At 62.2% G+C, this 57,671-nt stretch carries 47 protein-coding genes (2 of these 47 running past the window's edge); 18 read left to right on the forward strand and 29 right to left on the reverse strand.

Translation table 11 applies throughout. The features are described from left to right. The 3 genes in view from FJQ89_RS11505 to FJQ89_RS11515 are tightly spaced (at most 36 nt apart) and all read left to right on the forward strand, a layout consistent with a single transcriptional unit that may run on beyond the window. Positions 1–206, forward strand: partial view of a response regulator gene (locus FJQ89_RS11505; protein ID WP_096238615.1) — the final stretch only. It extends 517 nt beyond the left edge of the window; the window shows 206 of its 723 coding nt (coding positions 518–723); its start codon lies beyond the left edge, outside the window; its stop codon occupies positions 204–206. Then, complete coding sequence (locus FJQ89_RS11510) at positions 203–1,705, forward strand: sensor histidine kinase (protein ID WP_141170273.1); 1,503 nt, start codon at positions 203–205, stop codon at positions 1,703–1,705. Before FJQ89_RS11505 ends, FJQ89_RS11510 begins: the two co-directional genes overlap by 4 nt. A 36-nt stretch (positions 1,706–1,741) precedes the next feature. Continuing rightward, complete coding sequence (locus tag FJQ89_RS11515) at positions 1,742–2,095, forward strand: ribonuclease E inhibitor RraB (protein WP_141170274.1); 354 nt, start codon at positions 1,742–1,744, stop codon at positions 2,093–2,095. A 94-nt stretch (positions 2,096–2,189) separates the two neighbouring features. Here the strand turns inward: FJQ89_RS11515 and FJQ89_RS11520 are convergent, their stop codons facing one another. Then, positions 2,190–3,512, reverse strand: a complete 1,323-nt coding sequence (locus tag FJQ89_RS11520) for a homoserine dehydrogenase (RefSeq protein WP_141170275.1) — start codon at positions 3,510–3,512, stop codon at positions 2,190–2,192. A 73-nt stretch (positions 3,513–3,585) separates the two neighbouring features. Next, on the reverse strand, positions 3,586–4,815 hold the full coding sequence (locus FJQ89_RS11525) for a pyridoxal phosphate-dependent aminotransferase (RefSeq protein WP_071076139.1): 1,230 nt from the start codon (positions 4,813–4,815) through the stop codon (positions 3,586–3,588). A gap of 419 nt (positions 4,816–5,234) precedes the next feature. Between FJQ89_RS11525 and FJQ89_RS11530 the strand changes: the two genes are divergently transcribed. From FJQ89_RS11530 to FJQ89_RS11575, 10 genes are all read left to right on the forward strand, one after another. Beyond that, entirely contained in the window at positions 5,235–5,627 is a 393-nt protein-coding gene (locus FJQ89_RS11530) for an Mth938-like domain-containing protein (protein ID WP_141172758.1), read from the forward strand. Further along, positions 5,624–7,297 carry a glycosyltransferase family 39 protein gene (locus tag FJQ89_RS11535; protein WP_141170276.1) on the forward strand — a complete coding sequence of 558 codons (1,674 nt, stop codon included), beginning with the start codon at positions 5,624–5,626 and terminating at the stop codon, positions 7,295–7,297. Before FJQ89_RS11530 ends, FJQ89_RS11535 begins: the two co-directional genes overlap by 4 nt. Before the next feature lie 205 nt (positions 7,298–7,502). Then, on the forward strand, positions 7,503–8,639 hold the full coding sequence (locus FJQ89_RS11540) for a DegT/DnrJ/EryC1/StrS family aminotransferase (RefSeq protein WP_141170277.1): 1,137 nt from the start codon (positions 7,503–7,505) through the stop codon (positions 8,637–8,639). An 11-nt stretch (positions 8,640–8,650) separates the two neighbouring features. Beyond that, positions 8,651–9,646 (forward strand): glycosyltransferase, encoded by a 996-nt coding sequence (locus tag FJQ89_RS11545; protein WP_243136522.1) that lies wholly within the window; start codon positions 8,651–8,653, stop codon positions 9,644–9,646. After that, entirely contained in the window at positions 9,646–10,563 is a 918-nt protein-coding gene (locus FJQ89_RS11550) for a formyltransferase (RefSeq protein WP_141170279.1), read from the forward strand. Before FJQ89_RS11545 ends, FJQ89_RS11550 begins: the two co-directional genes overlap by 1 nt. Positions 10,564–10,584: 21 nt before the next feature. Then, positions 10,585–11,637, forward strand: coding sequence for a bifunctional UDP-4-keto-pentose/UDP-xylose synthase (locus FJQ89_RS11555; RefSeq protein WP_096237160.1), 1,053 nt, complete (start codon positions 10,585–10,587; stop codon positions 11,635–11,637). Further along, complete coding sequence (locus FJQ89_RS11560) at positions 11,637–12,596, forward strand: polysaccharide deacetylase family protein (protein ID WP_141170280.1); 960 nt, start codon at positions 11,637–11,639, stop codon at positions 12,594–12,596. Before FJQ89_RS11555 ends, FJQ89_RS11560 begins: the two co-directional genes overlap by 1 nt. A gap of 75 nt (positions 12,597–12,671) precedes the next feature. Beyond that, positions 12,672–13,142: a peroxiredoxin gene (locus tag FJQ89_RS11565; RefSeq protein ID WP_168208442.1), complete on the forward strand. Its 471-nt coding sequence runs from the start codon at positions 12,672–12,674 to the stop codon at positions 13,140–13,142. Between the two features lie 300 nt (positions 13,143–13,442). Next, positions 13,443–15,254, forward strand: a complete 1,812-nt coding sequence (locus tag FJQ89_RS11570; protein WP_141170281.1) for a PhoH family protein — start codon at positions 13,443–13,445, stop codon at positions 15,252–15,254. A gap of 138 nt (positions 15,255–15,392) precedes the next feature. Then, positions 15,393–16,067, forward strand: a complete 675-nt coding sequence (locus FJQ89_RS11575) for a site-2 protease family protein (RefSeq protein WP_141170282.1) — start codon at positions 15,393–15,395, stop codon at positions 16,065–16,067. Between the two features lie 24 nt (positions 16,068–16,091). Here FJQ89_RS11575 and FJQ89_RS11580 read toward each other — a convergent pair whose 3' ends face one another. Continuing rightward, a complete protein-coding gene (locus FJQ89_RS11580; RefSeq protein WP_141170283.1) occupies positions 16,092–17,459 on the reverse strand; it encodes an NAD-dependent succinate-semialdehyde dehydrogenase in 1,368 nt (455 codons plus the stop codon). Positions 17,460–17,615: 156 nt separating this feature from the next. Continuing rightward, the gene (locus tag FJQ89_RS11585) at positions 17,616–19,298 is read right to left on the reverse strand and encodes a serine hydrolase (RefSeq protein ID WP_141170284.1); all 1,683 of its coding nucleotides are present in this window, start codon (positions 19,296–19,298) and stop codon (positions 17,616–17,618) included. Positions 19,299–19,751: 453 nt separating this feature from the next. Here FJQ89_RS11585 and FJQ89_RS11590 point away from each other — a divergent pair, with 453 nt between their 5' ends. Both FJQ89_RS11590 and FJQ89_RS11595 read left to right on the forward strand, forming a co-directional pair. Further along, the gene (locus FJQ89_RS11590) at positions 19,752–20,693 is read left to right on the forward strand and encodes a bestrophin family protein (RefSeq protein WP_141170285.1); all 942 of its coding nucleotides are present in this window, start codon (positions 19,752–19,754) and stop codon (positions 20,691–20,693) included. 82 nt (positions 20,694–20,775) lie between these two features. Beyond that, entirely contained in the window at positions 20,776–20,976 is a 201-nt protein-coding gene (locus FJQ89_RS11595) for a heavy-metal-associated domain-containing protein (RefSeq protein ID WP_099762867.1), read from the forward strand. Positions 20,977–21,032: 56 nt separating this feature from the next. Here the strand turns inward: FJQ89_RS11595 and FJQ89_RS11600 are convergent, their stop codons facing one another. From FJQ89_RS11600 to FJQ89_RS11635, 8 genes are all read right to left on the reverse strand, one after another. Continuing rightward, a complete protein-coding gene (locus FJQ89_RS11600) occupies positions 21,033–21,755 on the reverse strand; it encodes a glutathione S-transferase (protein WP_205704598.1) in 723 nt (240 codons plus the stop codon). Positions 21,756–21,776: 21 nt separating this feature from the next. Beyond that, positions 21,777–22,196: a Cu(I)-responsive transcriptional regulator gene (gene cueR, locus FJQ89_RS11605; RefSeq protein ID WP_141170287.1), complete on the reverse strand. Its 420-nt coding sequence runs from the start codon at positions 22,194–22,196 to the stop codon at positions 21,777–21,779. A 2-nt stretch (positions 22,197–22,198) separates the two neighbouring features. Further along, on the reverse strand, positions 22,199–24,601 hold the full coding sequence (locus FJQ89_RS11610) for a heavy metal translocating P-type ATPase (protein ID WP_141170288.1): 2,403 nt from the start codon (positions 24,599–24,601) through the stop codon (positions 22,199–22,201). Between the two features lie 72 nt (positions 24,602–24,673). Continuing rightward, the gene (locus FJQ89_RS11615) at positions 24,674–25,405 is read right to left on the reverse strand and encodes a FecR family protein (protein WP_243136523.1); all 732 of its coding nucleotides are present in this window, start codon (positions 25,403–25,405) and stop codon (positions 24,674–24,676) included. Between the two features lie 19 nt (positions 25,406–25,424). After that, positions 25,425–34,532: a YDG domain-containing protein gene (locus FJQ89_RS11620; protein ID WP_141170290.1), complete on the reverse strand. Its 9,108-nt coding sequence runs from the start codon at positions 34,530–34,532 to the stop codon at positions 25,425–25,427. Between the two features lie 27 nt (positions 34,533–34,559). After that, complete coding sequence (locus tag FJQ89_RS11625) at positions 34,560–36,146, reverse strand: ShlB/FhaC/HecB family hemolysin secretion/activation protein (RefSeq protein WP_141170291.1); 1,587 nt, start codon at positions 36,144–36,146, stop codon at positions 34,560–34,562. A gap of 116 nt (positions 36,147–36,262) precedes the next feature. Beyond that, positions 36,263–38,494: a CHASE2 domain-containing protein gene (locus tag FJQ89_RS11630; RefSeq protein ID WP_243136524.1), complete on the reverse strand. Its 2,232-nt coding sequence runs from the start codon at positions 38,492–38,494 to the stop codon at positions 36,263–36,265. Between the two features lie 17 nt (positions 38,495–38,511). Next, complete coding sequence (locus FJQ89_RS11635; protein ID WP_141170293.1) at positions 38,512–40,155, reverse strand: HD domain-containing phosphohydrolase; 1,644 nt, start codon at positions 40,153–40,155, stop codon at positions 38,512–38,514. Between the two features lie 179 nt (positions 40,156–40,334). Between FJQ89_RS11635 and FJQ89_RS11640 the strand changes: the two genes are divergently transcribed. Both FJQ89_RS11640 and FJQ89_RS28050 read left to right on the forward strand, forming a co-directional pair. Further along, on the forward strand, positions 40,335–41,219 hold the full coding sequence (locus FJQ89_RS11640) for an MBL fold metallo-hydrolase (RefSeq protein ID WP_141170294.1): 885 nt from the start codon (positions 40,335–40,337) through the stop codon (positions 41,217–41,219). Between the two features lie 242 nt (positions 41,220–41,461). After that, a complete protein-coding gene (locus FJQ89_RS28050) occupies positions 41,462–41,632 on the forward strand; it encodes a hypothetical protein (RefSeq protein ID WP_165829518.1) in 171 nt (56 codons plus the stop codon). A gap of 68 nt (positions 41,633–41,700) precedes the next feature. Here FJQ89_RS28050 and FJQ89_RS11645 read toward each other — a convergent pair whose 3' ends face one another. The 7 genes from FJQ89_RS11645 to rpsF form a co-directional block, all read right to left on the reverse strand. Continuing rightward, positions 41,701–42,711, reverse strand: coding sequence for an inorganic phosphate transporter (locus FJQ89_RS11645; RefSeq protein ID WP_141170295.1), 1,011 nt, complete (start codon positions 42,709–42,711; stop codon positions 41,701–41,703). 42 nt (positions 42,712–42,753) lie between these two features. After that, positions 42,754–43,380, reverse strand: a complete 627-nt coding sequence (locus FJQ89_RS11650; protein ID WP_010400015.1) for a DUF47 domain-containing protein — start codon at positions 43,378–43,380, stop codon at positions 42,754–42,756. Between the two features lie 93 nt (positions 43,381–43,473). Further along, positions 43,474–44,859: a replicative DNA helicase gene (locus FJQ89_RS11655; RefSeq protein WP_071076107.1), complete on the reverse strand. Its 1,386-nt coding sequence runs from the start codon at positions 44,857–44,859 to the stop codon at positions 43,474–43,476. A gap of 135 nt (positions 44,860–44,994) precedes the next feature. Further along, positions 44,995–45,450, reverse strand: a complete 456-nt coding sequence (rplI, locus tag FJQ89_RS11660; RefSeq protein ID WP_034783456.1) for a 50S ribosomal protein L9 — start codon at positions 45,448–45,450, stop codon at positions 44,995–44,997. Positions 45,451–45,477: 27 nt separating this feature from the next. After that, positions 45,478–45,768 (reverse strand): 30S ribosomal protein S18, encoded by a 291-nt coding sequence (gene rpsR, locus FJQ89_RS11665; RefSeq protein WP_010400024.1) that lies wholly within the window; start codon positions 45,766–45,768, stop codon positions 45,478–45,480. Between the two features lie 15 nt (positions 45,769–45,783). Beyond that, positions 45,784–46,092, reverse strand: coding sequence for a primosomal replication protein N (gene priB, locus FJQ89_RS11670; RefSeq protein ID WP_071322552.1), 309 nt, complete (start codon positions 46,090–46,092; stop codon positions 45,784–45,786). A gap of 20 nt (positions 46,093–46,112) precedes the next feature. Continuing rightward, complete coding sequence (gene rpsF, locus FJQ89_RS11675; RefSeq protein WP_034750499.1) at positions 46,113–46,502, reverse strand: 30S ribosomal protein S6; 390 nt, start codon at positions 46,500–46,502, stop codon at positions 46,113–46,115. Positions 46,503–46,778: 276 nt separating this feature from the next. Here rpsF and lexA point away from each other — a divergent pair, with 276 nt between their 5' ends. After that, positions 46,779–47,414 carry a transcriptional repressor LexA gene (lexA, locus tag FJQ89_RS11680; RefSeq protein ID WP_035821024.1) on the forward strand — a complete coding sequence of 212 codons (636 nt, stop codon included), beginning with the start codon at positions 46,779–46,781 and terminating at the stop codon, positions 47,412–47,414. A gap of 65 nt (positions 47,415–47,479) precedes the next feature. Here lexA and FJQ89_RS11685 read toward each other — a convergent pair whose 3' ends face one another. The 10 genes from FJQ89_RS11685 to truA all read right to left on the reverse strand — a co-directional run. After that, positions 47,480–48,721, reverse strand: a complete 1,242-nt coding sequence (locus tag FJQ89_RS11685; RefSeq protein ID WP_141170296.1) for a cystathionine gamma-synthase family protein — start codon at positions 48,719–48,721, stop codon at positions 47,480–47,482. 43 nt (positions 48,722–48,764) lie between these two features. Beyond that, entirely contained in the window at positions 48,765–50,288 is a 1,524-nt protein-coding gene (gene purF / locus FJQ89_RS11690) for an amidophosphoribosyltransferase (RefSeq protein WP_071076105.1), read from the reverse strand. 38 nt (positions 50,289–50,326) lie between these two features. Beyond that, positions 50,327–50,815 carry a CvpA family protein gene (locus tag FJQ89_RS11695; protein WP_101482258.1) on the reverse strand — a complete coding sequence of 163 codons (489 nt, stop codon included), beginning with the start codon at positions 50,813–50,815 and terminating at the stop codon, positions 50,327–50,329. A gap of 20 nt (positions 50,816–50,835) precedes the next feature. Next, positions 50,836–51,834 (reverse strand): SPOR domain-containing protein, encoded by a 999-nt coding sequence (locus FJQ89_RS11700; protein WP_141170297.1) that lies wholly within the window; start codon positions 51,832–51,834, stop codon positions 50,836–50,838. Positions 51,835–51,858: 24 nt separating this feature from the next. After that, positions 51,859–53,157, reverse strand: a complete 1,299-nt coding sequence (folC, locus tag FJQ89_RS11705) for a bifunctional tetrahydrofolate synthase/dihydrofolate synthase (RefSeq protein ID WP_141170298.1) — start codon at positions 53,155–53,157, stop codon at positions 51,859–51,861. Between the two features lie 108 nt (positions 53,158–53,265). Beyond that, positions 53,266–54,138, reverse strand: coding sequence for an acetyl-CoA carboxylase, carboxyltransferase subunit beta (gene accD, locus FJQ89_RS11710; RefSeq protein WP_010400390.1), 873 nt, complete (start codon positions 54,136–54,138; stop codon positions 53,266–53,268). Positions 54,139–54,335: 197 nt separating this feature from the next. Then, entirely contained in the window at positions 54,336–55,133 is a 798-nt protein-coding gene (gene trpA / locus FJQ89_RS11715) for a tryptophan synthase subunit alpha (RefSeq protein WP_141170299.1), read from the reverse strand. 86 nt (positions 55,134–55,219) lie between these two features. Continuing rightward, positions 55,220–56,470, reverse strand: a complete 1,251-nt coding sequence (gene trpB, locus FJQ89_RS11720; protein ID WP_141170300.1) for a tryptophan synthase subunit beta — start codon at positions 56,468–56,470, stop codon at positions 55,220–55,222. After that, positions 56,463–57,146 (reverse strand): phosphoribosylanthranilate isomerase, encoded by a 684-nt coding sequence (locus FJQ89_RS11725; RefSeq protein WP_141170301.1) that lies wholly within the window; start codon positions 57,144–57,146, stop codon positions 56,463–56,465. The genes trpB and FJQ89_RS11725 overlap by 8 nt, the downstream gene beginning before the upstream one ends. A 21-nt stretch (positions 57,147–57,167) precedes the next feature. Continuing rightward, positions 57,168–57,671 carry the 3' portion of a tRNA pseudouridine(38-40) synthase TruA gene (gene truA, locus FJQ89_RS11730; protein WP_116745200.1) on the reverse strand. Its footprint extends 327 nt past the window's final position, so 504 of the gene's 831 nt are visible here — the last part of the coding sequence; the start codon falls outside the window, past its right edge — the gene reads right to left on this strand; it ends in the stop codon at positions 57,168–57,170.

Consider the following 57,671-nt stretch of genomic DNA (forward strand, 5'->3'; position numbering starts at 1 on the left):
CGAAGGAAAAGCTGTTCGACGAAGTCTTCGCGCTGGCCGACGACGTCAACCTGGACGCCATCGAACTGTACATCCACAGGGTACGTAAAAAACTTGAAAACGGCGTGGAAGCCGGTTCGCCAGACGGCGCCGTCATCACCACCCTGCGCGGCATCGGCTACCTGCTGCAGCCGCGCAGCGCCATGGCGCCGGCCACGCCAAAATGAAGGCGCACGCCCCACGCCTGCCCCTGTTCGAGCGCCTGCGCCGGCGCTGGGCGCAGGGCCGGCCGTTGGGCAGCCTGCGCAGCCAGCTGCTGCGCTGGCTGCTCATCCCGCTGGTGATGCTGGTGCTGCTCGACGCTTTTTTTGTCTACCGCAATGCACTCGACGCGGCCGACATGGCCTACGACCGCTCCTTGCTGGCGTCGACGCGGGCGCTGGCCGAAAGAGTCTCCATCGTCGGCGGCAAGGTGGTGGCCGAAGTGCCTTACGTGGCGCTCGACAGCTTCGAGACCGACACCCTGGGCCGCATCTATTACAAGGTCACGGGCATCAACGGCGAACTGGTCTCGGGCTATGGCGACTTGCCGCCCGTGCCGAAAAACGTGCCCCGCTCGCAGAACTACCCGGCCCTGGTGCGCTTCTACCACGCCGACTACCACGGCAAGCCGATCCGCATCGCCGCCCTGCTGCAACCCGTGTATGACGACTCGATGCGCGGCATCGCCCTGATACAGGTGGCTGAAACGCTCGATGCGCGGCGCGGCCTGTCGAACCAGATCCTGTTCGATACCCTGAGCTGGCAGGCGGCGATGATACTGGTGATGGGCGCGCTCGTATGGTTTGCCGTACGCCTGGTGCTGCGGCCGCTGATGCGCTTGAAAACGGAAGTCGAGACGCGCACCCTGTCCGACCTGTCCGACGTCGATCCCGCGCTGGTGCACAAGGAAATGCGCCCGCTGGTGAGCGCCATGAACGGCTCCATGTCGCGCCTGCAGCAGCTGATCGCCAGCCAGCGCCGTTTCATCGCTGACGCCTCGCACCAGCTGCGCACGCCGTTGACGGTGCTGAAAACCCAGGCCGAACTGGCCATGCGCGAATGCGACCGCCAGGCCGGCACGCCGTCCGACATGGCCGCCCTGCGCGACATCGTGCGCTCGATCGCCGCCACCACCGATTCGACCGTGCTGCTGGCCAACCGCCTGCTGACCCTGGCGCGCATCGAGCATGGCAGCGACAGCCTGGCCATGCATACCGTCGCGCTGCGCGACGTGGCGCAGCAGGTAGGGCTGGAAATGGCCATGGCCGCCGTCGGCAAGAATATCGATTTATCGCTGGAAGCGCCCGACGAGGCGCCTGTGCACGGGCAGGCCTTGCTGCTGCACGAACTGCTGGCCAACCTGGTCGACAATGCCCTGCGCTACACGCCGCAGGGCGGCAGCGTGATCCTGCGCGTGCACGCTGCACAAGCGGGGCGCGGCGCGGTACTGGAAGTGGAGGACAGCGGTGCCGGCATCGCGCCCGCAGAACGCGAACGCGTACTGACGCCGTTCTACCGGGTCGGCGCGGCACTCGAGAGCAACCCTGGCGGCGCGGGGCTGGGCCTGGCCATCGTGCGCGACATCGCTGCCCTGCATGGGGCACGGCTGGAACTGGCCACGGCGGCGAATGGGCATGGATTGAAGGTCGGCGTGTATTTCGCGCCCGGCGCCAGTCGATGCTAAGATCGCGCCCTGAGATTTTAATGAAGGCCCACTGCCATGATGACCAAAGAAGACGTAACCGAACTGTTTGCCAATATCGCCGAAAACGCGCCGTGGGACCTGTCCCAGCCGCTGCTGTGGGGCTATTACTTCACCAACCCCACTTCCGAGCCGCTGGAGCAGGCCGCCACCTTGCTGGCACTGCAGGGCTACCGCCCCGTGGAACTGTACCAGCCCGAACTGGACGACCCGGCCGCCGCGCCCGTGTGGGTGCTGCACGTGGAAAAGGCCGAAGTGCATGGCGTCGACAGCCTGCACGCGCGCAATGGCGAACTGATGGCGTTTGCCCAGGAAAACCAGCTGGCCAGCTATGACGGCATGGACGTGGGTCCCGTCGGTACCGCAGCGTAGGTCGGATTAGGCGCAAAGCGCCGTCATCCGACACCACATCACAAATGCAAAACGGCGCCCGCGGGCGCCGTTTTGCGTGGATCGCTGAAAACGTTCAGCTGAGGTTTTCCAGGCGGATCTTGGTGACCGTGCCCACCACGCTATTGAGCGCTTCCATCTTTTCGATGGCGGCCGTGACGTTCTTTTCCTGCGTCTGGTGCGTCAGCATGATGATGTCCGTATGCGTCTCGCCCTCGGCCGGCTCTTTTTGCAGCATGGCGTCGATCGAGATGCTCCGTTCGGCCAGGATGCGCGTCAGGTCGGCCAGCACGCCCGGCTGGTCGGCCACGTGCATGCGCAGGTAGTAGCTGGTGGTGATTTCCGACATCGGCAAGATCGCGATGTTGGTCATCGCGTTCGGCTGGAACGCCAGGTGCGGCACGCGGTGTTCCGGATCCGCCGTGGCCAGGCGCGTGATGTCGACCAGGTCGGCGATCACCGACGAGGCGGTCGGCTCGGCGCCCGCGCCGCGGCCCGAGTACAGGCTGGCGCCGACGGCGTCGCCGTGCACCAGCACCGCGTTCATGGCGCCTTCCACGTTGGCGATCAGGCGCTTGGCCGGGATCAGGGTCGGATGCACGCGCAGCTCGATGCCTTCCACGCCATTGACGGTGGCGCGCTTGGTGATGCCGAGCAGCTTGATACGGTAGCCGAGTTGCTCGGCGTAGCGGATGTCGACGGCGTTAAGGTTGCTGATGCCTTCCACGTAGGCCTTGTCGAACTGCACCGGGATGCCGAAGGCGATGGCCGACATGATGGTGGCCTTGTGCGCGGCATCGACGCCTTCGATGTCGAAGGTGGGGTCGGCTTCCGCGTAACCGAGTTCCTGCGCCTGTTTCAGCACCGTGGCGAAATCGAGGCCCTTGTCGCGCATTTCGGACAGGATGAAATTGGTGGTGCCATTGATGATGCCGGCGATCCATTCGATGCGGTTGGCCGTCAAGCCTTCGCGCAGCGCCTTGATGATGGGGATGCCGCCGGCGACGGCCGCTTCGAAGGCCACCATCACGCCCTTGTCCTGGGCGGCGGCAAAGATTTCGTTGCCATGCACGGCCAGCAAGGCCTTGTTGGCCGTCACCACGTGCTTGCCGTTGGCAATGGCCTGCAGCACCAGGGTTTTCGACAGGTCGTAGCCGCCGATCAGTTCGACGACGATGTCGATCTCGGGATCGTTGACGATGAGCATCGGGTCATTGACGACCTTGCAGGCGCCGGCGACCAGCGCTTCGGCGCGCGCCACGTCGCGCACGGCGACGGCGACGACTTCAATGCCGCGGCCCGCGCGGCGCTTGATTTCTTCCTGGTTGCGTTTCAGGACGCTGAACGTGCCGTAACCGACATTGCCCAGGCCCAGCAGGCCGATCTTGATGGATTTCATAGTTGTGCTTGACTGCTCATAAGTGGCGCCCCCTTGGGCGGCGCCAGGTTGATCGAGATTGCTGCTGGCTGATTCAGCCCCGGCCGTGACGCTTGCGGTAACCTTCGAGGAAGCGCGCGATGCGCCCCATGGCCTCGGTCAGGTCATCGGAATTGGGCAGGAAGACGACGCGGAAATGGTCGGGCGCGATCCAGTTGAAGCCCGTTCCCTGCACGATCAGGACCTTCGCTTCGGCCAGTAATTCATAGGCAAACTGCTGGTCGTCGGCGATCGGGTAGATCTCCGGGTCCAGGCGCGGGAACATGTACAGCGCGGCCTTCGGCTTGACACAGGTGACGCCCGGGATATCGGTCAGCAGCTTGTGCGCCAGGTCGCGCTGTTTCAACAGGCGCCCGCCGGGCCCCACCAGGTCTTGTATGCTCTGGTAGCCGCCAAGTGCCGTCTGGATGGCAAACTGCCCCGGCGCATTGGCGCATAGCCGCATCGAGGCCAGCATGTTGAGGCCCTCGATGTAATCTTTTGCGTGGCGCTTTTCGCCCGAGACCACCATCCAGCCGGAACGGTAGCCGCAGGAGCGGTAATTCTTCGACAAACCGTTCATGGTGATGAACAGCACGTCGTCGGCCAGCGAGGCGATCGACACGTGCTCGGCTTCGTCGTACAGCACCTTGTCGTAGATCTCGTCGGCGAAAATGATCAATTGGTGCTGGCGCGCCAGGTCGACGATCTGCTGCAGCACGGAAACCGGGTACAGCGCGCCGGTGGGATTGTTCGGGTTGATGACGACGATGGCTTTCGTTTGCGGCGTGATCTTGCGCCGCATGTCCTCGATGTCGGGATACCACTCGTTCTGCTCGTCGCACACATAATGCACGGGATTGCCGCCCGACAGGCTGACGGCGGCCGTCCACAGCGGGTAGTCGGGCGCCGGCACCAGCACTTCGTCACCGCTGTTGAGCAGGGCGTTCATCGACATGACGATCAGTTCCGAGGCGCCGTTGCCCAGGTAAATGTCATCGATGGTCACGCCGGCGATATTCTTGCCCTGCGTGTAATGCATGACGGCCTTGCGTGGCGCGAACATGCCTTTCGAATCCGTATAGCCGGCCGCGTTCTGCAGATTGAGCATCATGTCGCGCACGATTTCATCGGGCGGATCGAAGCCGAATACGGCCAGATTGCCGATATTGAGCTTGGTGATCTTGTGGCCCTCTTCTTCCATTTGCCTGGATTTTTCCAGGACCGGGCCGCGGATGTCGTAGCAGACGTCCGCCAATTTATTCGATTTCTGAATCGGTCGCAAAATAAATCCCTGTCGTGATGCGGCGCGGCCGGCCTACGCTTGCAGCATGAAAGCCGCGCCAGAACTGTGAACCCGTGAGACTGCAATGCGAAAACAACCATTCTCGCCGAAAGCAGGCCATTTTATCAAATTAAACATGGCAAATTGCAGCATTTCTCGCCGTTTATGCCACGCTGTCCGGCACGCGCGTGCTTTTCCCAGCGGACGCTCTTCATCTTCTCTTAATCTTCGCCTACTACTATGGCAAGCACCGCATGCCACTGTTGCGCCAAAAAATTGTCCATAGATTGCAAATTGGAAAGGATGTTGCTTTTCAGTCGCTCTTTTCTGTCATTTATGGCATGCTTACGCCCTTGGCCGCAGCGCGCATCCGCACAGCGCGCGCACCGATCAACCGACACGAACAGCCCGACATCGCCATGAAACTGCATGCCAGCAGCACCCAACAATACCAAACCGTCACAGGCTACGATGAAAATGGCGTGGAGATCAATGCCCAGCCGTACAACTACAGCCTGATCGTCATGCCGGAAACGCCGCCACGCGCGTGGGAGGTGGACAGTTTCGAACAGCTGAGCGAGGCGCATTTCGCGCAAATCCTGGCCGACGCGCCCGACGTGGTCATCCTCGGCACGGGCGAGCGCCAGCGTTTCGTGCATCCGAAGCTGACGGCCGCGCTGACCATGCGCCGCATCGGCGTCGAGTGCATGGATAGCCAGGCCGCCTGCCGCACCTACAACATCCTGATGGGCGAAGGCCGCAAAGTCACCCTGGCCCTGATCCTGGCTCCCGGCGCAGGCAGCGCCGCATGAAAATCAATGTCAACGAACTGCACAGCTCGCGGCTGCTGATGTGGTCCCTGCTGGGCATCTTCATCGTCGTCACCCTGTATGCGCTGGGCGTGCGTACCCTGGTACCGCCCGACGAGGGCCGCTACGCCGAGATGGCGCGCGAAATGTTCGTCACGGGCGACTGGATCACCACGCGCCTGAACGGCATCAAGTATTTTGAAAAGCCGCCGCTGCAAACGTGGATGAATGCACTCAGCTTCGCCGCCTTCGGCCTGGGCGAATGGCAGGCGCGCCTGTGGACGGGCCTGTGCGGCATCATCGGCGTGTGCATGACGGCCTATGCCGGCAAGAAAGTCTTTGGCCCGCGCGTGGGCTTGTATGCCGGCCTGGTGCTGGCGTCGAGCCTGTTCTGGCTCGCTTCCGGCCAGATCAATTCGCTGGACATGGGCCTGTCGGGCATGATGACCATCGTGCTGATGAGCCTCTTGATCGCCCAGCGCGACGAAGCCGCCCCCGCCGAGCGGCGCAACTGGATGCTGCTGTGCTGGGCAGGCATGGCGCTGGCCGTGCTGGCCAAGGGGCTGATCGGCGTCGTGCTGCCGGGCGCCGTGCTGGTGCTGTATTCGCTGTGCGCGCGCGACTGGCGCATCTGGACCCGCTTGCATCTGGTCAAGGGCTTGCTGGTGTTTTTCGCCATCGCCACGCCATGGTTCGTGCTGGTGGCCCTGCGCAATCCGGAGCAACCGCATTTCTTCTTCATCCACGAGCACTTCCAGCGTTTCCTGATGAAGGGGCACAAGCGCGAAGGCGCCTGGTACTACTTCCTGGTCCTGCTCATTCCCGGCATCCTGCCATGGATAGGCGTGCTGCCGCAAAGCCTGGCTGCCGCCTTCAAGCGCCAGGAAGGCACCTTCCAGCCCCGTTTGATGGTGCTGATCTGGGCCCTGTTCATCACTTTCTTCTTCAGCTACTCGACCTCGAAGCTGCCCGGCTACATCGTGCCCATCTTCCCCGCGCTGGCGCTGCTGATTGCGCTATTCCTGGAGTCGGCCTCGCGCCGCCAGCGCCTGTTTGCCGCCGGCCTGCTGTGCGTGCTGGGCGCGGCCATCCTGATCGGCGGACCGATCGCCTTCGGCAAGGCCAGCGCACGCGATCCGGCAGAGCTGACGGCGCTGAAAGGCTACCAGCCGTGGCTGATGGCGGCCGGCTTCTTCGCCCTGGCAGGCGGCGCCCTGGCCTTGCTGCATGCGCGCCAGCTGCGCCGCGACATGACCGTGCTGACCATCGCCGGCGCCGGCTTCCTGGCCACGCACTGCATCCTGGCCGGCTCCGAACTGTATGGCCAGAACCGCGCGGGCACCGACATGCTGCCGCAGATCCAGGCCGAACTGACGGCCGATACCAAGCTCTATTCGGTCGGCATCTATGAACAGTCGCTGACGTATTATCTGCAGCGGCCCGTGATCCTCGTCGATTACTGGGATGAGTTCACGTTTGGCCTGAAACAGCAGCCTGAACTGTCCATTCCGAGCATCGAGCCTTTCATCACGCAGTGGACGAACGATGCCAACGCCGGCGTGCACGACATGGCCATTATCAGCCTGAACCGTTACAAGGAATTGCAACAACGTGGCGTACCCATGCGTGTGATTGCCGAAGACGCGCGCCGCATGGTGGTTGCCAATAAATAAATATTTAAAGGGGCGCGAGGCAGCACGGATCGCGCCCCCGGCCAGCTTGCCCCGCCCCCGCATCAGCAGGATTTTTCACCGCTGAACCGGCTGCGCCGCCATACTGACAAGATAAAATAGCCATGCCTGCCGGCGGCCTTTGACCGCATTGGCAGCCTCGGCGACGCCGATACCCTGACAGAATACAGACCCAAGAACCGCGCCCATGACCTCTACCCTGCCCTTTTTGCCTTTTTCCAAACCCACCATCGATGAAGCGACCATCGCCGCCGTCGGCGAGGTGCTGCGCTCGGGCTGGATCACCAGCGGCCCGAAAGTGCAGGCCTTCGAAGCCCAGTTGTCCGAATATTTCGGCGGACGCCCCGTGCGCACCTTCAATTCAGGCACCTGCACCATGGAAATCGCGCTGCGCATCGCCGGCATCGGCCCCGGCGACGAAGTCATCACGACGCCCGTGTCGTGGGTAGCGACGGCCAACGTCATCATCGAAGTGGGCGCCACGCCCGTGTTTGCCGATATCGACCCCGTCACGCGCAATATCGACCTCGACAAGCTCGAAGCGGCCATCACGCCACGCACCCGCGCCATCATCCCCGTCTACCTGTCGGGCCTGCCCGTCGACATGGACCGCCTGTACGCGATTGCTGAAAAGTACAATTTGCGCGTCGTGGAAGATGCGGCGCAAGCGTTCGGCTCCACCTGGAAGGGCAAGCGCATCGGCGCGTTTGGCGACTTCGTCTCGTTCAGCTTCCAGGCCAACAAGAACATCACCACAGGTGAAGGCGGCTGCCTCGTCCTGAACAACCTGGAAGAAGCCAGGCTGGCCGAGAAATACCGGCTGCAGGGCGTCACGCGCAGCGGCGTCGACGGCATCGATGTCGATGTGCTGGGCGGCAAATACAACATGAGCGACATCATGGCCGCCATCGGCCTGGGCCAGTTCGCCAATATCGACTCCATCACGGCCCACCGCCGCGCGCTGGCGCGCCACTATTTCGAGCAATTCGGCAGCGACTTCGAAGCGCAGAGCGGCGCCCAGCTGCCCGTACAGGATTTTGAAAACAGCAACTGGCATTTGTTCCAGATCATCCTGCCCGACAACGGCCCCGGCACGCGCGCCGCGTTCATGCAGCAAATGGCGCAGCAAAACGTGGGAACGGGCTATCATTACGCACCGATCCACTTGTTTACCATGTACCGCGAACGCGGCTTTACCGAGGGCATGTTCCCCGTCTCGGAAAAGATCGGCCGCCTGACCGTGACCTTGCCGATGTTTTACGCCATGACGACACAGGACGTGGAACGCGCCGTCGCCACCGTCAAATCCATTCTCATCAAGTGAGCAGCGCGCCGATGAAACCTGAACTGTCCATTATCATTCCGATCTACAACGAGCAGGATGGCCTGGCCAGCCTGTTCGCCCGCCTGTATCCGGCCCTCGATGCCCTGCAGACGAGCTACGAGATCATCTTCATCAACGACGGCAGCCGCGACAACTCGGTGGCCATCCTGGCGGAACAATTCCGCCAGCGCCCCGACGTCACACGCGTCGTCTTGTTCAACGGCAATTATGGCCAGCACATGGCCATCCTGGCCGGTTTTGAAGCCTCGCGCGGGCAAATCATGATCACGCTCGACGCCGACCTGCAGAACCCGCCAGAGGAAATCGGCAACCTGGTGGCAAAGATGCGCGAAGGCTACGATTACGTGGGCTCGATCAGGCGCAAGCGGCAAGATTCCGCCTGGCGCACCCTGGCGTCGAAAATGATGAACCGCCTGCGTGAAAAGATCACGAATATCAAAATCACCGACCAGGGCAACATGCTGCGCGCGTATGGCCGCAATGTGATCGACCTGGTCAACCAGTGCGCCGAAGTCAACACCTTCGTGCCCGCCCTGGCCTACACGTTTGCCCGCAAGCCCACGGAAATTACCGTCGAGCACGAGGAACGCTCGGCCGGCGAGTCGAAATACTCGCTGTACAGCCTGATCCGCCTCAACTTCGATCTGGTCACGGGCTTTTCGCTGATTCCCCTGCAAATCTTTTCCATGCTCGGCATGCTGCTGTCATTCAGTTCGGCCGTGCTGGTGATCTATTTGCTGGCGCGCCGCTTCCTGTTCGGCGCCGAGGCGCAGGGTGTGTTCACCCTGTTCGCCATCGCCTTCTTTCTGATGGGCGTGATCCTGTTCGGCATCGGCCTGGTGGGCGAATACGTGGGACGCATCTTCCAGCAGGTACGCGCCCGTCCACGCTACGTGGTGCAGACCATCTTGCAGGATGGCATGGTCCAGGCGGAAGCCGAGGCGACATCGTATGTGCGCCTGGAAAAGCGCCAGGTGGGCCGCTGATGGGCGCCCCACGCGCCGTCGTCTTCGGCTACCACAATGTGGGCGTGCGCTGCATCAAGGTGCTGCTCGCTGGCGGCGTCGATATCGCCCTCGTCGTCACGCACGAAGACAGCCCCACGGAAAACCTGTGGTTCGAATCCGTCGCCAGCCTGTGCCAGGCCGAAGGCATCCCGTACATCACACCTCTGGACGCGCGCGCGCCCGAGCTGCTGGCGCAGGTGCAGGCAGCACAGCCGGACATGCTGTTCAGCTTTTACTACCGTCACATGCTGCCGGCCAGCATTCTGGAGGTGGCACCCGCCTACAATATGCATGGCTCGCTGCTGCCGCAGTTCCGCGGCCGCGCGCCCGTCAACTGGGCCGTGCTGCATGGCGCCACGCAGACAGGCGCTACCCTGCATGAAATGACGGTCAAGCCCGACGCCGGCGCCATCGTCGCGCAAACAGCCGTGCCCATCCTGCCCGACGACACGGCCTTCGAAGTGTTCGGCAAGGTCACCGTGGCGGCGGAACAAACGCTGTGGGGTGTGCTGCCGGCCTTGCTGGACGGGACGGCGCCGCGCCAGTTGAACGATTTGCGCCAGGGCGGCTATTTTGGCGGGCGCAAGCCGGAAGACGGCCGCATCGACTGGAAGTTACCTGCGCAACAGGTATACAACCTGCACCGGGCCGTCGCCCCGCCCTATCCCGGCGCGTTCACCGAAGTCAATGATGTCATTTACATCATCGAAACCGCCCGTTTGAGCAAGCGTTCCGCAGGAAGTTTGCCAGCGGGCTTGGCGGTAGTGGATAATTGCATCTTTGGCGTCTGCGGAGACGGCCGCATGCTGGCCATTTCCGCGCTGAGGGCTGCCGGGGAGCCGATTTCGGCTCAGCAATTGCAAGCAAGTCTGACCGCCCGCGTCAGCACACACTGATATCACTCAAGAGAATCTCACATGAAAAAAGTCCTCATCTTAGGCGTCAACGGCTTCATCGGCCACCACCTGTCCAAGCGCATCCTGGAAACCACCGACTGGCATGTCTATGGCATGGACATGAACACGGACCGCATCACGGAATTGCTGGAAAATGACAACTACAAGTCGCGCATGCACTTCTTCGAAGGCGACATCACGATCAACAAGGAATGGGTCGAGTACCACGTCAAGAAATGCGACGTGATCCTGCCGCTGGTGGCCATCGCCACGCCGTCGACCTACGTCAAGCAGCCGCTGCGCGTGTTCGAACTGGACTTCGAAGCCAACCTGCCTATCGTCCGTTCGGCCGCCAAGTACGGCAAGCACCTGGTGTTCCCGTCGACCTCGGAAGTGTATGGCATGTGCCACGACGAGGAATTCGATCCGGAAAACTCGGAACTGATCTGCGGCCCGATCAACAAGCCGCGCTGGATCTATTCGAACGCCAAGCAATTGATGGACCGCGTGATCTGGGGCTACGGCATGGAAGGCTTGAACTTCACCCTGTTCCGTCCATTCAACTGGATCGGCGCCGGCCTGGACTCGATCCACACGCCAAAAGAAGGTTCTTCGCGGGTGGTGACGCAATTCTTCGGCCACATCGTGCGCGGCGAGAACATCTCGCTGGTCGACGGCGGCGCGCAAAAACGCGCGTTCACCTACATCGATGACGGCATCGATGCGCTGATGCGTATCATCGCCAACAAGAATGGCATCGCCAGCGGCAAGATCTACAACATTGGCAATCCAGTCAACAATTACTCGATCCGCGACCTGGCCGGCATGATGCTGACCCTGGCTGCCGAGTATCCTGAATATGCCGAAGGCGCGAAACACGTGAAAATCGTGGAAACGACGTCGGGCGCCTACTACGGTGCCGGCTACCAGGACGTGCAAAACCGCGTGCCGAAAATCACGAATACCTGCGAAGAACTGGGCTGGGCGCCAAGCACCACCATGGCCGATTCCCTGCGCAATATCTTCGACGCCTACCGCAGCCAGGTAGCCCAAGCCAAAGCCCTGATGGATTAATGTTGAGCAAGCCGTTCCTGACCCTGAAAATCGACGTCGATACCTATCGCGGCACCCGTGAAGGCATGGGCAATCTGGTGCGCATGCTGGCCGCGCACCAGGCCAAAGCCACCTTTCTGTTCTCGCTGGGCCCCGACCACACGGGCTGGGCCCTGCGGCGCGCCTTGAAGCCCGGCTTTTTCAGCAAGGTGTCGCGCACCTCGGTGGTCGAGCACTACGGCTTGAAAACATTGATGTACGGCACCTTGCTGCCGGGCCCCGATATCGGCAAGCAATGCGCGGCGCAATTGCGCGCCGTGCGCGATGCCGGTTTCGAGTGCGGCATCCACACCTGGGATCACACCCTGTGGCAAGACAACGTGGCCAAGCGCAACGCCGCCTGGACCATCAACATGATGCGCAAGGCCGCCAACCGCTACGAGCAGGTGTTTGGCACCAAGCCGCACACGCACGGCGCGGCCGGCTGGCAAATGAATGTCAGCGCCTTTGTCGAACACGACACGGCCGGCTACCGCTTTGCCTCCGATGGCCGCGCCATGCTCGACGCGCGCGGCGCCATGGTGCATCCGAGCAATGGCCCGCACCGCGTGCGCAACGGCAACACCATCCTGCAATGCGTACAACTGCCCACCACCCTGCCCACCCTGGACGAACTGCTGGGCTGCGAAATCGACGGCAAGCTGATCACGACCGGCAATGTTGCTGCGCATATATTGTCGCTGACGGCGGACAATCCGCGCGACCACGTGTATACCTTGCATGCGGAACTTGAAGGACAGAAACTCGCCCCCATTTTCGAAAAACTGCTGGCTGGCTGGACAGCCCAGGGCTACCAATTTGCAGCGATGGGCGATTATTATGAAAAGATAAAAGAGTCGGACTTGCCCGTTTGCCCCATCACCTGGGATGAGTTGCCCGGACGTTCGGGACGCCTGATTGTGCAGGGCAAAGCGGCCTGAATGCTGTATTGTTGCACCTGGATGCGTTGCCAGATTAAAAAACAGCGCTGATGATCACCGTTCAGGAGAGAACCTGTGGCTGATAGCCAATCCCTCGTTAGCATACCCGACTTTAGTGCCGCCATGACCAGCGGCAAGACCTTTCAGTTGCTGGGCCGTCCGGCCAAGGCCACGGTACTGTTTTTCTATCCGAAGGACAACACCCCCGGCTGCACCACTGAAAACATCGCCTTCCGTGACGCGTATGCGCAATTTGTCGCCGCCGGCGTGGAAATCTACGGCATCAGCCGCGATTCCCTGCGCTCGCACGAAAGCTTCAAAGCCAAGCTGGAACTGCCATTCGAGCTCATTTCCGACCCGGACGAAGCCGTTTGCCTGCTGTTTAACGTCATGAAGATGAAACAGATGTATGGCAAGACGGTCCGTGGCGTCGAACGCAGCACGTTTGTGATTGACGCCCAGGGCCGATTGGTGAAAGAATGGAGAGGCGTGAAGGTCGCAACTCACGTGGAAGAAGTGCTGGAATTCGTGGCGCGTCTGAATTGATCATCTGTTCTGATCGCATGCGCGTTGTCAGCCTCCAGCCAGATTGGTTCGACATTAGCTCAACCGCAGTTCAGTTCACGGTACCTATCGCCATTTTGAGTCAACGAAGCGCCTCCACCCACTCCGCCAGGCGGGCCTGCAGCCCGCCGATGGCGTCCATGACCAGCCATGTTGCCGGCCTTCCGGCAGTCCCTCGTCCTGTAGCATTGTTGTTCCCCCGCATCCACCCCATGAGAAGTGCCGCCAGAAGCTGGCTGCCCATGGGCGATTCATTCCAGAAATTTTTTGATTGAGATCCTGATGCCACTGCCAAAATTACCGAGCAAGCCAGCCACCATCCTGTCCACCCAAGATTACCCGACCGCAGGCGCAGCGCGCCCGGCCACCAAAACCCCGGCAGCCAAGAAAGTGGCTGCACCGATCATTGAAGCGGCGATCGCCGAAGTTGCCAAGCCGGTCCGCAATGCGGCCACGAAGATCAAGCAAGTGGCGGCCCTGATGGTTGCCAAGCCGGCGCCTGCACCTGCGCCGGTTGCGGCCGCGCCTGTCGCCGTTGCCGCGCCTGCGGCGAAAGCCAGGCCGGCGGCAAAAGGCAAGGTCACGCCGATCAAGCCCGTCCAGCAAGCCGAGCAGCCACATCCGGCCAAGCACAAGGCGGTCGAAGTGCAGCTCAAGTCGTCCGCCAGCCGCGCCGCCGACCAGCGCGGCATCAGCAAGCTGTTCGTGCTCGACACGAACGTACTGATGCACGATCCATCGTCGCTGTTCCGCTTCGAGGAACACGATGTGTACCTGCCCATGATGACCCTGGAAGAGCTGGACAACCACAAAAAGGGCATGACGGAAGTGGCGCGCAACGCACGCCAGGTCTCGCGCACGCTCGACGCCCTGATCAGCAACACGGATGACGATGCCATCGAACACGGCATCTTGCTGTCCAAGCTGGGCAACAAGGATGCCAAGGGCCGTCTGTTCTTCCAGACGCGCCTGCAAAGCGCCGACCTGCCAGCTGGCTTGCCAGTGGGCAAGGCCGACAACCAGATCCTCGCCGTCGTGCGCTCGCTGGAATCGGAACAGGAAGGCCGCCCCGTGGTGCTGGTGTCGAAGGACATCAACATGCGCATCAAGGCGCGCGCACTGGGCTTGCCGGCCGAAGATTACTTCAACGACCATGTGCTGGAAGACACGGACTTGCTGTACTCGGGCATCGTGCAATTGCCGGACGACTTCTGGAACAAGCACGGCAAGGACATGGAATCGTGGCAGGAAAGCAAGAACGGCTACAGCTCCACCTTCTATCGCGTGACGGGCCCGTTCATCCCATCGCTGCTGGTCAACCAGTTCATCTACCTGGAACCGAAAAACGGTGAAACGCCGTTCTACGGCCAGGTGAAACAGATCAACGGCAAGACGGCCGTGCTGCAAACCCTGCGCGACTTCAGCCACACGAAGAACAATGTGTGGGGCGTGACGGCGCGCAACCGCGAGCAGAATTTTGCGCTGAACCTGCTGATGAATCCGGAATGCGACTTCGTCACCCTGCTGGGCCAGGCCGGTACCGGCAAGACCCTGCTGGCCCTGGCCGCCGGCCTGGCGCAAGTGCTGGAAACCAAGCTCTACAATGAAATCATCGTCACCCGCGTGACGGTGCCGGTGGGCGAAGACATCGGTTTCCTGCCAGGCACGGAAGAAGAAAAGATGTCGCCATGGATGGGCGCCTTCGACGACAACCTGGAAGTGCTGAACAAGTCCGACTCCGATGGCGGCGAATGGGGCCGTGCTGCAACGCAAGACCTGATCCGCTCGCGCATCAAGATCAAGTCGCTCAACTTCATGCGCGGCCGCACGTTCGTGAACAAGTTCCTCATCATCGATGAAGCACAGAACTTGACGCCGAAACAGGTCAAGACCCTGGTCACGCGCGCCGGTCCCGGCACGAAGATCCTGTGCCTGGGCAACATCGCCCAGATCGACACGCCGTACCTGACAGAAGGCTCGAGCGGCCTGACCTACGTGGTCGACCGCTTCAAGGGCTGGACCCACAGCGGCCACGTCACCCTGGCCCGCGGCGAGCGTTCGCGCCTGGCCGACCACGCCAGCGAAGTGCTGTAAGTTATAGCGGGCGGCGCAAGCTGCTCCAGTCATTCGAAGCCCCGGCTGCAGCGATGCAGGCGGGGCTTTTTCGTGTGCGCGACTTTTTCCTGCGACATGGTCTAATACCGCTCTCTTTCCTCCAGGACACCGTATCCGATGCCTCCCGCCTTCCAGTTGCTGCTGTGCCTCCTCATCTTCATGTTGATCCACATTTCCGTCATGGCGGCCTGTGCCAGGCTGTTCGGCATCACGCTGCGCAGCATCAGCTACGGCGTGGGTCCGACCTTGCTGAGCTGGGGCAAAGTGCGCGTCAAACTGCTGCCCCTGGCCGGCAATGTGGTGCTGAAAGATACGCGTGAAGAAACGCTGTATGACGACGACCCCTGCCATGACGCCTATAACTTTCAGCCGCTGTGGAAGCAGTTCGTGTTGCCGCTGAGCGGCGTGGTCGTCTTGCTGGCCTTGTCGCTGGGCATCATGGGAGCCTCGGGCTGGGAACGCTTTGTCGCCGCCTTCGGACAAATCGTCCACGGTGCGCTGGCGCCGCTGTCGACGGCGCAGGAATTGCTGGGTGAAGGGGAAACGTTTGCCCGCACGCACGGCTTTGCGCTGGTATTCGCCCTGTTCTCGTTGAAACTGTGCGCCTTCAACCTGCTGCCGTTCGCCGGCTTGAACGGCGGACAGGCGCTGCTGGCCATCGCGCGCGGCGGACGCGCTTTTGTGGCGTGGGAAGAAACGCTGACGAAATGGATGCTGTTGCCGGGACTGGCGATCTTGCTGGCGTGGACGGCGGCGTTCGGCTGGTATGGCTGGCAAGCGCTGGGGGCCTGAGGCAGCGCCCCCGAGGTCGCCCGGTCAGCCGACCAGCACCAGCTTGCGGTTGACGAATTCCATGATGCCCAGATCGGACAATTCGCGGCCATAACCCGAATGTTTCACGCCGCCAAATGGCAGGTCCGGCGCCGTGATGGCGGGCGAGTTGATGAACACCATGCCCGTGTCGATGCGGCTGGCAAGGCGCTTGCCGCGCGCGACGTCTGCCGTGATGATGGTGCCGCCCAGGCCGAATGGCGAATCGTTGGCCAGGGTGATCGCCGCGTCGTCATCCTTGACGCGGAAGATCATGGCGACGGGGGCAAAGAATTCCTGGTAGTAGACGGGATTGCTTGGCGTCACCTCGGTGAGGATGGTCGGCGCCATGAAGTAGCCGGCGCGCTCGATGCGCTTGCCGCCCAGCAATAATTTCGCACCGCCCACCACGGCTTGGCCGACTTGCTTGACGGCCAAGTCCAACGCCGATTTGCTCGACAGCGGCGCCAGGGTCGTGGCGGGATCCATGGGGTCGCCTGCCTGCAGCTTGGCCAGTTCTGCCTGGAAGCGTTCGACGAAGGTATCGGCAATGCTGTCGACCAGAATAAAGCGTTTCGAGCCGTCGCATACCTGACCCGCATTCTGGATACGGCCGATGACGGCCAGCTTGACGGCCAGGTCCATGTCGGCGTCGTCCAGTACGATGAAGGCGTCGCTGCCACCCAGTTCCATCGTGGTTTTTTTCAGGGCCTTGCCGGCCGTGGCCGCCACGGAGGCGCCGGCGCGCTCACTGCCCGTCAGCGCCACGCCCTGCACGCGCGGATCGGCAATGGCCGTGGCCACTTGCTCGCTGGAAAAGAACGCATTCGTGTAGGCGCCTGCTGGCGCACCCGCGTCGAGGAACAGCTTTTCAAAGGCCAGTGCGCACTGGGGCACGTTGGACGCGTGTTTCACGACCAAGGTATTGCCCGCCATCAAATTCGGACCCGCGACCCTGGCCAGCTGGTAGTACGGGAAATTCCACGGCTCGACGCAGAAGATCACGCCCAGCGGCGCAATTTCCACGCTGGCCGCGCCGCGCTTGACGTCAAGTTGCTTAGGCGCAAGAAATTGCTCGGCATTATCGGCGTAGTAGTCGAGGATTTTCACGCACAGCGACACTTCCTGCTGCGCTTCCTGGAGCAGCTTGCCCATTTCCACGGTGATCAATTTGGCGAAGCTATCGCGTTGCTCTTTCAGTAGCATGGCCGCTTTCTTGACCACTGCCTTGCGCTCGGCAAAGCTGCGCTGGCGCCAGTCGCTCTCGAACGTGGTGGCGGCCTGGGCCAATATACTGTCCATTTGCGCATCGCTATGCGCAGTGAAGGTCTGCTCGATCTGTTCGCTGTAGGGATTCGTGGTCTGATAGCTCATCTGGTTTCCTTGGTCGTGGCGCCCCGGGATTGCGTGGGGTAGCTGGGCAGTATGTTGGAGGACCGGCAGCGCGACAGTACGCACGCCAACATAACGGTCAATGACAACAGGCACCTTGCGGCGCCTGTGCACGGATGGAAAATCAGCCAGGGAAACTCAGTTTACGCGTTTGGCCGGCATGTCCTGCCCCTCCTGGCGCAGCACCAGTTGTTGCGTCTTGCCATCGGCATCCTTGCTGAAGCGCACTTCCGCATCGACTTCATTCGAGAAGAATGCCGTCTCGCTCATCGGCAGCATGGCCAGCTTGCGGAAACCCGTCACCTGGGCGAAGAATTTATCGCCTTCACGCGTCACTTCCAGGTAGACCTCGGGCGCCAGCGCATACTTGCCCACGTAGGCATCGAATTGCGCCGTCGTCATGGCAACCACCGTACGCGCCGGTTTCGCGGCGCTGGCGCGCTCGTGCACCGACTTCGATTCGCCGCCATCATTGAGAATCAGCTGCGCCTCTCCCTTCGGTCCCCGCTCGAATTCGGCTGTGGTGAGCGTATTTTCAATCAGGAAACCATTTGGCGAATAGGCCAGCATGCGTTGCGCCGGGCGGCCCGTGCGCTGCAGCAGCAAGTTGCCCTCGAAGTTGCGGATCGTGTAGCCGGCCTTGTCGTTGATGGCGTACACGCCCGCATAGGCATCCAGGATGGCGGGCTTGAGCGTAATGACCTTGATCTCGGGATACGGCCGGCCCACGGCGACGGCGGCCGCCTTGCGCGCCACCACATCGGGGTCGACCAGGCCCGTGTCCGAATTTTCCAGCACGGCCACGTAGACTTTTTCCTTGGGCAAGCGCATCGCATACGTGGCAAAGCCATTGATGCCGCCGCCATGGTGGATGACGGGCGTGTTTTGCCAAGTGCCCAGCATCCAGCCATAGCCGTAGCGGGTGGCCTTGCCATCGTTCAGTTTTACCGGCGTGAACGCCAGTTGCCAGGTGGCGGCCTTGAGCAGCTTGCCATCCGAAATGGCCGCATCCCAGCGCGCCAGGTCGTCCACGGTGGAGACGAGCGCGCCAGCCGCATACGGCTGCGTCATGCTCAGGGGCAGGTTCGGCACATACGCCTCGCCCGAACGGATATGTCCGGCCGCGCGCTTGCCCGGCTGGCGCTCGTGGCCTTCATAGGCTGTGTCGTTCATGCCCAGCGGCACAAAGATCTGCTGTTCCATGAAAGTGGCATACGGCTGGCCCGTAGCCTTTTCAATGATGGCGCCCAGCAGGAAATAGCCGGAGCTGCTGTAGCGCCACTGCGTGCCCGGCTCAAAATCGAGCGGATCGTTCTTGAAGAAATCGATCATCTGCGCCACGCTCAAGTCTTTCGTGCTGTTGGGCACGAATTCAGGCTTGACCGTATAGTCGTGGATGCCGGAGGTGTGCGCGAGCAGCTGCGCAATCGTGATTTTCTTGCCGTGGGTCGGATAGTCGGGCAGGAATGTCGTGATGTCATCGGTGAGGGCCAGCTTGCCCTGGTCGGCCAGCAGCAGGATGGCGACGGCCGTGAACTGTTTGGAAATGGAACCCAGGCGCAGCGACATGTCGGGCGTCAGCGGCTGGCCATCCTGCACGCTGGCCAAGCCATACGCCTTGCGCAACAGGGGCAGGCCATCCTTGACGACGATGACGACGGCACCCGGTTCGGTAGACTTGTAGTAGGGCGCGATGCTGGCATCGATTTGCGCTGCCAGCGCCTGCTGCCGGGCACTCAGTGGAGCGGGCTGGCCGGCCCAGCTGGCAGGTGTTTGCAACAGGATCAGGGTGGCGAGGCAGATACTGGAAACTTTAAACATGTAGACCACTTTCCAAAGAAGGATGAACGAGCATGGCCAGGCCCCTGGCGGCGGCTATCAGGCAGGCGTATTTGCCTTAGGAAATATTTCCAATAAGCTCACTCAGCCTAACAGACGCCCCTGCGGCAAATCTCTCCCTTTGTCACGCATCGCCATGCACGCCAGCTTGCCGCTATGATTTTTTGGCTACCTATCGTATGCTCGGCTCAGTGCCGCACTGAAATTCACACAAATACTTACAAATGAAATATTCATTCATGAAATGAATAACCGCTATCGCCACTGTGAATTGGCTGGAAACAGGTCTGCGGCCTATACTCAAGCCGTCTCCCCTACATTGTTTCCCATGCACACCCTGCTCAGCCCGCACACACAGCGGGCTTTTTGTTCCCGGCCTTTGCCATTCTGTCTTTCCCTCCTTGCCGATCACCAGCCCCAAACCGGGAGCACAGCATGATCGTGCGCGAGCGTCCATCGGCGCTACGGCTGTTCCTGGTGGTGCGCGGCTCCGTCCTGCCGCGCATCCGCACCACCCTCATCGTCAATACCCTGATCGCCACCCTGGTCACCTGGTGCCACGGCACCCTGTTCGACCACAAGATCATCCTCACCACCATCCCGTTTACTTTGATCGGCTTGCCGCTGGCGATCTTCCTGGGCTTTCGCAACACGGCCGCCTACGACCGCTACTGGGAAGCGCGCAAGCTGTGGGGCGAACTGGTGTTGCGTAGCCGTAATTTCTCGCGCCAGTGCCAGACCATGATCCACAGCGATACGCCCGCCCACGCCCGGCTGGGCCTGGACGATGTGCGCGTGCGCATGATCTACCGCACCATCGCCTTTTGCCACGCCCTGCGCCACCAGTTGCGCGACACGCGCGGACCGGACGACTTGCAGCCGCTGCTGCGCCCGGCTGAATGGGAAGCGGCCTGCAAGGCCTCGAACCCGTCCGACTACCTGATGCTGCAGATGGGCCATGATCTGGCCGACTGCGTCCGGCAGGGGCGTATCGACAGCATCCTCACCGCACAGATCGATAACACGGTTTCGGCCATGGTAGCGGCGGGCGCCTCGTGCGAACGCATCCGCAGCACGCCGATTCCGTTTTCGTATTCGCTGCTGCTGCACCGCACGGCTTATCTGTACTGTTTCCTGCTGCCTTTCGGCCTGGTCGATTCGCTGGGCTTCATGACGCCGTTCGTCGTCGCCATCGTCGCCTATACCTTCTTTGGCCTCGATGCCCTGGGCGACGAGATCGAGGAACCGTTCGGCGAAGATGCCAACGACCTGCCCCTGTCGGCCATGTGCCGCGCCATCGAAATCAGCCTGCGCGAATCCGTGCAGGATGAGAATGTGCCGCCGCCCATGCAAGCTGACGATTTTCTGCTGAATTGATCCTCACGCCAGCTTTCCCCTTGACCTTACCATCGGGGGAAGGATTACAGTGGGAGCACTTAATCATTCAAGGAGTGCTTGCATGTATCAGTTACAAGTTGAAAACATGAGCTGCGGCCATTGCGTCGGCTCGGTCACGAAAGCGGTGCAAGGCGTCGATCCTGCCGCACAGGTGCAGATCGACCTGGCCAGCAAGCGCGTCACGGTGGAATCGCCCGCCGAACTGGGCGCCATCAGCGCCGCCATCGTCGAGGCGGGCTACCCCGTCACCAGCGCACAATAAGCGACACGCAAAACGATACGCACGCAGAACAGCCGGCCCTTGCGCCGGCTGTTCTTTTATCCGTCCAGCTCGGGGTAGTGCCGGAAGATGCCTTCCTCATTGAACGCAATTCTGCGCGTCGACTGCAGATAAGAGGCGATGTTCGGCCGCGCCGCCACCGTATCGTGCAATTCCTGCAAGGCAGGATAGGCGGGCGCCAGACGCGCCATGGCTTGCGGAAACGCATAATGCAGGCCGGCCAGCATCTGGAACAGCGACAGGTCGCCATAGGTGAGTCTTGCGCCCAGCAGGTACTGGCCGCGGCTGTTCAGCAAGACCTGGGTGAAATAATCGAGGAATTTGGGCAAGCGTGTTGCGCGGAAATCGGCGCTGCGCTGCAGGGCCGCCTGTTTCTGCTCGTCATAATATTGATTCATCGACAGCGGATGGTGCGTGTCGTGCACTTCCGTCAGCCAGTCAGCCATCGTCAGCTGCAGCTGGTTCAGCCACAGGCGGCCGCTTTCCGCGCGCGGCGCCAGGCCCAGGCGCCGGCCTAGATACAACAGGATATTCGTGGTCTGGCCGATCAGCAAGTCGCCATCGCGCAGCACGGGCGGCGCGTAGGCGGCCTGTGGCGTATTGTCACCATCGAGACAGGCCAGCATGGCCGGCATGCCTTGCCCCTTGCGCTCGGGCAAGCGGGCGATGTCGCGGTAGTCGGCGCCCGCCTCTTCCAGGGCCAGGCGAATAAATTCGCCACGCCCCTGTATCGTGGGCCAATAGTACAGTTCATACGCCATATGCACCTCCGTTGATTTACATCAATGGCAACATGGTTTCGCTTCCGTATCGCCGGCCAGCCCCAGGCTTTGCAAGATGGGGCAATCAGGCTTGTCGTCGCCATGGCACGATTGCGCGAGGTGGGCCAGGGTATCGCGCATTTCCGTCAGTTCGGCGATGCGCTTGTTGAGCTCTGCGACGTGGGCCAGGGCGATGCCTTTCACGTCCGCGCTGGCGCGCTGGTCGTTTTGCCACAGCGACAGCAGTTCACGGATTTGCTCCAGCGAAAAACCCAGCCCCCGCCCGCGCTTGATAAAACGCAAGGCGTGCAAGTCGTTCGGCGTGTAGATGCGGTAACCGGCGTCGCTGCGCGCGCTGGGTTTGAGTAAGGTAATGCTTTCGTAGTAGCGTATCATTTTTGCCGATACGCCCGTTTCACTGGCTGCCTGGCCGATATTCATTCTTATTGCTCCTTGGTGTGCGCGCTAGCTGCATGACTGCGGGCTTTCCAGCGGCGCAGCAACAGGGCATTGCTGATCACGCTGACGGAACTGAAGGCCATCGCCGCGCCCGCCACCATGGGGTTGAGCAAGCCGAAGGCGGCCAGCGGAATGCCGATCATATTGTAGATAAATGCCCAGAACAGATTCTGCCGTATCTTGCTGTAAGTGCGGCGCGAGATATCGATGGCATCCGCCACCAGGGCCGGATCGCCACGCATCAGCGTGATGCCGGCAGCATGCATGGCCACATCCGTGCCCGTCGACATGGCGATGCCCACGTCGGCGGCCGCCAACGCGGGTGCATCGTTGATACCGTCGCCCACCATGGCCACCCTGGCGCCCGCGCCTTTCAATGCGGTGATTTTAGCGGTTTTATCGGCCGGCAGCATTTTCGCCACCACCGTGTCTATGCCCAGCAGCTTGCCGACGGCGTCGGCGCTGCCCTGGTTGTCTCCCGTCAACATCACCGTGCGGATGCCCAGGCTGTGCAGATGGGCAATGGCCGCCTGCGCATTCGGCTTGACCTGGTCGCTGAAGGCGAACAGCCCCAGCAATGTTGATCCCGAGGCCAGCCAGGAAATCGTGTTGCCCGTGTTTTCCAGGGACAATGCCTGTGCCGCCAATGGCGCCATATCCACGTTTAACTCCTGCATCAGGCGCGTGCTGCCCAGTTTCAGGTCCAGGCCGTCGACATTCGCCGCCAGGCCGCGGCCCGGCAAGGCCGACAGGGCCGTGGCTGGCAAGGGTTCGATATGGCGCGCACTGGCCGCATCGAGCACGGCGGTGGCGAGGCTGTGTTCGCTGCCGCGCTGGATGCTGGCCGCCAGTTGCAGCAGCCGTGCATCACCGATGCCATGCGCATGCACGGCCGCCAGCGCAGGTTTGCCGATGGTCAAGGTGCCCGTCTTGTCGAATACGACGGTATTGACGGCGTGCGCCACTTCCAGCGCTTCCGCATCCTTGATCAGGATGCCGTAACGGGCGGCCACGCCCGTGCCGGCCATGATGGCCGTCGGCGTGGCCAGGCCCAGCGCGCACGGGCAGGCGATGACCAGCACGGCCACGGCATTAATGATGGCATTTTCCAGCTCGCCGGTCGCAAACCACCAGCCCAGCATAGTCAGCAGCGCCAGCACCAGCACCACGGGAACAAAAATCGCGCTGACCTTGTCGACCAGATGCTGGATGGGTGCCTTGGCCGCCTGCGCGTCCTCCACCAGGCGGATGATGCGCGAGAGGGTCGTCTCGCCACCGACGGCTTGCGTGCGCACCAGCAACAAACCATCGGCATTGATGGCGCCGCCCGTGACCTTGTCGCCCGGATGCTTATCGACCGGCAAGCTTTCGCCCGTGATCAGGGACTCGTTGACCTGGCTGGCGCCTTCGACCACCACGCCATCGACAGCCACCCGTTCACCGGGGCGGATGACCACCAGGTCGCCCACTTTCACCTGTTCCACGGGCAAGTCGATCTCGACGCCGTCGCGGCGCACGCGGGCCGATTCAGGACGCAACACTTGCAGCGCGCGGATGGCCGAGGCGGTCTGACGCTTGGCGCGGCTTTCCAGCCATTTGCCCAGCAACACCAGCGTGATGACGACGGCTGACGCTTCGAAGTACAGGTGCGGCAAGATCTCGCCCGCCGTCAGCCATTGATAGACGGACAAGCCATATGCGGCGCTCGTGCCCAGCGCCACCAGCAAGTCCATATTGCCGCTGCCGGCGCGCGCCGCCTTCCAGCCCGCCTTGTAGAAACGCGCGCCAAAGTAAAACTGCACGGGCGTGGCCAGCACAAATTGCAGCCAGCCTGGCAGCATCAGATGGATGCCGGCCCATTCCAGCAGCATGGGGAGCATCAGGGGGAAAGCCAGCAGGCCGGCAAATACCACCTTGATGCCGTCACGCGACGGCGCTGGCGCACTGGCTAGGCCCCCGGCTGGCACCGGCACGCTGGCCTGGTAGCCGGCAGCGGTGACTGCCGCCACCAGGGTCGAGGCTTCCACGCCGCTGACCGTCACGCGCGCGCTTTCCGTGGCCAGGTTGACGCTGGCGGCAAGCACGCCCGGCACCTTCAGCAAGGCTTTTTCCACCCTGCCCACGCAAGAGGCGCACGTCATGCCGGCCACCAACAGGTCGATGTCCGTGCTGGCCAGCGCATAGCCGGCCTTGTCCACGGCCGCCTGCAAGGTGGCCAGCGCAACGTTCTGGCTGGACGCCACCCTGGCCGTATCGGTGGCCAGGTTGATGCTGGCGCTGGTCACACCCGGCACGGCCGCCAGCGCCTTTTCAACGCGGGCGGCGCACGAGGCGCAGGTCATGCCTTCGACCGTGAACGATTGCAAATAAGGGGAAGCTGGCTGCATGGCGCGAATCCTGTAGACGAGAGATGATGGCTACAGGATCGTCCCTACCATGATGGGAAGGTCAAGCGAAACTTAGCGTACCTCGCAGTCGACGTTGTTCGACTTGCCCGGCGTGGTACTGCTGGCGCTCGGGCCCGTGCTGGCATTGAACAACGGCGGCAGCGTAAATGGAATGCCCGGATTGGTCGGCAGCAGCATCGGCGGCTGCTTGAAACTTGGCGTGTAACCGAACTGGCCGGCGGCGATATCGAGCGTGCCGCCTGGATTGCTCACCACGATTTGTCCGGTGGTCACCGACGTGTACAGCCCTGGCGCAAGGGTCGGCCCTGCCGGCGATCCCGTCCTGGGTAGCGACGAGCCTGGTGCCGCATAGCCACCGGCAGCGATATACTCGGCAGTGAAATACGTGCCGCGGATGCCGATGGTGGCGACCGGCGTCTTCAGGGAAAACTTTTCCTTGTTGCGCTTGCCCAGCAAGCCCGACAGCGAACGCAAGCCTCCCTTGACCAGGTTGAACGAGGCCCGGTCGTTCTCGGGCTGCTCGGCCTGATAAGCGAACTGCTCGACGACAAAGGTGGTGGACGGTTTGAGGGTGATCTCGCTGTTGTCGATGAATTTCACCAGGGCATAGGTGTTTTTCTCCGTTACCAGCGTATCGCCAGCCTCCACCTCGGACCTGAGCGACAATATCTTGACCTTGCCGTCTGCCTTTTTCGCCATCATCGGCCCACTCAGCTGCGTCACCGTGCCGGCCACCTGGGCGAACGCATGCAGGCTGATGCTCATCAGCACCAGCCAAAGCATGGCGCCGGCCAGCATCGGCCTAGTTGCAATAGGTCTTCTTGATACCATTTTGAGCATCATCTGTTGCTTCCTTCGTCGATTCTTTGGATGTGGTGCCCGCCAGCAGCGGCGTGACCACGTTGTTGGGCGTAGTGAACTGGTTGAGCGGGTTGTATTGCGCGCTGAGCGCCGGCAAGGTATTGACGGCGCTGATGATGATGCTTGGCGGCACCACGGGCGTCGTCACCGGCGCGGCCACCAGCACCGAGGCCGGCACGTTGACCCGGCCATTCGGCGCCAGCAGCGACACGGGCGCGCCGCGGCTGTTGATGCGCACGGTTTCGGCGGCGGTCAGGTCGCCGTTTTTCGCCAGCACATTGATAGCGCCCGTGGCCTGCACATCGAGGGTGGCTGCGCCGGCAAAGGTGACGCCGCTACCGGCCGTGACCGCGATGGTGCGCGCCGCATTGATGCGCGCGCCATCGCCGAAGGCCACGTCCGTGCTGGCATCGACGGTGACGTCGTTGCCTTGGACGACGCCCTGCACATTGACGGGGCTGTGTGCGATCAGGCTCACGTTGCCGCCGGTAGTGCTGATGGCGTGGCTCTCGATGCCGCCCGTGCTTTCGATGCGCACGTCGCCGGAACCGGTCGCCAGGCTACCCAGCACCAGCACGTCAGGCGCGCTGGTGCTGGTCAGGGCAATGCCGCCGGCGCCGCTGTTGCCGGCGCTGAAGTTCTTGACACGGTTGCCGGCGTCGTTCAGCACGGTACCGGTTTGCGATTGCGTGGCCAGGCTGCCGGCAACCACGGCGCCGCTCTGGCTGATGGAGCCCGCGCCAGCGTTCAGGCTGATGGCATTGGCGGTCAATGCCGCGAAACGCAGGTCGCCGGCGGCCTGGGTCACGGCCAGGTTGCCGCCGATATGGATGGCGCCGGCGCTCTGGCTGAAGCTGTTGCTGACCGTCATATTGCCCAGGCCGCCCAGCAAGCCGCCGGTCTGCGCATAGTTGGCCACCGTCAGCGCATTATTGACCAGCAGGCTGCCGCCGGTGAGGTTCAGGCCGCCGCGCGAGCTCAAGCGATCAAGCACGGTGTCGCCGGCCGCCGCCGTGTACACCACGTTGCCGGTGCTGGCCGCGAAATCGGCCGCCAGCACATTGGCGCCGCTTGGCGCCACGCCGCCTTCCCAGTTTGCGGCGTCGCTCCACAAGCCACCGGCCGCGCCGATCCAGGTCGACAGGGCGCGCTGGGCAATGCTGGCCTGGGCCACGCCGCCGCTCGAGGTCAAAGCGTAATTGCCGGCATCCGCGCCCGACAGGCCAAAGCCGCTGACATTGACCGTCTTGCCGCTGCCATAGTTGCGGTCGGCAAACGTGCCGCTGCCGCCCGCCAGGCTGACGGCATCCTGGCCGATCACGCCCGCCACGGTGCCGCTGACATTGGCCACTTGCGTGCCGTCGTACACCTTGTCGCTGGCGCTGACGCTGGCCAGTGTCAATGCCGCGCGGGCAATAGTGGCCGTGGTCGCGCCAGTCGTGTTGGCCAGGCGGTAGTTACCAGCATCGTTACCGGACAGGCTGGCATTCTGTACCGTGATCGTCTTGCCGCTGCCTGCATTCTTGTCGGCAAACGCCGCGCTGGCCAATGCGCTCAGCACATCGCCGGCGATGCGGTCGTCGCTGATCGCCACCTGCGCGCCGGTCACGCCGTCATACACCTTGTCGACACCCGTATAGCCCAGGTTCAGCGTACGCTGCGCGATGCTGGCCATTGCCGTGCCACCGGTCGTGCCCAAGGTGTAATTGCTTGCGTCAAGGCCGGACAGGCTGGCGTTCTGTACCGTCACAACTTTGTTGCTGCCGGCATTCTTGTCGGCGAATGCGCCGCTGGCCGTTGCCGTCAGCACGTCGTTGGCGATACGATTATCGGTAATCGTCAATGACGCGGCGCTGTTGCCGTCATAGGTCTTGCCGGCGGCAGTGAAGCCCAGCGCCAGTTCGCGTTGCGTGATGGTGGCGCTAGTGGCGCCGGTGGTCGAGGTGAGCACATAGTTGGCGGCATCGGTACCGGACAGGCTGGCGTTTTGCACCGTCACGACTTTGTTGCTGCCGGCATTCTTGTCGGCGAATGCGCCGCTGGCCGTTGCCGTCAGCACGTCGTTGGCGATACGATTATCGGTAATCGTCAATGACGCGGCGCTGTTGCCGTCATAGGTCTTGCCTGCGGCAGTGAAGCCCAGCGCCAGTTCGCGTTGCGTGATGGTGGCGCTGGTGGCGCCGGTGGTCGAGGTGAGCACATAGTTGGCGGCATCGGCACCGGACAGGCTGGCGTTCTGCACCGTCACCGCCTTATTGGCACCGGCATTCTTGTCAGCAAATGCGCCGCTGGCCGTTGCCGTCAGCACGTCGTTGGCGATACGGTTGTCGGTGATGGCGAGCGTGGCGGCGGTATTGCCGTCATAGGTCTTGCCCGCTGCCGCAAAGCCAAGCGCCAGTTCGCGTTGCGTAATGGTGGCGCTGGTGGCGCCGGTGGTCGAGGTGAGCACATAGTTGGCGGCATCGGTGCCGGACAGGCTGGCGTTGTGCACCGTCACGACTTTGTTGCCGCCGGCATTCTTGTTGGCGAATTCGCCGATGGCCGTTGCCATCAGCACGTCGTTGGCAATACGGTTGTCAGTGATGGCGAGCGTGGCGGCGGTGTTGCCGTCATAGGTCTTGCCCGCTGCCGCAAAGCCCAGCGCCAGTTCGCGTTGCGTGATGGTGGCGTTGGTGGCGCCGGTGGTCGAGGTGAGCACATAGTTGGCGGCATCGGCGCCGGACAGGCTGGCGTTTTGCACCGTCACGACTTTGTTGCTGCCGGCATTCTTGTCAGCGAATGCGCCGATGGCCGTTGCCGTCAGCACGTCGTTGGCAATACGGTTGTCGGTGATGGCAAGCGTGGCGGCGGTGTTGCCGTCATAGGTCTTGCCTGCGGCAGTAAAGCCCAGCGCCAGTTCGCGCTGGGTAATGGTGGCGCTGGTGGCGCCGGTGGTCGAGGCCAGCACATAGTTGTTGGCATCGGCGCCGGACAGGCTGGCGTTGCGCACCGTCACGACTTTGTTGCCGCCGGCATTCTTGTCGGCGAATGCGCCGCTGGCCGTTGCCGTCAGCACGTCGTTGGCGATACGATTATCGGTAATCGTCAATGACGCGGCGGTGTTGCCGTCATAGGTCTTGCCCGCTGCCGCAAAGCCCAGCGCCAGTTCGCGCTGGGTGATGCTGGCGCTGGTGGCGCCGGTGGTCGAGGTGAGCACATAGTTGGCGGCATCGGCACCGGACAGGCTGGCGTTTTGCACCGTCACGACTTTGTTACTGCCGGCATTCTTGCCAGCGAATTCGCCGATGGCCGTTGCCGTCAGCACGTCGTTGGCGATACGATTATCGGCAATCGTCAATGACGCGGCGATGCCGCCGTCATAGGTCTTGCCTGCGGCAGTAAAGCCCAGCGCCAGTTCGCGTTGCGTGATGGTGGCGTTGGTGGCGCCGGTGGTCGAGGTGAGCACATAGTTGGCGGCATCGGCGCCGGACAGGCTGGCGTTTTGCACCGTCACGACTTTGTTGCTGCCGGCATTCTTGTCAGCGAATGCGCCGCTGGCCGTTGCCGTCAGCACGTCGTTGGCGATACGGTTGTCGGTGATGGCAAGCGTGGCGGCGGTGTTGCCGTCATAGGTCTTGCCCGCTGCCGCAAAGCCCAGCGCCAGTTCGCGCTGGGTGATGGTGGCGCTGGTGGCGCCGGTGGTCGAGGCCAGCACATAGTTGGTGGCATCGGCGCCGGACAGGCTGGCGTTGCGCACGGTCACGACTTTGTTGCCGCCGGCATTCTTGTCAGCGAATTCGCCGATGGCCGTTGCCGTCAGCACGTCGTTGGCGATACGGTTGTCAGTGATGGCGAGCGTGGCGGCGGTGTTGCCGTCATAGGTCTTGCCTGCTGCCGCAAAGCCCAATGCCAATTCGCGTTGCGTGATGGTGGCGTTGGTGGCGCCGGTGGTCGAGGTGAGCACATAGTTGGCGGCATCGGTGCCGGACAGGCTGGCGTTGCGCACCGTCACGACTTTGTTGCCGCCGGCATTCTTGTCGGCGAATTCGCCGATGGCCGTTGCCGTCAGCACGTCGTTGGCGATACGATTATCGGCAATCGTCAATGACGCGGCGATGCCGCCGTCATAGGTCTTGCCTGCGGCAGTGAAGCCCAGCGCCAGTTCGCGCTGGGTGATGGTGGCGCTGGTGGCGCCGGTGGTCGAGGCCAGCACGTAGTTGTTGGCATCGGCGCCGGACAGGCTGGCGTTGCGCACCGTCACGACTTTGTTGCCGCCGGCATTCTTGTCGGCGAATTCGCCGATGGCCGTTGCCGTCAGCACATCGTTGGCGATACGATTATCGGCAATCGTCAATGACGCGGCGATGCCGCCGTCATAGGTCTTGCCTGCGGCAGTGAAGCCCAGCGCCAGTTCGCGCTGCGTAATGGTGGCGCTGGTGGCGCCGGTGGTCGAGGCCAGCACGTAGTTGTTGGCATCGGCGCCGGACAGGCTGGCGTTGCGCACCGTCACGACTTTGTTGCCGCCGGCATTCTTGTCGGCGAATTCGCCGATGGCCGTTGCCGTCAGCACGTCGTTGGCAATACGATTATCGGCAATCGTCAATGACACGGCGATGCCGCCGTCATAGGTCTTGCCTGCGGCAGTGAAGCCCAGCGCCAGTTCGCGTTGCGTGATGGTGGCGTTGGTGGCGCCGGTGGTCGAGGCCAGCACGTAGTTGTTGGCATCGGCGCCGGACAGGCTGGCGTTGCGCACCGTCACGACTTTGTTGCCGCCGGCATTCTTGTTGGCGAATTCGCCGATGGCCGTTGCCGTCAGCACATCGTTGGCGATACGATTATCGGCAATCGTCAATGACGCGGCGATGCCGCCGTCATAGGTCTTGCCTGCGGCAGTAAAGCCCAGCGCCAGTTCGCGCTGGGTGATGGTGGCGTTGGTGGCGCCGGTGGTCGAGGCCAGCACGTAGTTGTTGGCATCGGCGCCGGACAGGCTGGCGTTGCGCACCGTCACGACTTTGTTGCCGCCGGCATTCTTGTCGGCGAATTCGCCGATGGCCGTTGCCGTCAGCACATCGTTGGCGATACGATTATCGGCAATCGTCAATGACGCGGCGATGCCGCCGTCATAGGTCTTGCCTGCGGCAGTAAAGCCCAGCGCCAGTTCGCGTTGCGTGATGGTGGCGCTGGTGGCGCCGGTGGTCGATGCCAGCACGTAGTTGTTGGCATCGGCGCCGGACAGGCTGGCGTTGCGCACGGTCACGACTTTGTTGCCGCCGGCATTCTTGTCAGCGAATTCGCCGATGGCCGTTGCCGTCAGCACGTCGTTGGCGATACGATTATCGGTAATCGTCACGACCGCTGCCGTGTCACGATCGTAGACTTTATTGGCGCCGGCAAAGGCCAGGCTCAAGGTACGTTGCGTGATCTCGGCCGTGCCGATGGCGGTGGCAGCCAGGCTGTAGTTGCCCATCGCGTCGCCGGACAAGGTCAGTTCGCTGAGATTGACGGCCTTGACGCTGCCGGCGTTCTTGTCGACGAACTGCGCGCTGCCGGTCACGCCCACGGTATCGCCGCTGACCGTGTTGCCCAGGCTGAAGGTCGCGTTGGCGAAGCCGAGCTGACCGTCATACACCTTGCTGCCGCCCACGCTGACCGTCAACGCGCGCGGCGTGATGGCCAGGGTGGTCGTGCCGCCCAGACTGATGTCGTACTTGGTCGACCACAGGCCCGTCACATCGTAGTTGCCCACATTGCGCGCCGACTGGAAGCCAAGGCTGCCGTTGGCCGCCGTGTCGCCATCGAGCAAGCCCAGATAGGCGAGCGTGCCGTTGAAGCTGGCGAACTGTCCATCGTAGACCTGGCTGGCAGGCTGGCCCGCCGCCGTCACTTGCAGCGGCTTCAGGAAAGCCTTCAGCATCGGCGTCGTGTAGCCGTCATAGATGCGCCAGATGGGCGAGGCGCCGAAGGCAAAACCGTCGAAGCTCGACAGGCGCGACATCTGCGCCGCCGTGCGGCCGATACTGATACCGCCATCGTCCGCCTGGCCGGAGCTGTCGATATTCCAGTAGGTGCTCGCCAAGGCGCCGCTATTGCTGCCGACCAAGCCACCCACCGCACTGAAGCCCCCGCCAGCGATGGCGCCGCTGGCATAGGCATTGCTGATGCTGCCCGTGTTCTCGCCAGCCAGGCCGCCGATATGCTCGCGCGTGATCCCGGCATCCGCATTGCCTGCCGCCCCGACCGCGCCGGTGGCGTAGACATCAGCCAGCGTACCCTGGTTGCTGCCCACCAGGCCGCCCAGATTGCGTGCGCCCCTGACGCCGCCGCTGGCGTACGACACAGCAATGCGGCCCTGGTTAATGCCCGCCAGGCCGCCGACGCCATCCTGGCCGGCCACGCTCATGCTGCTTTGTACCTGCTCTATCGTGCCGCCCGCAGCGACCACGCCGGCCACGGCGCCCACATTGTTGTTGCCGCTGACATTGCCACCGAGCAGGTTCAACTGGCGCACCGTGCCTGTCGTGCCGTTACCCAGCTTGCCGAAAAGGCCGGTGTTCAGGTTGCCGTTCGGCGCGCTCTCGCCGTGGATCTGCAAGCCGCTGATGGCATAGCCGGCGCCGTCCAGCACCCCGGAAAAACCACCCGAGTCGCTATGCGCGATGGGACGAAAACCGGCGCCGTCATTCCAGGCGCCCGTGCCGCTGGCGTCGATATTGCCGGCCAGGCGATAACTGTTACTCAGGTCCAGGCTGGCGATGCCTTGCAAGCCATACACGTCGGCGATGACATACGGTGCGCCCGCGCTGCCGTCGCCGTTCGTAGCGCGCAAGAAACTGGCGCCGGGAGCGATGATGAAATTGCCGGCTGAAAAGGCTGGCAGGCCGGTCGTATTTTGCGTCCAGGTGCCGCTGGCCAACCTGAAGGTCGCCCCCACATTGACGGCGCCCGCCGCACTGACTGTCGATCCCGCAGTGAGGCTCAGGCTGCCGGCCACAGCTAGCGCATGATCGATCGCGATGGCGCCGCCCGTCACCAGCTGCAAGGTAGCCGGCCCCGTGGCACCGCTCGCCACCGTCACCGCCTGGTCGACGCCGATGGCGCCTGTCATGGCGGCATGGCCGAGCGTTAGGTTCGCTGCAGAAATGGCATTCAGGTCGGCGCTGGACAGGCTGAGTTTGCCACTCGCCTTGCTGCCGAGATTGATTTCACGGTTGGCCGACTCCGCGCGCAAGGTCACCGCAGCGCCGCCCGCCTCACCGCCGTAGGCCACGCCGCCCTGCAAATTCATGTTATCGGCCTGCAACAGCAATGTCTGCCCCACCGCCGTGCCGACGATCTGTCCGCCGCTGCCATTGAGGACGATGCGTCCGTCGAATTTGTTGGCGCGCAGTTCCGCATTGCCGCCGCCGACATTCAAGCTGCCCGCCACACCGAAGGCGATATCGGCGCCCGTCAGCGCAACGTTGCCGCCCTGGCTGGAGAGGGCCGCATCGACATGCAAGACGGCAGAGCTGCCTTGTGCCGTGGCGCCGCCATTGTCGTTGGCCGACAGGATCAGCGCGCCGCCATTGGTGGTAATGGCCTGGTTGACGTTGATGCTGTTGCCAGCCTGCGCCGTGAGTCCCACGCTGGCCTGGGTGATGGCGACGGCTGCGTTGAAGTTGATGTCGTGCTGCGCCTGCAGCACCACATTGCTGGTGGCCGTCGAAATCAGGCCGGCGCCGATAGTGGTGGTGCCCGTCGTCGGCGCATCCGCAAAATCATTGACGCCGCTCAGCGCGCCGCCATTGCCGGCGACCACGTCGATGTCATACGGATCGAGCAGCCAGTCGCCCGTCTTGCCGCGCGCCGCGCGGGCGCGCGTATCGACCCTGGCGCCATCGACGGCCAGGTAGTGCCCCGACGTTTCCACCAGGCCGCCGTTGCCCGTGGCAGCGCCGCCGCGCGCCGAAATGCTGCCGAACACGCGCGCCGTCTCGTTGCCCCAGACGATGACCTTGCCGCCGTCGCCGCTTTGAATCGCGTCGGCGGCGATGGTGGCATCCTTGCCGACGGCCACCTGGCGCGCATTGGCAATCGCCGGGTTTTTGCCCTGGTAGTCACCGCCCAGCAGCACCGTACCGCCGCCCGTGGCGCCGCTGGCGTCCACTCTGGCGTTGCCTTGCATGCCGACCTGGTCGCCCAGCACGGTTATCTCGCCGCCCTTGCCCACGGCACTAGTGGCGCTGGTGACGCTGCCGTTTTCCAGCAGCGCCTTGCCGGTGGCTTTCAACACGATCTTGCCGTTCTCTCCCACCACCGCGCTATTGGCGTTGAGCACGCCACGCTGGTTCAGCAGCGCGCCGGCCATGCCGATGCGCCCGCCCTGCGCCACGATCTGGCCCACATTGATGGCCTGGTCCGCGGGGGCCGACAGCACCACGCGCAAGTCGGGGTTGGCGGCGTCGGCCAGTTGCACGCTGTGGCCGGCGGCCAGCAGCACGTCGCCGTTCGGCGCGGTGATGATGCCGCTGTTTTCCACGTTCGGCGCGATCAGCAGAATCTGCCCGCCGCTGCCGGCATGGATGGTTCCCTGGTTGATGACGGCGCCGGCCTGCTCGCCGGCATTGAAATGCATCTTGCCGGCCAGGAAATCCTGGTTCGACAGCGCCAGGCTGGACGCCACCAGGCCCGCCACGTCAACCCGCGCATCACGGCCGAACAGCACGCCGTTCGGATTGATCAGGAACACCTTGCCGTTCGATTGCAGCGAGCCGAGGATCTTGCTGGGGTCTTGTCCGGTGATGCGGTTGAGTACGCTACTACCGGCGTTTTGCTGAAGAAAGCGCGTGATTTCGCCCGGATTGACGGAAAAGCTCTGCCAGTTGATGATGGTATTGGGCGTGTTCGTGATCGTAAACAGATTGCCCTGCTGGTTGAACGTGGCCTGGCCATGCACCACTTGCGGCAAGACCGGATTGGCGTGAGCGGCGCTGAAACAGGCGGCAATCAGGAGCGCCAGCGCGGTGCGGCGCAGCGGCGGCTCGACAGGGCCGCCAGCAGGCAAGCTGCGCAATGGTTTTTGTTTGGTCATGGTGTTTTATCCTTGGGGCTCAGTACATCAGTACGACAGCGCAACTCTGAAATGCAGGCGGTTGGCGTCGCGGCGCCCCGTCTGGCCGGGGTTGACCACATGCGCATAGTCCAGTTGCAGGTTGGCGTAGCGGTTCAGCAGGATGCGCAGGCCCAGGCCCGCCGAGCCGATCGCCATGCTGTCGATTTCACCGGGCAAGCCGTGATTGCGGCGCACCCAGGCCGTGTCATAAAACGCCAGCGCGCGGCACTGGTAGCCGCCATCGCCGCACCAGTTCGGCGTGTACAGTTCCAGATTCAGGTTGGCGCCGGAATCGTTCGCCACTTCGCGTTCCAGGAAGCCGCGCACGGTGGCCGCGCCGCCGACGCCGAACTGCTCGCCCGGCACCAGCGCATCGGGCGTGTACTGGCCGTTGAACAACGCGCGCCATTGCCAGTCGTTATCCAGCACCTGGGCATGACTGGCGCTCAGGCGCAAGGTGCTGTAGGCGGCCTTGGCGCCGACACGTGCGAGCGTAAAATCCTGCTGGCTGCCATTCTTGCCGCCGGGAATATTGCGCGCCAGGGTCAGGCCTACGCTGGCCTCGCCACGTGGCAAGCTCCAGGCGCCGATATAGCCGATGCTGACGGGGTGCACCGTCACGTTGGTACCCAGCTCCATGCCGAAGAACTGCAGGCTGTTGCGGTAGGCCTTGAAGTCCAGGCCATACACCAGCTTGGGTTCATAGTTGTCGCGCTTGCCGAAGTTCTGGTTGTAGCGCGCGCCGGCGGTGGTGCCGCGGCCGCTGACAGCCAGGTCGAAGATACCGGCCGCGACGCTGCCCGAATCGACGTTCGAATAACTGGCAAAAAAGTCCAGCGAGTCGCCCAGCGCATACAGCGGCACGTGGTAGCCGAGGCCGTACACGCCGACCTGGTTGGCGTGCTCTAGCGAGGTGGTGTATTGCAGGCTGGCCACATGATCGCGGCCCCACAGGTTGGCATGCTGCAGCACCACGCCGGCGTGGGTCTTGCCGGAGTCCTTGCTGCCGGTATTGTCGAGGTTGAGCGTGGCTTTCCAGGCACGTTCGTCCGCCACCGCGATGCTGGCGTCGACCGTGCCGTCGGCCTCGCCGCCAGCCAGCTTGACTTCGAGCTTGCGGGCCGGATTTTCATTGGCCAGCTTCAGACTTTGCCCCAAGGCCAGCATGTTCGGCGTCTGCCCTTCGACCAGGGCCGGCAAGGCGCGCCGTACATTGGCGTCATCGACATACTGGTTGCCGGTGATGGCCACCTTGCCAACCTGCGTCTGCACCACTTCCAGGCGCACGGCGCCATGGGCCAGCTCCTGCTCGGGCAAGGCCACCTGCACCAGCGTGTAGCCGCGCGCGCGGTAGGCGTTTTCCAGCGCCTCGACGGCTTGCTGGATGGCGCCAAAGTCGCGCTGCGGGCCAGCGAACGGCGCCACCAGCGATTGCACCAGTTGCGGCCCCAGCAGGGTGTCGCCGCTGACCTCGTAGCTGGCGATATCAAACAGCGGGACGGCACTGTCGGCGGTGGGGGTTTGGGCGTTTGCGCATGCCGCGCAGAACAACAGCGCGGAACCTGCAAGCAGGCGCACCAGACGATAATTCATGAGAGAGAGTTCTTGTGGTTGCATGGCCAGCCAAGCGCGGCTGGGCCATCAATTAATTAAAAACAAAGTTTAGACGGATTTTGATTTCCAGTCAGAAATATCTCTGCTGGCGATGCTTACTTGGTCTGGAAGTTGGTCACACCATCCCAGTCTTCGCCAGGCGGCGTTTCGCGATACTGGCGCAAGCGCGCGGCGTACAGCCGGCGCAGCCCATCGTCTGGCAGTTCCGATAAGATTGCCTCTGCACCATCCCAGTCGAGCGCACGCAACAGTTCCAGCACGCGCGACCAACGCGCCAGCAGCGCCAGTTCGCCGGCATCGGCTTCGGCCAGCAGGCAGCGCGGCTCGAAAATGGCCACCGGTTCAGTCTTGCCCTTGACCCGCACGCGGTCCAGTTCGCGGTAGGCGAATTGCGGCGCCTGCGCACGCGTGAATTCGCTTACGGCGATGCCCACGCCATACACCTTGGTAATGCCTTCCAGGCGCGCGCCCAGGTTGACGGCGTCGCCCATCACGGTATACGCCCGGCGGATGCGCGAGCCCATGTCGCCCACATGCATCAGGCCACTATTGAGGCCGATGCCGATCTGCAGCGGCGGCCAGCCGCGCGCCTCGAATTGCTGGTTCAAACGACCGGCGCTGCGCTGCATCAGCAGGGCGCTGGCCACGGCGCGGCCCGCATGGTCGGGAAACGCCACCGGCGCCCCCCAGAATGCCATCACGGCGTCGCCGATATATTTGTCCAGCGTGCCGCCGTGGCTGTCGCGAATATCTTCCGACATGGCCGTCAGGTACAGGTTGATATATTCGCGCAACTCCTGCGGCGTCATCTGTTCCGAAATGGCCGTAAAGCCGCGCACGTCGGCAAACAGCACCGTCAGTTCGCGGCTTTCGCCATCCATGCTGTAGCGGTCGGGATTGTCGGCCATCTGTGCCACCAGTTCCGGCGCCACGTACTGGCCGAAGCGCGCCACCAGCGCCCTGCCCTTGCGCACTTCGAAAAAATAGCCCCAGGCCAGATTGGCGACGAACAGCGCCGCGATCAACAACAGCAACACGGCAACATCGAGCGCCGCGTCGAAGTAACGATACAAGCACCAGTTCAGGCCCAGCGCGCCGGCCAGCGCCGCGCCTGCCAGCAACACGGCCGCCGCCGGCGTGGCCAGCGCCAGCGCGCCGCCGAGCAGCAAGCCCACCAGCACCACCTGGCCGAACTCGATCGCCAGCGCATAGTCGGGTCGCGACTTGAAATGGCCGTCAAGGATGGATTTGATCAGGTTGGCGTGCACTTCCACACCGGGAAACTCGGCGTTGACGGGCGTGGCGCGAATATCGTTCAGGCCGGCGGCTGTGGTGCCCACCAGCACGATGGCGCCGTGCAGCACGTCCGTCGGCACCGCCCCCGTCAGCACGTCGGCCGCCGACACATAGCGGAAGGCGCCGCCGTCCGGGCCGCCCTTGCCGCGAAACTCGATGGTGGTGGTCAAGGCTTCGCCGACCGGGATATCGAGGCGTCCGCGCGGCGTAAATACGGCGATGCGGTCCAGGCCGCCGTGCTCGCGCTCGGCCTCGGACAACTTGTCGGCGGTCTGGCCGAACACGGGCGCGATCGCGCGCGCCTTCAGGTACACGCTGGCCGTGGCCAGCGACAGCGACGGGTAATACGCATCGCCGATGCGCTGCAGCAGGGTCGATGAGCGCAGCACGCCGTCGCTGTCGGTCAGGGCCGTGAAGATGCCGGCCCCTTGCGCCGCCTGTTGCAGCTGCGCCAGGTTGGCTGCATAGCCGGGCGACGTAAACGCCGTCACCGTGCGCCCGTTCAGATCAAGCACGCTGAACGCCGGCTTGGGCAGCATGCCTTTCTTTTGCCGGTCCGACACGCTATAGCCCAGCACCACCGGCTGGCCGCGCATCGCCTCGGCAAACAGGGCGTCGTAATCCATCTGCGGTTTCAGGCGTTCCAGCTGCTCGCTCAAGCCCGGCACGCCGGCCAGTTCGCCCTTGGCCAGGTCGGCCAGCACGCCATAGCCGGAACTGCTGTCGGGTTCGGGAAACGAGATATCGAAGCCGACCGCGGCCACGCCATAGTGGCCCGTCAATTGCGTCACCAGCCGCGCCTGCACGTCGCGGCCCCAGGGATAGCGGCCGATCTGGTTCAGGCTTTTTTCATCGATATCGACGATCACGATGCGCTTGTCGAGCTGCGGCGCTTCGGCACGCATGCGCATGTCGCCCAGCATGGCGTCCAGCCGGCCCAGGGTATCGACGCCGAAGAGACCGATACTGGCGCAGGCGGCCAGCATCGTCAGCAGCGCACCCAGCAGCAGCCGCGCGCCATGCTTTTTCATTACCGCAAGCCAGCGCATCAGGGCACGTAACCGGGAATGGCCGCCTCGTCGATGGCGTCGATCTGTTCGGGATGCATGTGCTGCCGGGCAAACGCCAGGTACACCTTGCTGCGAATAAAGACATCGAACAGGTCGGGATCGATATGGCCGTTCAGGCTGAAGTGGCCCAGGATGCGCAGCGACTCGGACAGTGACTTGCCCTTTTTATAGGGACGGTCGCGCGCCGTCAGCGCCTCGAAAATATCGGCGATCGCCATCAGCCGCGCCGGCACCGACATCTGCTCGCGCGTCAGCCCGCGCGGATAACCGTTGCCGTCCATGCGTTCATGGTGGCCGCCCGCGTATTCCGGCACCTTTTGCAAATGCTTGGGCCACGGCAATGCTTCGAGCATGCGGATCGACACCGCAATATGGTTGTTGATGATCTTGCGCTCGGCATCGGTCAGGGTGCCGAAACGGATCGTCAGATTCTCCAGCTCATTGGCGTCAAGGAAATCGCGCTCGACACCGTCGGGGCCAGTCCAGCGCCGCGCCGCAATCGTGCGTACCCGTTCCTGGTCGGCCGGCGTCATGCCTTCGCCGCCGATATTGGCATGGCGTAAAAAGTCGCGCTCTTCGCGCAGCACCATTTGCTGCTGGTGCAATGCTTGCGCGATCTCCTGCTGGCGTTCGGGAGCCGCCAGTTGTGCTTTTAATGCGGTAATTTCCACGTCGCGCAGCAGTACTTCGAAGCGCGTGTCGACCAGGTGGATGCGGTCATGGATGGTTTCCAGCTTGGTGGCCTTGTCGACCACGTGCACCGGGGTGGTGATCTTGCCGCAATCGTGCAAGAGGCCAGCCAGCCACAGCTGCTTGCGTTCGTTCTCGCTCAGCTTGAAATCGGCCATCGGTCCCGTATCGACCGCATGCACGGCGTCGGCCAGCATCATGGTCAGTTGCGGCACGAACTGGCAATGGCGGCCCGTGTACGGCGACTTTTCATCGATGCCGATATTGATCAGGTTGACCAACGACTCCAGCAACTGTTCCAGCTGGCGCAGCAGCAACTGATTGGTCAGCGCCACCGCCGCCTGCGCCGCCAACGCCTCGATAAAGCGCTGGTCGGTGGCGGAAAACGCCTGCACCGCCCCGGTCGCGCGATCCTGGGCATTGATCAACTGCAGCACGCCGATCAGCTCACCTTCATGATCGCTCATCGGTACCGTCAGGAAGGACGTGGAACGGTAGCCATAATGGCCGTCAAAGGCGCGCATGCCCGAGAAATTGAAATCGCCCGACTGGTACACATCGTCGATATTGACCGACACGCGGCGATGCGCGGCATACGCCGCCACCGATGCCAGGTTGGGCGCGCCGTCTTCCAGCCACAGCGCCACGCCCGGCACGCCAACCGCCACGCCGGCGCTGGCGCCCTGGCGCAGCCCCAGGCTGTCGTTGATACTGATATGAAATTCCAGGCTGTGCCCATCGGCGCTGGGACGGTACAAGGTGCCGCCGTCGGCGCCCGTCATGTCCTTGGCGACCAGCACGATGCGTTCGAGCAGGGGCGTGATATCGCCACCGTGCAGCATGCCTGCCGCCGCGCCACGGCCCAGTTCGACGCTCAGTTCAGTCAGCTGGTCGAGCCGCTGGGCGATTTGCTCGGGGTGCAGCTGGAGCATGATGGAGGACTGGGGAAGTGGCGACAACCGCAAGTGTACCGTTGCCAGCTGCCGGCTGTACATTATAAAAAGGCAACAACTGAAAATAGATTTCCGAAACGCAACAACTATTAAAAATGCCGTTTCTTGCCCGACAATTAGAATAGAATCAACAATCGTTACACTATAACAAGGCAGCGATGAAATTCACCTTCAGGGGGGTGCGCGGTTCTATCCCCTCGCCCGGCCCGCACACGGTGCGCTACGGCGGCAACACGACCTGCATCGAAGTACGCACGGCCAGCGACGCCCTGCTGGTACTCGATGGCGGCAGCGGCATCTTTGCCCTGGCCGGCGCACTGCCGCCAGGACCCGCCACGGCCCACATCCTGATCACCCACAGCCACTGGGACCATATCCACGGCCTGCCCATGTTCGCCCCGCTGTTCATCCGCGGCAGCCGCGTGCGCCTGTATGGCGCGGCGGATGCGGCCGGCAATGGCATCGAACACGTGATGGCCACCCAGCTGCAGAACAATTATTTTCCCGTCAGCGAAGCGGCCATGGCGGCCGAGATCGACTACCACACCCTGGCCGTCGGCGAGCGCGCGGACGTGGCCGACGCAGTGGTGACGAATGCCAGAATGAACCACCCGGTGATCAACCTCGGCTACCGCATCGAGTCCGGCGGCGCCTCGCTGTTTTTCAGCGGCGACCATGAACCGTTCGACAATCCGCATGCCAGCGGCTCGCCCGCCTATGCGGCTTGCCAGGCCATGATCGCGCAGCGCCAGGCCGCCATCGACCAGACCATTGCCGGCGTCGACGCGCTGATCATGGACTGCTCGTACACGCGTGACGAATACGAAACCAAGCGCGGCTGGGGCCACGGCACCTTCGACGGCGCGTTTGAACTGGCCCTGCGCTGCGGCGCCAAACGGCTGTATTGCACCCACCATGAACCGGGCCGCAGCGACGATCAATTGGAAGCGGCTTTTGCCGACGTAATGGCGCGCTTTGCCGGGCGGCTGGGGGCGTTGCAGGTGTTCCTGGCGGCCGAGGGCATGACCGTAGAGCTGGGCTAAGAGCCTATCCCAGTAGGGAGCGTCTTCTGCTGGCAGTTCATCAGGAGTGCGGACAAGGCGTGAGGAGGACGCGTGGCGAGCCACGCGACGACGATCAACGCAGTCCCCGCTTCCGAGGGGCGCCAGCAGGGGATGTATTCATCTACTGGGACAGGCTCTAAGGCCTGTGTATGTTGGGTAGCGAACGGTGAAGCCGGCGCAAGCGCAGCATGATGACTGCTTGTTTATTCAAGGAGACTGCCATGACCCAGCAAAGCGAAAAAGCGCGCGAACAGCAGCAGCGCGAAGATCAGCAAGCCCAGCATGAAGCGAACAAGAGCCGCCAGCAGGCCGAGCAGGACAAGGGCGCGATCCGCCAGAATGACGGCCTGAAACCGCACCAGGGTGGCGACAAGGGGCCGCGCGGCCAGTAATTCTGACCACCGGACAGATAAAAAAAGGGAGCCTGGACGGCTCCCTTTTCAATCGCGGCGGTACTTCATCACATGATGTGGTGGCCAATCCACCAGGCGACTGCGGCAACAAACGCGGAAGCGGGAATCGTGAAGATCCAGGCCCAGACGATGTTGCCCGCGACACCCCAGCGCACGGCCGACATTTTTTGTGCCGACCCGACGCCGACGATGGCGCCCGTGATGGTGTGCGTGGTCGACACGGGAATGCCCAGCGCCGTCGAGACGAACAGGGTGATGGCACCGCCCGTTTCGGCGCAGAAGCCGCCGACGGGTTTCAACTTGGTGATCTTCTGGCCCATGGTCTTGACGATGCGCCAGCCGCCGAACAGCGTACCGAAGCTGATGGCCGTATAGCACGAGATGATGACCCACAGCGGCGGCATGGCGTCGGCCGCGTTCGAGTAGCCGGCGGCGATCAGCAGCATCCAGATGATGCCGATGGTCTTTTGCGCATCATTGCCGCCGTGACCCAGGCTGTAGGCGGCCGCCGATGCCAGTTGCAGGCGGCGGAACCATTTATCGACCTTGCGCGGCGTCGAGCGCACGAATATCCACGACACCAGCAGCATCATGATCGAGCCGAATACAAAGCCCAGCACGGGTGCGATGACGATGAAGGCGACGGTTTTCCACAGGCCGGCCGCGACCAGCGCGCCCGTGCCCGACTTGGCGACGGCGGCGCCCACCAGGCCGCCGATCAGGGCGTGCGAGGACGACGATGGAATGCCGTAGTACCAGGTAAACAAATTCCAGAAGATGGCGCCCATCAGCGCGCCGAAGATCACGTACTGGTCGATCACTGTCGGGTCAATCGTGCCCTTGCCCACCGTGGCGGCCACGGTCAGCTGGTGGAACACGAAGATGGCCACGAAGTTGAAGGTGGCGGCCATGGCAACCGCGGTCTGCGGTTTCAATACGCCCGTCGAGACCACCGTGGCGATCGCGTTGGCGGCATCGTGGAAGCCGTTCATGAAGTCAAACAGCAGCGCGAGGGCGATCAACAGGCCTAGCACGTAGATGCTGATTTGTATGGTCATTGTAGTTTCTTTTCTGATTCTGGTTCAGGACAGGCCCAACGCTTACGCGTTTTCGACGATGATGCCTTCGATAATATTGGACACATCTTCGCAACGGTCGGTCACGGTTTCCAGAATTTCGTAGATCGCTTTCAGCTTGATCAGGTTACGCACGTCCGGTTCGTCGCGGAACAGTTTGGACATGGCGGCGCGCATCACATGGTCGGCGTCCGATTCCAGGCGGTCGATCTCTTCGCAGATGGCGACGATCTTGCGCGAGTTGTCCATGTTGTGCAGCATGGCGACGGCGTCGCGCACTTTTTCGGTACAGGCCAGCACCAGTTCGGCCAGGCGCTTGGCTTCCGGCGTGACGGCTTTCAGGTCGTACAGCGAGACGGTTTGCGCCGCATCTTCCAGCAGGTCGAGGATGTCGTCCTGGCGCGTGATCAGCTGATGGATGTCGTCGCGGTCGATCGGCGTGATGAAGGTCTTGTGCAGCATTTCCACGGTGGCGTAGGTGACTTTGTCGGCCTGTTTCTCGATGCTTTCGATCGCATGCACGCGGTTTTCCAGGTCATCGAAATTGGTCATCAGGCCGAGCATTTCTTTAGCGCCCTTGACGCACAGTTCCGCGTGCTGGTTAAACAATTCAAAAAACTTGCCCTCAGTGGGCATCAAGCGTCCAAACATGTCATTCTCCGTTAAGCATTGAGTCGTGTTATTTACTACAGAAAGCCGCCCCGTATGAGGGGGCGGCCAATGGAATATCAGTGCTGCTGAGTCTTAGTCGCCTTGGTAAAGCGCCAGGCCACCACTGTAATTGCCAAATTTGGTGTACTGCCCCATGAAGGTGAGGCGGATGCTGCCGATCGGACCGTTACGTTGTTTACCGATGATGATTTCGGCCGTTCCCTTGTCTGGCGAGTCGGGGTTATACACCTCATCACGGTAAATGAACAGGATCACGTCGGCATCCTGTTCAATAGCGCCCGATTCGCGCAAGTCCGACATCACGGGACGCTTGTTCGGCCGCTGTTCCAGCGAGCGGTTCAGCTGCGACAACGCGATCACGGGACAACCGAGTTCTTTCGCCAGGCCTTTCAAGCCCCGTGAAATCTCGGAAATCTCCGTGGCGCGGTTATCGCCCGGGCTATTGGCCGACATCAGCTGCAAGTAATCGACGATGATCAGGCCCAGCTTGCCGCATTGACGCGACAAACGGCGCGAGCGGGCCCGCAATTCGATCGAATTCAAGGCCGGCGTTTCATCGATGTACAACTGGGCGTCGTTCATCTTTTGAATCGCATTCGTCAGGCGTGGCCAGTCTTCGTCGTTCAGGCGGCCCGTGCGCAGACGGTGCTGGTCGAGCTGGCCGACGGAACCGAGCATACGCATGGCCAGCTGGGCGCCGCCCATCTCCATCGAAAACACGGCCACGGGCAAGCCGCTGTCGATGGCCACGTTTTCGCCGATGTTGACGGAAAACGCCGTCTTGCCCATCGAAGGACGGCCCGCCACGATCACCAGGTCGCCCGGCTGCAGACCGGAGGTCATGCGGTCGAGGTCGATGAAACCGGTGGGCACGCCCGTGATTTCACTCTGGTTGTCGCGGCTGTACAGCTCGTCGATACGCTCGACCACCTGCGTCAGCAGGGGCTGGATGGCGGTCCAGCCCTGGGCGCCGCGCGCGCCTTCTTCGGCGATGGCGAAAATCTTCGATTCGGCCTCGTCAAGCATCTGCTTGACTTCCTTGCCTTGCGGGCTGAAGGCCGTGCCGGAGATATCGTCGGCGACAGTGATGAGTTTGCGCAGCACGCCGCGGTCGCGCACGATCTCGGCATAACGCCGGATGTTCGCGGCCGATGGCGTATTTTGCGCCATGGCGTTCAGGTAAGCGAGTCCGCCCACATCATCGGCCTTGCCGAGCTGGGTCAGGGTTTCAAAAACAGTAATGACATCGGCCGGTCTGGAGCCGTTAATCATCTTGACGATTTGCTCGAAGATGATGCGATGGTCATAGCGATAGAAATCCTCCGCATGCATGAAGTCGGCGATGCGGTCATATGCTGCATTGTCGCGCAACAGACCACCGATAACGGATTGTTCTGCTTCGATCGAATGCGGCGGAATACGGAGGGAATCCAGTTGCGGATCAGAGGGGGCGTTCATGGCGCGAATTATACCCGCTTCGGCGTGCTGGCAAAAATAAAGGGCTGAAATTGAGCGAAAAAAAGGCCACAAAAAAGCCGGGCGAACCCGGCTTTTCATCGTGCGGCAATGCTTGCGGGCCAGGCCCGCAGACAATTACGCGTTCGCGTCTGGTACGACAGCGATAACAACTTCCACGACCACGTCGGTGTGCAGAGCAACCGAAACGTTGTGCTCGCCAACGATCTTCAGCGGGCCGGTAGGCATGCGGATTTGTGCTTTTTCAACAGCAAAACCTTGCTTGGTCAGCGCTTCAGCGATGTCGAAGTTGGTGACGGAACCGAACAGACGGCCATCAACACCAGCTTTTTGAGCAACTTGAACGGTCAGGCCGCTCAGTTTTTCGCCCTGGGCTTGCGATGCGGCCAGTTTGGCGGCAGCAGCTTTTTCCAGTTCGGCGCGCTTGACTTCGAATTCAGCCACAGCGGTAGCCGTGGCACGACGTGCCAGGCGTTGCGGGATCAGGAAGTTACGTGCGTAACCGTCTTTGACTTTGACGACTTCGCCGAGGTTACCGACGTTAACAACTTTTTCTAACAGAATGATTTGCATAGTTCTTCTCCAGGAATATCTGACCGATTAAGCGTGGTGCAGATCGGTGTATGGCAGCAGCGCGAGGAAGCGAGCGCGCTTGATTGCGGTGTCGACTTGGCGCTGGTAGTGCGCTTTGGTACCGGTCAGGCGTGCTGGCATGATCTTGCCGTTTTCTTGGACGAAGTCTTTCAGCGTGTCGACGTCTTTGTAGTCGACTTGCTCAACGTGAGCTGCGGTGAAGCGGCAGAACTTCTTGCGTTTGAACAACGGGTTTTGCTGTTTGCGTTTTTCTTTAAGCTTGAGCTTATTTTTGTCGAACTTTTTACCGAATGCCATGTCAGGCTCCTGTATCTAAAATGCGCTAGTCGGGGTGACTGCACTAAAATCAATGATGTGAAACACCAAACTCTTGCTGTTGCGGCTCTTCCTGGCCAGGAAACCCGTGAACTGATACACCCCGCCCAAGCTTGCCTGACTGAACCGGCCTGATATTTCGCCAGCGGCTAGCGCGGCAACATCAAACTCGGTCAAACGGGCAATCCCTGCTTCCATCTGCTGCGAACTGTGTTGCAATACTGCATTCACAATCGGCAGCCCTGCCGGGGTATAGCGCAATATTTCGCGCTCGGCAATGATGGCGGTTACTTGTAGCTGGTTCAGCGCACGATCCTGGTCAAGAATTAAGCTGCTGCTGCGGCAGGAGCGGCTGCTGGTGCTTCGGTGCGGTGGCTTTTGGCCGCGTCTTCGCGTTGTACCGATTTCATCATCGGCGAAGGTGCTGTTTCAGCTTTCTTCATTTTAACGGTCAGGTGACGCAACACGGCATCATTGAATTTGAATGCTGTTTCCAACTCGACCAGGGTCTCGTTGTCGCATTCGATGTTCAGGCAGATGTAGTGTGCTTTAGGCAGCTTTTGGATCGAGTAAGCCATTTGACGGCGGCCCCAATCTTCCACGCGGTGAACCGAACCGCCGCGGGTGGTTACGCTGGCTTTGTAGCGTTCGATCATCGCGGGCACTTGCTCGCTTTGGTCCGGATGGACGATAAAGACTATTTCATAATGACGCATGCAAACTCCTTCAGGTCGGATTGATAATCGCCCACCCCGGCGTCAAGACGGGTGTGGGAAGGTCAGCCGAAGATTATAACCGCCTTTTGCAAACGTTTCAATCATTCCTTCAACAAGCGGCCCGCGCACGGAGCAGGCCAGGCGCTTTTTCCTGCCCATTCCAGTATTTCGCACGAAATTCGCGCAAATAACCGAAATCCCCTTGCATAGTGGGCGATACTGTACAAAAATACAGACTGTTCATATAGACAGCATTTTAGTATGCACCCACCGCTCATGATCAAGCTGACAGCACGACAAGAACAAATTCTGAACCTGATCAAGGACGCGATTGAAAACACGGGTTTTCCTCCCACCCGTGCCGAAATCGCCAATGAACTGGGTTTCAAATCGGCCAATGCGGCCGAAGAGCATTTGCAGGCCCTGGCCCGCAAGGGCGCGATCGAGATTTCGCCTGGCACCTCGCGCGGCATCCGCCTGATCGGTGCGGCAGCCGAAGCAGCGCCATCGAAGGTGCCGGCAGCGCTGCTGATGTCGCTGCCCCTGATCGGCCGGGTGGCGGCAGGCTCGCCCATCCTGGCACAGGAAAACCTGGAAGCGAGCTACAACGTGGACCCGGCCCTGTTCTCGGCCAAGCCCGACTTCCTGCTGAAGGTGCGCGGCTGGTCCATGCGCGACGCCGGCATCATGGATGGCGACTTATTGGCCGTCAAGAAGGTCGACAGCGCCAAGAACGGCCAGATCGTCGTGGCCCGCATCGGCGACGAAGTCACCGTCAAACGCTACAAGAAGACGGGTTCCGTCATCGAACTGCTGCCGGAAAACCCCGACTTCAAGGTCATCACCGTATCGCCGGAAGATGAGTTCGCCCTGGAAGGCCTCGCGGTAGGCTTGATGCGCAGCTGGCATTAAACCACCGCAGGTAAAAAGGGCCGCAACAGCATGACTGTTGCGGCCCTTTTCATTTGTCCGCCCGCTTAGGCATCGAGTGCCTGGCGGAAATCCTCGAGCAAATCGGCTTCATCCTCGATACCCACCGACACGCGGATCAAGGACTCGGCAATGCCCATGCTGGCTCGGCGCTCGGCACCCATCTCATAAAAGATCGTGTGAGCGACGGGAATGACCAGGGTGCGCGTGTCACCGAGGTTGCTCGCTGGAATAGCCAGATTCAGGCGATTCAGGAAATCGAAGCAATCGATGCCATCTTTTAATTCAAAGCTGAACAGCGAGCCATAACTGCGGAACAAGTCCGTCGCCAGCGCGTGCTGCGGGTGCGACGCCAAGCCAGGGTAATGCACGGCCGCCACGCGCGGGTCGGCGACCAGCATGCTGGCCAGCGCCAGGGCATTGGAACAGGTGCGGTCCATGCGCAAGGCCATGGTTTCCGCGCCGACGGCGATATGGTGCGCCGCTTCCGGACCCAGCGATGCGCCGAAATCGCGCAAAGCCTTGGCGCGGATTTGCGCGATGCCCCACTGCGCCGGCGCCGCTTTTTTATAATTGTCGAAAATGTTCGGGTACTGCGTCCAGTCGAACACGCCCGTGTCCGTCAAGCTGCCGCCCAGCGCATTGCCGTGGCCGCCGATGGATTTCGTCAGCGCATTGACCACCAGGCCCGCGCCCACCGCTTTCGGGCGGAACAGATAAGGCGTCGTCATGGTGTTGTCGACGATGTACAAAATGCCGCGTTCCTTGCACAAGGCACCGATCTTTGCCAGGTCGGCGATCTGCGTGCGTGGATTGGCGATGGTTTCCACGAACACGATGCGCGTGGCCGGCGTGATGGCGGCCGCCACATTGGCCACCTCGGTGGCGTCGACGAACGAGACGGCGATGCCCTGCCCCGTCACCGTCTGCCACAGGCTGTTGGTATTACCAAACAAAAAGGCCGACGACACCACATGGTCGCCCGCGCGCAGCAGCGACTGCACCACGGCGCCGATGGCGCCCATGCCGGTGGCGAAACACAAGGTGGCCACGCCATCTTCCATCTTGTTGACCTTGTCTTCCAGCGCGGACACCGTCGGGTTACCCTGGCGGCCGTAGCGAAAGCCCGGCTCCTTGCCCTGGAACACGGAAGCGAGCTGGCGCGCGTCGCTGTAGCCGAAGGCGACGGAGGTGTGCACAGGCTTGTGCAACGAGCCGTGCTCGATACCCTTGCGGCGGTCGTTATGCAGGATGGTGGTGGTAAAGCCGTAGTTTTTTTTATAGTTCATGATCGCGGAGAAAAAAAAGCCCGGCATCGGCCGGGCAGGTTACTTATGCTTCTGTCGTCGCCAGGTTCAGGTTCAGCTGGGAACGTGGCGTATCTTCCGGCGCTGCCGCCTTCGGATGGTGGCGCGCATATTCCAGGCGGTCCAGATATTCCTGCGACACGTCGCCCGTCACGTACACGCCATCGAAGCACGAAGCCTCGAAGTTCGTCAGTGCCGGATTGACGTCGGCAATCGCCTGCTTCAATGCGCCGATATCCTGGTACACCAGGTAATCGGCCGTGATTTCGCGGCACACTTCTTCCGTCGTGCGGCCATAGGCGATCAGCTCATCGCGCGTCGGCATATCGATGCCGTACACGTTCGGGTAAATCACCGGTGGCGCGGCCGAGGCGAAGATGACTTTCGTCGCGCCCGCTTCGCGCGCCATCTGCACGATTTCACGGCTGGTGGTGCCGCGCACGATGGAATCGTCGACCAGCAACACCACCTTATCCTTGAATTCGGACGGGATCGCGTTGAGCTTCTGGCGCACGGATTTCTTGCGCGCCGCCTGGCCCGGCATGATGAAGGTACGGCCGATGTAGCGGTTCTTGATGAAGCCTTCGCGGTATTCGAGGTTCAGCGCCAGTGCCAGCTGGATGGCGGCAGGACGCGAGGAATCGGGAATCGGCATGACCACGTCGATATGCACGTCCGGCAATTCGGCACGGATCTTTTCAGCCAGGTATTCGCCCATTTTCAGGCGCGTGGCGTACACCGAGGCGCCGTCGATGACGGAGTCGGGACGGGCCAGGTAGACGAATTCGAACACGCAGGGATTCAGGCTGGCATTGTCGGCGCACTGAGCGCTGTGCAATTTCTTGTCGGCATCGATGAAGACGGCTTCGCCGGGACCGATGTCGCGCACGAAGCGGAAGCCCATGCCTTCCAGGGCCACGGATTCGGAGGCGATCAGGTATTCGGGGCCTTGCTCCGTTTCATTGATGCCCAGGCACAGCGGACGGATGCCGTGCGGGTCGCGGAAGGCCAACAAGCCCACGCCGGCGATTTGCGCCACGGCGGCGTAGCCGCCCTTGACGCGGCGGTTCAGCACGGTGATGGCCTTGAAGATGGCTTCCGGGTCCAGGTTCAGGCCCGTTGTCGCTTCCTGGATTTCATGCGCCAGCACATTGAGCAGCACTTCCGAATCGGAATCGGTATTGATGTGGCGGCGGTCATTTTTGAACATTTCCTGTTTCAACTGTTCCCAGTTGGTCAGGTTGCCATTGTGCGCCAGGGTGATGCCGAACGGCGCATTCACATAAAACGGTTGTGCTTCCTCTTCGCTCGACGAACCGGCCGTCGGGTAGCGGCAATGGCCGATGCCCGTCGTGCCTTGCAACGAACGCATGTTGCGCGTACGGAAGACGTCACGCACGAGGCCATTGGCTTTGTGCATGGAAAACATACTGCTGTGATTGGTCGCAATCCCTGCCGCGTCCTGACCGCGATGTTGCAAGAGCAACAATGCATCATAGAGCAATTGATTGACAGGTTGATGGGAAACGACGCCGACGATGCCACACATGGTGTGCTCCTAAACTGTGCTACTGATTTTAAAAAAATTCAAAATTTCACATGCTGCGCGTAAGCGGCAGGCAGATAAGGCTTGATGGCACGCGCGCCCTGCTCCGCGAGCGGGCTGAGCAACGCATTTTTCCAGAATGACTGCTGCGGTATGGAAGTCATGCCGCACAAGATGACGGTGGTCAGCACGATCACCAGGCCGCGCGCCACGCCGAACAGGCTGCCCAGAGTGCGGTCGGCCAGGCTCAGGCCCGTCACCTTGACCAGTGCGTCGACCGTCATGGACAGCAATCCCATCAAAATGCGTACGCCGATGAACAGCACCACGAAGGCCAGCAACAGGCGGACGGCTTCGCCCGGCACGGCTTCCGGCAGGAATTTCGCCAGGGTGGCGCCATACGCGTTGGCGATGACGAACGCCACGATCCAGCTGACCAATGACAGTATTTCCTTGACCAGGCCGCGCATCATGCTGATCAGCACGGACGTCACCAGCACGAACAGCACCAGGTAATCGAAGATCGTCACGTCCGTTCAGCCTTGCAACATCACGCTGGTACCAGACTGCCGCCCAGGCCCAGCTTCTGCAGCTTGGCGCGGGTCTTTTCGGCGTCTTCACGGCTGCCGAACGGGCCCACGCGCACGCGGATGCGCTCGCCCGCCGGGCTGGAGACTTTCTGCGTATAGGACTTGATGCCCGCTTCGCGCAGCTTGTCCTGCAATTCATCGACCTTGTCCTGCGTCGCCAGGGCCGCCACCTGCACCACGAACTTGCCGCTGCCGGCGTCGTGTGCCTTGTCTTGTGCTTTCTCTTGCGGCTTGTCCAGCGCCTTGCCTTCCAGAATCGCCATGGCGCGCGCGGCATCGTCGGCCGATTGCGCCGGCTTGGCAGGCTTGGCTTCCGGTTTTACCTCATGCTTGGGTTCCGGCTTCGATTCCACCTTGACCTCGTGCTTCGGTTCCGGCTTGGTTTCGTGTTTCGGCTCAGGCTTCGGCTCCACCTTGACCGGTTTGGGCTCAGGCTTGGGCTCGGGTTTCGGTTCCACATAGGCCGGCTTGGCAGGCGCAGGCTGGACGGCGGCCAGCACGGGCGCAGGTACCGCTGCTGGTGCCGGCGTGGGCTTGGCCGCTGGCGGCAGGGGCGCGTCGATGATTTCCTCGGACTGGTCCAGGCCATTGTGCGCAGACGCCTGAGCGGGCGCGGCCGGCACGGGAGCGGGCACAGGCGCAACGGCCTTTTCTTTCGACGGAATGTCGATGGCGATATCGTTGAAAGGCGCTTTCGGCTCGGAATCGAGCAGCATCGGCAAGCCGACAGCCACACCCAGGGCCAGGGCGATGGCACCGACCAGGCGGCGGCGGGCGCGCTTCTTTTCAGGCAAGACCGGGTCCGGCGCTTCCTTGCCGCCACGGCGCGAACCGCCGCCACCGGAGGTGTTGGCGGCGCGCTTGCGGGTCGGCGACTGTGCTTCGCCAGGGACATAAAAGCCGCTGTCTTCGCCAGAGGATTCTTGCTTGTTTTTAAACAGTTTCGAGAACAAGCCCATGCGTGATTTTCAGTCGAGTGCGTTTCAGTGAAGTGAGGATTTTCTGGCCTTCATCACGCCGGCAACGGTGAGGAAAGAACCAAAGACCACAATTCTATCATTCTCACCGGCCCGGCTCATTGCATTTGCAAAAGCTTGTGCCGGATCATCGAAAATAGACACAGTATGCTCGCTGCTGTCGGGCTTATCTTCGAGCATGATCTGCACCTTGGCGGCCAGCTCGGAAGCCGTGGCCGCGCGCGGCGACGGCAAGCCCGCCAGGCACCAGTGGTCGACGTGTTCGCTCATCGCGGCCAGCACGCCATCGATATCCTTGTCGTGCATGGAGCCGAACACGGCATAGGTGTACGGGTGAAACCCCATGTTGCCCAGGTTCTGGTTCAGCGCCGCGGCCGCGTGGGGGTTGTGCGCCACGTCGAGGATCACGCTGGGGCGGCCCGGCAAGACCTGGAAGCGACCCGGCAATTCCACCGTCACCAGGCCCGTGCGCACTTCCTGCGCGCCCACGGGCAGTTTCAGCCTCAGCACTTCCAGCGCGGCCAGCACGGCCGTCGCATTCAGGATCTGGTTGGCGCCGCGCAAGCTCGGGTAGGCCAGCGAATTGCGGCGCTGCTCGCGTCCGCCGTAGTTCCACTGCTGCTTGTCGCCCGAATAGTTGAAATCACGGCCCATCAGCCACAGGTCGGCGCCGATGGCGGTCGCATGGTCGATCAGCGACTGCGGCGGCACGGGGTCGCTGCAGATGGCCGCCTTGCCCGCACGGAAAATACCGGCCTTTTCAAAGCCGATCGCTTCGCGCGTGTCGCCCAGGTAATCCGTATGGTCGATGTCGACGCTGGTGACGATGGCCACATCGGCGTCGATCACGTTGACGGCATCGAGGCGCCCGCCCAGGCCCACTTCCAGGATGGCCACGTCCAAGTTGGCTTGCGACAGCAAATACAGGATGGCCAGGGTGGTGAACTCGAAATACGTGAGCGGCGTGTCACCGCGCACGGCTTCGACGGCATTGAAGCTGGCAACGAGCTGTTCGTCGCTGGCCATCTCGCCCAGCACGCGCGCGCGCTCGTTAAAATCGAGAAAGTGCGGCTTGATGTACAGCCCCACTTTGTAGCCGGCACGCAACAGCACGGATTCCAGCATGGCGCAGGTGGACCCCTTGCCATTCGTGCCCGCCACCATGATCACGGGGCAAGTAAACGCCAGTTGCATGCGTGCCTTGACGGCTTGCACGCGATCCAGGCCCATGTTGATCTGGGTTTCCGAATGGCGGGTTTCCAGCATGGCGAGCCAGTCTGGCAATGACGTAGGGAGGTTTTGCATGGGAGACTTCTTGAAGGATGCGATGCGCAAGGCGCAGAAGAGATATAACGAGGCAGGACGATGCAGGTCGGGTTAGGCCAAAGACCGTAACCCGACGCCAGCGGCAAATTAAGCCAGCACTTCCACAGCCTGGTTTTGCAACAAGGCCAGCAGACGCGCGATTTCTTCGCGCATCTTGCGGCGGTCGACGATCATGTCGACGGCGCCCTTGGTGACGAGGAACTCGGCGCGCTGGAAGCCTTCCGGCAGTTTTTCGCGCACGGTGTTTTCAATCACGCGCGGGCCGGCAAAGCCGATCAGCGCTTTCGGCTCGGCGATCACCACGTCGCCCATGAAGGCGAACGAGGCGGACACACCGCCCATGGTCGGGTCGGTCAGCACGCTGATGAATGGCAATTTCTTTTCCGACAGCTTGGTCAGCATGGCCGTGGTTTTCGCCATCTGCATCAGCGACAGCAAGCCTTCCTGCATGCGCGCGCCACCGGTGGCGGTGATGCAAATGAACGGCACTTTCTGTTCCAGCGCGATTTGCGCGCCGCGCACGAAGCGCTCGCCCACGACGGAGCCCATGGAGCCGCCCATGAATTCGAATTCGAAACACGCGACGACGACTGGCAAGCTCATGATGGCGCCCCCCATGACGACCATCGCATCCGTCTCGCCCGTCGCTTCCATGGCGGACTTCAGGCGGTCCGGGTATTTCTTGCTGTCCTTGAACTTCAGGGTATCGACAGGCAGGATTTCCTGGCCGATTTCATAGCGGCCGCCCGCGTCGAGCAGGCTGTCGAGGCGCTCACGCGCGCGGATGCGCATGTGATGATCGCATTTCGGGCACACGTGCAAATTCGATTCCAGGTCCGTACGGTACAGCACGGCTTCGCACGACGGGCACTTGACCCACAGGCCTTCCGGCATGGTCTTGCGCGCGGCGGCATCAGAACGCTGGATGCGCGGTGGCAGCAGTTTTTCCAACCAACTCATATTTTCTCCTTGGGCCCTTGTAGGGGTAGCGTCGGTGGACGCCCCCGGCAGACGGTAAACGGCGACGCCCCGCAGGGTGCCACCAAAAATTTTATCTATTGCACAATAACAGGCAAATCAGTGGCCGAAGTGTAGCCGTTTATCGCCGGGCTGTCGAACTTTGCCGTCAACGCATCTTGCGTAAACGGCAAGCTTGCTCAGGCATCCAGGGCGGCGCGGATGCCTGCCGTAAAGCTGCGCACGGCGTCCACGGCGCCGCCTTCCGGCGCATTTTCTATCTCCTGGATGATGCGGCTGCCGATCACGACGGCATCGGCCACCTTGGCAACGGCCTTGGCCGTGGCGCCATCGCGGATGCCGAAGCCCACGCCGATAGGTAATTTTACATGCTGGCGGATGGCCGCGAGACGTTCCGCCACCTGTTCCGTATCAATGTTACCGGCGCCCGTGACGCCCTTGAGCGACACATAATAGCTGAAGCCGCCGCCAACCTTGGCCACTTGCGCGATGCGCTCTTCGGTCGAGGTGGGCGCCAGCAGGAAGATCAGGTCGAGGCCGGCTTCGCGCATGGCGGCACCAAACTCCTCGCACTCTTCCGGCGGATAGTCGACGACGATGGCGCCATCGGCGCCGGCCGCTTGCGCGGCGGCAATGAAGGCGGCGCTGCCGATACGCTCGATGGGATTCGCATAGCCCATCAGTACCACGGGCGTCGTCTGGTTCGTTACGCGGAACTGGCGTACATAGCCGAACACATCGTGGATGCCGACGTTGAATTTCAATGCGCGCTCGCAGGCGCGCTGAATGACGGGGCCTTCGGCCATGGGATCGGAAAACGGTACGCCCAGTTCCAGTATGTCGGCGCCGCCCTCGACGAGCGCGTGCATCAGGGGCACGGTGGCGTCAGGGCCGGGGTCGCCGGCGGTAATGAAGGTGACCAGGCCGGTCTTGTTGTTGGATTTTAAGTTGGCAAAGGTGGCGGCGATACGGGACATGGATAGCTTTCTTTATCGGTGGGAGATGTCGGCTTACGCGCTGGCGCGCTAAGCCGACCTACGCGTTATTGAAAATTGACAGTTATTTAACTGAAATTCAATCCCATGCGCTCCGCCACGGTATGCATGTCCTTGTCGCCACGGCCCGACAGGTTGGCCAGCACGATCTGGTCTTTCGGCAAGGTGGCCGCCAGCTTGGCCGCGTAGGCCAGCGCGTGCGACGATTCCAGGGCGGGGATGATGCCTTCGATATGGCAGCAGTCGTGGAACGCCTGCAGCGCCTCGTCATCCGTGATGGACACGTATTGCGCGCGGCCCAAGTCTTTCAACCACGCATGTTCCGGACCCACGCCGGGATAATCGAGGCCGGCCGAGACGGAATGCGTCTCGATGATCTGACCGTTTTCATCCTGCAACAGATAGGTGCGGTTGCCGTGCAGCACGCCCGGAAAACCGGCCGCCAGCGAAGCGGAGTGCTTGCCCGTATTCAATCCTTCACCGGCCGCTTCCACGCCGATCAGTTTTACATCCTTCTGGTCGATGTACGGGTAAAAGATGCCCATGGCGTTCGAGCCGCCGCCGATGCAGGCGACCACATAGTCGGGCTGGCGGCCCGTCATTTCCGGCATCTGCACCAGGCACTCCTCGCCGATCACGGACTGGAAGTCGCGCACCATCATCGGGTAAGGATGGGGTCCGGCCACGGTGCCGATGATATAAAAGGTGTTTTCGATGTTGGTGACCCAGTCGCGCATGGCTTCATTCAGCGCATCCTTGAGGGTCTTCGAGCCCGATTCGACCGGTACGACGGTGGCGCCCAGCAATTTCATGCGGTACACGTTTTGCGCCTGGCGCTTGACGTCTTCGCTACCCATGTAGACCACGCATTCGAGTCCGAAGCGGGCGCAGATGGTGGCCGTGGCCACGCCGTGCTGGCCCGCGCCCGTCTCGGCGATGATGCGCGGCTTGCCCATGCGCCTGGCCAGCAGGGCCTGGCCGATCACGTTGTTGATCTTGTGCGCGCCCGTGTGGTTCAAGTCTTCGCGCTTGAAATAGATTTGTGCGCCACCGGCCATCTCGGACCAGCGCTTGGCGTGGTAGATGGGCGATGGACGGCCGACGAAGTGCTTGAGCTCATAGCGGAATTCTTCGAGGAATTCCGGGTCAGCGCTGTAGCGCGCATAGGCGTCTTTCAGCTCGTCCAGCGCGTGCGTGAGCGTTTCGGCAACAAACGCGCCGCCGTACGGGCCGAAGTGGCCGCGCAGGTCGGGAAACGGATAATCGGTGGCGTGGAACAATGCGGCGGCGGCGCCGGGCGCTGTGGTGTGGTCATTCATGGTGGTTTCCTCTGGCAATGATGGCATCGGCATCCTGCACCGCGGCGATAAACGCGCGGACACGGGACGCGTCCTTGATGCCCTTGGACGCTTCGACACCACTGCTGATGTCGACGGCGTAAGGGCGCACGCGCACCACTGCGTCAGTCGCGTTTTGTACGCTCAAGCCACCACTTAAAACGACCCGAGGCGCGAGTTCTTCTGGAATGAGGGACCAATCGAATACCTTTCCTGCACCGCCATACGCATCCACATAGGTATCCAGCAAAAGGCTGGCAAACAGGGGACTGGCGGCGCGATAGCGCTGCTCGTATTCTAGCAAATCTTCACGGGAGGTGTCAGGTTTGACGCGGAACACTTGCGTAAACGGCGTATTGACGGCCCAAGCGAGCGCCGCGCTGTGTTCCGGTGTCTCGTCGCCATGAAATTGCAGCAGAGATAACGGCGCCACGGCCCTGGTGGCCCGCACTTCTTCCACGGTGGCGTTGACGAACAAGCCCACCGTCGTCACGTAAGGCGGCATGGCGGCGATCAGGGCCGCCGCCTGCTCGGGCGTCACGTAGCGGGGGCTTTTCGGATAAAACACGAAGCCGATGGCGTCGGCGCCCGCCGCCACGACCGCCTGTATGTCTTCGGCGCGGGTCAGGCCGCAGATCTTGATGCGTGTGCGTGGCATGTTATTCCTTAAGGTAAGCCGTCAGAACCAGGGCAAGGCGCTGCTGCTGTCTTGCGGCAACTCCCACTTGGGGTCGTAATCGATCTGCGCCAGGTACAAGCCGTCCGGCATGAAGGTGGGCGCGGCAGCATGGCGATCTTTACTTTCCAGCAAGTGCCCCAGCCATTCCGGCTTTTCGCGCCCCGTGCCGATGTAGACGAGCGAGCCGACCAGGTTGCGCACCATGTGGTGCAAAAAGGCATTGGCCGTGATGGTAAAAATGACGCAATCGCCGCGCCGCTCGATGCGGATGTCGTGCATCAGCTTGACGGGCGACTTGGCCTGGCATTGCGCGGCGCGGAAGGCCGTGAAGTCGTGCCAGCCCAACAGCGGCTGCACGGCCTGGCGCATCAGTTCCACGTCCAGCGGACGGAAAAAGAAGCCGGCGCGCCCTTCCACCAGCGGCGAACGGGTGGCGTTGTTGTACAACACATAATGATAGGTACGCGCGCGCGCACTGAAGCGGGCGTGGAAGAAATCGTTGAC

The sequence above is a fragment of the Janthinobacterium tructae genome, from assembly GCF_006517255.1.
In the GTDB taxonomy this organism is placed as follows: domain Bacteria; phylum Pseudomonadota; class Gammaproteobacteria; order Burkholderiales; family Burkholderiaceae_D; genus Janthinobacterium; species Janthinobacterium tructae.

What these genes read in the sequence shown, in the direction of transcription:
- FJQ89_RS11520 (WP_141170275.1), bottom strand. Translation starts at nt 3,512, where the DNA reads ATGAAATCCATCAAGATCGGCCTGCTGGGCCTGGGCAATGTCGGTTAC.
- FJQ89_RS11545 (WP_243136522.1), top strand. Translation starts at nt 8,651, where the DNA reads ATGAAACCTGAACTGTCCATTATCATTCCGATCTACAACGAGCAGGAT.
- FJQ89_RS11635 (WP_141170293.1), bottom strand. Translation starts at nt 40,155, where the DNA reads ATGCTCCAGCTGCACCCCGAGCAAATCGCCCAGCGGCTCGACCAGCTG.
- purF (WP_071076105.1), bottom strand. Translation starts at nt 50,288, where the DNA reads ATGTGTGGCATCGTCGGCGTCGTTTCCCATCAACCTGTCAATCAATTG.
- FJQ89_RS11575 (WP_141170282.1), top strand. Translation starts at nt 15,393, where the DNA reads ATGCCTCCCGCCTTCCAGTTGCTGCTGTGCCTCCTCATCTTCATGTTG.
- lexA (WP_035821024.1), top strand. Translation starts at nt 46,779, where the DNA reads ATGATCAAGCTGACAGCACGACAAGAACAAATTCTGAACCTGATCAAG.
- FJQ89_RS11655 (WP_071076107.1), bottom strand. Translation starts at nt 44,859, where the DNA reads ATGAACGCCCCCTCTGATCCGCAACTGGATTCCCTCCGTATTCCGCCG.
- FJQ89_RS11595 (WP_099762867.1), top strand. Translation starts at nt 20,776, where the DNA reads ATGTATCAGTTACAAGTTGAAAACATGAGCTGCGGCCATTGCGTCGGC.
- FJQ89_RS11640 (WP_141170294.1), top strand. Translation starts at nt 40,335, where the DNA reads ATGAAATTCACCTTCAGGGGGGTGCGCGGTTCTATCCCCTCGCCCGGC.
- FJQ89_RS11700 (WP_141170297.1), bottom strand. Translation starts at nt 51,834, where the DNA reads ATGGGCTTGTTCTCGAAACTGTTTAAAAACAAGCAAGAATCCTCTGGC.
- FJQ89_RS28050 (WP_165829518.1), top strand. Translation starts at nt 41,462, where the DNA reads ATGACCCAGCAAAGCGAAAAAGCGCGCGAACAGCAGCAGCGCGAAGAT.
- FJQ89_RS11650 (WP_010400015.1), bottom strand. Translation starts at nt 43,380, where the DNA reads ATGTTTGGACGCTTGATGCCCACTGAGGGCAAGTTTTTTGAATTGTTT.
- FJQ89_RS11630 (WP_243136524.1), bottom strand. Translation starts at nt 38,494, where the DNA reads ATGAAAAAGCATGGCGCGCGGCTGCTGCTGGGTGCGCTGCTGACGATG.
- cueR (WP_141170287.1), bottom strand. Translation starts at nt 22,196, where the DNA reads ATGAATATCGGCCAGGCAGCCAGTGAAACGGGCGTATCGGCAAAAATG.
- FJQ89_RS11540 (WP_141170277.1), top strand. Translation starts at nt 7,503, where the DNA reads ATGACCTCTACCCTGCCCTTTTTGCCTTTTTCCAAACCCACCATCGAT.
- FJQ89_RS11535 (WP_141170276.1), top strand. Translation starts at nt 5,624, where the DNA reads ATGAAAATCAATGTCAACGAACTGCACAGCTCGCGGCTGCTGATGTGG.
- FJQ89_RS11685 (WP_141170296.1), bottom strand. Translation starts at nt 48,721, where the DNA reads ATGAACTATAAAAAAAACTACGGCTTTACCACCACCATCCTGCATAAC.
- rpsR (WP_010400024.1), bottom strand. Translation starts at nt 45,768, where the DNA reads ATGGCATTCGGTAAAAAGTTCGACAAAAATAAGCTCAAGCTTAAAGAA.
- FJQ89_RS11560 (WP_141170280.1), top strand. Translation starts at nt 11,637, where the DNA reads ATGTTGAGCAAGCCGTTCCTGACCCTGAAAATCGACGTCGATACCTAT.
- FJQ89_RS11510 (WP_141170273.1), top strand. Translation starts at nt 203, where the DNA reads ATGAAGGCGCACGCCCCACGCCTGCCCCTGTTCGAGCGCCTGCGCCGG.
- FJQ89_RS11610 (WP_141170288.1), bottom strand. Translation starts at nt 24,601, where the DNA reads ATGCAGCCAGCTTCCCCTTATTTGCAATCGTTCACGGTCGAAGGCATG.
- FJQ89_RS11645 (WP_141170295.1), bottom strand. Translation starts at nt 42,711, where the DNA reads ATGACCATACAAATCAGCATCTACGTGCTAGGCCTGTTGATCGCCCTC.
- FJQ89_RS11625 (WP_141170291.1), bottom strand. Translation starts at nt 36,146, where the DNA reads ATGAATTATCGTCTGGTGCGCCTGCTTGCAGGTTCCGCGCTGTTGTTC.
- FJQ89_RS11515 (WP_141170274.1), top strand. Translation starts at nt 1,742, where the DNA reads ATGATGACCAAAGAAGACGTAACCGAACTGTTTGCCAATATCGCCGAA.
- FJQ89_RS11600 (WP_205704598.1), bottom strand. Translation starts at nt 21,755, where the DNA reads ATGGCGTATGAACTGTACTATTGGCCCACGATACAGGGGCGTGGCGAA.
- FJQ89_RS11550 (WP_141170279.1), top strand. Translation starts at nt 9,646, where the DNA reads ATGGGCGCCCCACGCGCCGTCGTCTTCGGCTACCACAATGTGGGCGTG.
- FJQ89_RS11615 (WP_243136523.1), bottom strand. Translation starts at nt 25,405, where the DNA reads ATGCTTTGGCTGGTGCTGATGAGCATCAGCCTGCATGCGTTCGCCCAG.
- trpB (WP_141170300.1), bottom strand. Translation starts at nt 56,470, where the DNA reads ATGAATGACCACACCACAGCGCCCGGCGCCGCCGCCGCATTGTTCCAC.
- FJQ89_RS11725 (WP_141170301.1), bottom strand. Translation starts at nt 57,146, where the DNA reads ATGCCACGCACACGCATCAAGATCTGCGGCCTGACCCGCGCCGAAGAC.
- FJQ89_RS11530 (WP_141172758.1), top strand. Translation starts at nt 5,235, where the DNA reads ATGAAACTGCATGCCAGCAGCACCCAACAATACCAAACCGTCACAGGC.
- FJQ89_RS11620 (WP_141170290.1), bottom strand. Translation starts at nt 34,532, where the DNA reads ATGACCAAACAAAAACCATTGCGCAGCTTGCCTGCTGGCGGCCCTGTC.
- rpsF (WP_034750499.1), bottom strand. Translation starts at nt 46,502, where the DNA reads ATGCGTCATTATGAAATAGTCTTTATCGTCCATCCGGACCAAAGCGAG.
- folC (WP_141170298.1), bottom strand. Translation starts at nt 53,157, where the DNA reads ATGCAAAACCTCCCTACGTCATTGCCAGACTGGCTCGCCATGCTGGAA.
- FJQ89_RS11580 (WP_141170283.1), bottom strand. Translation starts at nt 17,459, where the DNA reads ATGAGCTATCAGACCACGAATCCCTACAGCGAACAGATCGAGCAGACC.
- FJQ89_RS11570 (WP_141170281.1), top strand. Translation starts at nt 13,443, where the DNA reads ATGCCACTGCCAAAATTACCGAGCAAGCCAGCCACCATCCTGTCCACC.
- FJQ89_RS11555 (WP_096237160.1), top strand. Translation starts at nt 10,585, where the DNA reads ATGAAAAAAGTCCTCATCTTAGGCGTCAACGGCTTCATCGGCCACCAC.
- FJQ89_RS11590 (WP_141170285.1), top strand. Translation starts at nt 19,752, where the DNA reads ATGATCGTGCGCGAGCGTCCATCGGCGCTACGGCTGTTCCTGGTGGTG.
- accD (WP_010400390.1), bottom strand. Translation starts at nt 54,138, where the DNA reads ATGAGTTGGTTGGAAAAACTGCTGCCACCGCGCATCCAGCGTTCTGAT.
- FJQ89_RS11585 (WP_141170284.1), bottom strand. Translation starts at nt 19,298, where the DNA reads ATGTTTAAAGTTTCCAGTATCTGCCTCGCCACCCTGATCCTGTTGCAA.
- rplI (WP_034783456.1), bottom strand. Translation starts at nt 45,450, where the DNA reads ATGCAAATCATTCTGTTAGAAAAAGTTGTTAACGTCGGTAACCTCGGC.
- trpA (WP_141170299.1), bottom strand. Translation starts at nt 55,133, where the DNA reads ATGTCCCGTATCGCCGCCACCTTTGCCAACTTAAAATCCAACAACAAG.